Genomic DNA, 57,312 nt, shown 5'->3' with positions numbered 1-57,312 from the left:
GCGCCGGCCGCGGCGTCGCTGCTGTCGCGGGCCGAGGTGCGGGGGCTGCTGGGGGAGTTGCTGGCCGCGCTCAACCACGACGTGCTGCCCGCGTGCGTCGGGCCGGTCACCGCGCTGCCGTTGCAGGCGCGCGGGGTGGACACCGTGCAGCCCGAACGGTTCAGGCTCGGGCCGCTGGTCCAGTTGCTGTGCCGGGAACTGCCGGGCCGGGCACGGGCGTTGCCGATCGCCGGGCACCGGGTGGAGATCCGGGGGCACGCGGTGCTCGTGGACGGGGACCTCAGGCCCGTGCCGCCGGCGGGGATGTCGCTGCTGCGGGTGTTGTCGCGGCGGCCGGGGTGGGTGGTGGCGCGGGCCGACCTGCTGCGGGCGCTGCCGGGGGCGGGGCGGGACGAGCACGCCGTGGAGACGGCGATGGCCCGGCTGCGTACGGCACTCGGGACGCCGAAGCTGATCCAGACCGTGGTCAAGCGGGGCTACCGCCTGGCCCTGGACCCGGCGGCGGACACGAAGTACGCGGACGCGTGAGCACGAGCCCCGGGCGCCGCTGATTCCAACGGCACCTGGTGCCGGCGCGGCCCGCCGAGCCTGGTGCCACTGTGGCTCGCCGGGCCTGGTGCCGGTGCGGCCCGCCTGGCCCGGAGCCGCCGTGGCTCGCCGAGCCCGGAGCCGCCGTGGCTCGACGGCGCTCGGTGGCGCTGTGGTTGGTTCGGGTTCGGGTCCCGTGCCGGTCCAACGGCACCTGGTGCCGGTGTGGCTCGCCGGGCCTGGTCCGCCGTGGTCCGACGGCGCCCGGTGCCGCTGCGGTTGGTCCGGGTCCGGGTCCGGTGCCGGTCCAACGGCACCTGGTGCCGGTGTGGCTCGCCGGGCCTGGTGCCGCCGTGGCTTGCCGGCCCGGAGCCGCCGTGGCTCGACGGCGCCCGGTGCCGCTGCGGTTGGTCCGGGTCTGGGTTCGGGTCCGGTGCCGCCGACCCGGGCCCCGCGGCGACCTGGCGCGCCGAGCAGCCTTCCGCCCCTGTCCTGTGACACCGGGCAGCGGCCTCCGGCCCCGGGCTCGAACACCGGGCATGTCCGAATCCGGTGCGTGGGGTTCCGGGCGGGGCGCCGTGCGGGCACTGTGGGAGAGGGAAGGGTTCCCCTGTCTAGGCGGTGACAGGCATGGCACTGGGTACGGCCACGGTCCCCTACGAGATGCGGTTCGACGCCGGGCGGGTCTGCCTGGATCTGCTCTCCACCACCCATCCCGGCGAACGGCTGCACTCCGTACCGCCGTTGTGCGCCTGGATCGTCGGCTCGGGGCTCGTCCCACCGGGCACCCCGCTGGCCCACGCCGACGCCGGATGGCTCGTCGGGTTCCGTGAACTGCGGGCGCAGATCGGCCGGTTGGTGCGGTCGGGTCTCACGGGGGACGGACGGCCGTACGACCTGGCGCTCGCCCGCGTCAACGAGGTCGCCCGTGCCGCGCCGCCCGCCCCCCGTGCCGTACGGGCGAAGGACGGCACGCTCGTACGGGAGTTGGTCGCCGCACCCGCCTGCGCGGAGCTGCTCGCGGTGGTGGCCAGGGACGCGGTGGAGCTGCTGACCGACCCCGTGGCGCGCGCGGCCGTCCGGGAGTGCGAGGGCGACAACTGCCCGATCGTCTACCTGGACACCTCCCGGGGCCGCCGCAGGCGCTGGTGCTCCAGCGAGGTCTGCGGCAACCGCGAACGAGTGGCCCGCCACCGCCGCCGCACAGCCCTCACCCGAGCCTGACCCCACTCCCGCCCCCTGCCCCGGCGACCCCAGCCAGTCCGCCCCGGCCAGCTCCCGGCTTGACTGGCCTGGCTGCCCCGGTCCGCCTCCGACTTGACTGGCTTGGCTGCTCCTGGGCGGTCCCGTCCTGGTCTGACCCCGGCCTGTCCGGAGTGGTCGGCTCTGGCCGCCTGCCCGGCGTGGCGGCCCTGGCCGCTCTCGGCTTGGCTGCTCCTGGGCGGTCCCGTCCCGGTCTGACCCCGGCCTGTCCGGAGTGGTCGGCTCTGGCCGCCTGCCCGGCGTGGCCGTCCTGGCCGCTCTCGGCTTGGCTGCTCCTGGGCGGTCCGGTCCCGGTCTGATCCCCGGTCTGTTCGGAGTGGTCGGCTCTGGTCGGCTCTGGCCGCCTGCCCGGCGTGGCCGCCCTGGCCGTCCTCGGCCTGGCTGCTCCTGGGCAGTCTCGCCCCGGTCTGATCCCGGTCTGATCCCGGCCAGCCCCTGGCCGGCCCGGCTGTCCCCGGCCGGTCCCGCCCCGGCCGGCACCCACCCGGCTCGCCCCGCCCCGTCCCGGCCCCGCGCCCGGCCCGACTTGAGGCCGCCCTCGTCCGCAGCCCGCAGCCCGCTGCCCCTCGCCCCTGCGTCGACGCGCCCCCAGCCCCTCGTCTCGTCTGCCGCGCGCAGCGCACCGTCGCCTCGGGGCCCCGTCCCCCCCCGCTGCCCACCTCCTCCCCCCGCGCCCCCTGTGCCCCGCTCCGTCCCCGGCGGTCTCTCCCCTCCTCGGCGAGTGATTTCCGCAACACCGGGTTTGTAAGGATCATCGGTAGGGCAGCTCCGGCGGTCCGTCAATGTGTCGGAAATGTAAAGATCACGCGGTGGGAATGTGCGCCCATGTCCTCTCTCGTCATGGCACCCACGAGAAAACTGTCACTCGGGTTTGAACAAGGTGTGCCCGGTGTCCGTACGGGTGGGCGAGCGACCGACTGGGGGAACCCCCGGACATCGGAGGTGGGCGTGCGCAAGGATTCCGTCGTGGCCAATGAACGTGGATCGAGGGCCCGACATCGCATGTCCCAGCCCTCGGAGCCCGATGAGGAGCTGATGCGTGCTCTGTACCGTGAGCACGCCGGACCCCTCCTCGCGTATGTCCTTCGACTGGTCGCCGGTGATCGGCAGCGAGCAGAGGACGTCGTGCAGGAGACGCTCATCCGTGCCTGGAAGAACGCCGGCCAGCTCAATCGAGCGACCGGATCGGTACGCCCCTGGCTGGTGACGGTCGCGCGTCGCATCGTCATCGACGGCCACCGAAGCCGGCAGGCCCGGCCGCAGGAGGTCGATCCGTCGCCGCTGGAGGTCATCCCCGCGGAGGACGAGATCGACAAGGCGCTGTGGCTGATGACGCTGTCCGATGCGCTCGACGACCTGACCCCGGCCCACCGGGAGGTCCTCGTCGAGACGTACTTCAAGGGGCGTACCGTCAACGAGGCGGCCGAGACGCTGGGCATTCCCAGTGGAACCGTCCGTTCTCGGGTGTTCTACGCCCTGCGGTCGATGAAGCTGGCGCTGGAGGAGCGGGGGGTGACGGCGTGATGAGTGTGTACGGGGGATTCGGAACGGGTGGTTCGGGTATCTCTGGCTCCATGCAAGGAGCTCAGGGGCCGAATGAACACGAGACTGTCGGCGCCTACGCCCTGGGAATCCTCGACGATACCGAGGCGACCGCCTTCGAAGCCCATCTCGCCGGATGCGAGTGGTGCGCCCAGCAGCTCGACGAGCTCGCCGGAATGGAACCGATGCTGGCCGCGCTCGCGGACCTGCCCGGTGCCGGTACGCCCGCGATCGGGGAGTCCCTCTCCGCGAAGCCCAGCCCACGGCTCGCGGAGAAGCTCGTCGACGAGGTGGCCGAGCGCCGCGCGGTCAAGCGCCGCCGCAGCTTCTTCATGCTCGCGGCCGCGGCCGCGCTGATCGCCGGCGGACCGCTCGCGGTGCTCGCGGCGAGCGGCGGCTCGGACGACGGCCGTGCCAACACGGCGGTGGGCACCGCGCAGTCCGCCTTCGAGGCGATGACGGACAAGCGGTCCGCCACCGACGCGTCGACCCACGTCACGGCGACGGTCGGCCTGGAGAAGAAGGCGTGGGGGACCGCGACGGCCCTCCAGCTCAAGAACGTCACCGGCCCCGAGCGCTGCTCCCTGATCGCCGTCGGCAAGAACGGCGAGCGCGAGACGGTGACCTCCTGGTCCGTCCCGGAGTGGGGCTACGGCATCCCGAACGCCAAGACGGAGGCGGCCAAGGACCCGCTGTACGTCCACGGCGGCGCGGCCTTCGCCCCCAACCAGATCGACCACTTCGAGGTCATGACCTTCGACGGCAAGAAACTGGTCGACGTCAAGGCCTAGTCCCGCGTCCGGACGTAGCTTCGACGGGCCCCCTTCGCGTACGGTTGACGGCTGCCCAGCACGTCAGAAGGGGGCCCGGTGGCCGCTCAGGCTCAACAAACTGCGGTCGGCTCGGTTCACGTCCACGATTCCGTACGGGACCGAGAGATCAGCGTCGAACAGGAACACCTGGACCAGGTGTACCGGCGGCTCGAGGAGAAGATCCACGAGGCCGAGTTCCTCATGGACGACGCCGCCCGGCGCGGCCAGGTCGGCACGCCCGGCGCACTGGCCGAGAGGGACGCGCAGGTCTTCCGGGCCGGTGTCCACCTCAACCGGCTCAACAACGAGTTCGAGGATTTCCTCTTCGGCCGTATCGACCTGCTCCTCGGCAAGGACGGCAAGAAGGGACCCGACGGCGCCTACACCGCCGTCGAGCCCGCGGACGGCGCCGTCCGCGGGGACAACACCGCCGACATCGCGGAGACCCTGCACATCGGCCGCATCGGCGTCCTCGACGAGGACTACGCGCCGCTGGTCATCGACTGGCGCGCGCCCGCCGCCGCGCCCTTCTACCGGTCCACCCCGGTCGACCCCGGCCGGGTCGTGCGCCGCCGGGTGATCCGCTCCAAGGGGCGCCGGGTGCTCGGCGTCGAGGACGACCTGATGCGTCCCGAGCTGACCGCGTTCCTCGACGGCGCCGAACTGGCCGTCATCGGCGACGGCGCCCTGATGGCCGCGCTCGGCCAGGCCCGCACGCACACCATGCGGGACATCGTGGCCTCCATCCAGGCCGAGCAGGACCTGGTCATCCGCGCCCCCGCCGCCTCCGTGACGTACGTCGAGGGCGGGCCGGGCACGGGCAAGACCGCGGTGGCCCTGCACCGCGCCGCCTACCTGCTCTACCAGGACCGGCGGCGGTACTCGGGCGGCATCCTCATCGTCTCGCCGACCCCGTTGCTCGTGGCCTACACCGAGGGCGTGCTGCCCTCCCTGGGCGAGGAGGGCCAGGTCGCCATCCGGGCGATCGGCTCGCTCGTCGACGGCGCCGGGGCCACGCTGTACGACTCCCCGGCGGTGGCCCGCGCCAAGGGCTCGTACCGCATGCTCAAGGTGCTGCGAAAGGCCGCCCGGGGCGCCCTGGAACTCGGTTCGGGCGCAGCCGCCGGCACACCGGGACGGGCGGCTTCCGGGCAGCTCGCGTTCGGCGACGACACCGAGGCGGCCGACACCGGGGCGGCCGACACCGGGGCGGCCGACACCGGGGCGGCCGACACCGGGGCGGCCGGCACCGCGCCCGCCGGCCCGCCCACCCGGCTGCGGGTCGTCGCCTTCGGGCGCCGCCTCGAACTGGAGGCCGCCGAACTGGAGCGCATCCGCCGTACGGCCCTCGGCGGCACCGCACCGGTCAACCTGCTGCGCCCGCGCGCCCGCAGACTGCTCCTGGACGCCCTGTGGGCGCGCTCCGGCGCCGCCGGCCGGCACACCGACCCGGAGCTGGCCGCCGAGCTGCGCTCCTCGTTCGACGAGGACATCGCCTCGGAGGACTCCTTCATCACGTTCCTCGACGCCTGGTGGCCCGAGCTGACCCCGGGGGCCGTGCTCACGGCGATGGCCGACGAACGGCGGCTCGGCCGCTGGGCCCGCCGTGTCCTCAACCCGGGCGAGGTCCGCAAGGTCGCCCGGTCGCTGCGCCGCGACGGCCACACCGTGCACGACATCGCCATGCTCGACGAGCTCCAGGCGATCCTGGGCTCCCCGGCCCGCCCGCGCAGACGGCGCGAGCTGGATCCGCTGGACCAGCTCACCGGTCTGGAGGAGCTGATGCCGGTGCGGGAGGAGTCGCAGCGCGAGCGGGCCGAGCGGCTGGCGCAGGAGCGCACCGAGTACGCCCATGTCATCGTCGACGAGGCGCAGGACCTCACGCCGATGCAGTGGCGCATGGTCGGCCGCCGCGGCCGGCACGCCACCTGGACGGTCGTCGGCGACCCGGCCCAGTCCTCCTGGTCCGACCCGGACGAGGCGGCCGAGGCCCGCGACGAGGCCCTGGGCTCCCGCCCGCGCCGCCGCTTCCGGCTCACCGTGAACTACCGCAACCCGGCGGAGATCGCCGACCTCGCCGCCAAGGTGCTCGCCCTCGCGATGCCCGGCTCCGAGTCCCCCTCGGCGGTGCGCTCCACCGGCGTCGAGCCGCGCTTCGCGATCGTGCGGGACTCGCTGGAGTCGACCGTGCGCGCGGAGGCCGAGCGGCTGCTCGGGCTGGTCGACGGCACGGTCGGCGTGGTCGTCGCGATGAACCGCAGGGCGGAGGCGGCCCGCTGGCTCGCCGGGCTCGGCGACCGCGTGGCGGCGCTCGGCAGCCTGGAGGCGAAGGGCCTGGAGTACGACGCGACGGTGGTCGTCTCGCCCGCGGAGATCGCCGACGAGTCACCGGCCGGCCTGCGGGTGCTGTACGTCGCCCTGACCAGGGCCACGCAGCAGCTGACGGTGGTGTCGGGCGAGCGGGACGAGCCCGACGCGGAGGGGGTGCCGGATCTGCTGCGGGATTGATTCCTGTGAACCGGCCGGACGGGAATGGCCTTACGGGATCCGTTTGTTAGCCTTGACGTGGCACCGGCTCGATCCAAGCCCCCGGGCCCAACCTTAGTCGCCACGAGCGACCACTTGCCGCGAGGCGAGCATGGCGGGTCGGTGTCATGAACCAAGGGCGGAGGCCCACGTCTTCTGTGACGTGGGCCTCTTCTCATTGCCCTTGGCGGCACCCCGGACCGCTCTCGTATGGTGAAAGACAGCTTCCGAAAAGGGCACCGGTTCGTGAACAAAACGTCCGCAATACGGGGCGGCTACCACGTACTCGGGGGTAGGTGCGACGATCGGACGGCACAACTCGCGACACGGTGAAAGCAGAGGAAGTCCGCCATGGCAACGGCGCCCAGCGTCTCCTACTCGATGACCATTCGGCTGGAGGTGCCCGCGAGCGGAACCGCCGTCTCGCAGCTCACCACCGCCGTGGAGTCCTCCGGAGGCTCGGTGACCGGCCTCGACGTCACCGCGTCCGGCCACGAGAAGCTCCGCATAGACGTGACGATCGCCGCCACGTCGACCGCCCACGCCGACCAGATCGTGCAGCAGCTGCGCGGCATCGACGGCGTCACGCTGGGCAAGGTCTCGGACCGTACGTTCCTGATGCACCTCGGCGGCAAGATCGAGATGCAGTCGAAGCACCCCATCCGCAACCGTGACGACCTGTCCATGGTCTACACACCGGGCGTGGCCCGCGTGTGCATGGCGATCGCCGCCAACCCGGAGGACGCGCGCCGCCTCACCATCAAGCGCAACTCCGTTGCGGTCGTGACGGACGGTTCCGCGGTGCTGGGGCTCGGCAACATCGGCCCCAAGGCCGCGCTGCCGGTCATGGAGGGCAAGGCGGCCCTGTTCAAGCGGTTCGCCGGCATCGACGCCTGGCCGATCTGCCTGGACACCCAGGACACCGACGCGATCGTCGAGATCGTCAAGGCGATCGCCCCCGGGTTCGCCGGCATCAACCTGGAGGACATCTCCGCGCCCCGCTGCTTCGAGATCGAGGCCCGGCTGCGCGAGGCCCTCGACATCCCCGTCTTCCACGACGACCAGCACGGCACCGCGATCGTCGTCCTGGCCGCCCTGAAGAACGCGCTGCGCGTCACCGGCAAGGCGATCGAGAACATCCGGGTCGTCATGTCCGGCGCCGGAGCGGCCGGCACGGCCATCCTCAAGCTGCTGCTCGCGGCGGGCGTCAAGAACGCCGTCGTCGCCGACATCCACGGTGTGGTGCACGGCGGGCGCGACGACCTGGTGGGCGCCGCCGCCGACTCCCCGCTGCGCTGGATCGCCGACAACACCAACCCCGAGGGCCTGACCGGCACGCTCAAGGAAGCCGTTCGCGGTGCCGACGTGTTCATCGGCGTCTCGGCCCCGAACGTGCTGGACGGGGACGATGTGGCGGCCATGGCGGAGGGCGCGATCGTGTTCGCGCTCGCGAATCCGGACCCCGAGGTCGACCCGGCGGTCGCCCGTCAGACGGCGGCCGTGGTGGCCACCGGGCGCTCCGACTTCCCCAACCAGATCAACAACGTGCTGGTCTTCCCGGGCGTCTTCCGCGGCCTGCTGGACGCCCAGTCCCGCACCGTCAACACGGACATGATGCTGGCCGCCGCGCACGCCCTGGCCGACGTGGTCACCGAGGACGAGCTGAACCCGAACTACATCGTCCCGAGCGTCTTCAACGACAAGGTCGCCGGCGCGGTCGCGGGCGCGGTGCGGGACGCGGCGAAGGCGGCGGGCGCGGGTTCGTAGCCCTCCCCGTGCCGTGCGGGCCGGCGTGCGGGGGTTGTGATGATCGACACGGCGGCCCCCGCACCGGCGCGTCGCGGGACCGCGGGCCGAGTGCCGCCCTCTAGGGTGACGGCCAGGCTCAGGCCTTTCGTGTGACTCCCAAGGGTGTTCTCACGACTCCTGCGGGTGCCGGATTCGCTTTCCCGCCGCAGGTAGGGGCAGGATGCCACTCTGGGCGCGGGGGTCCGACAACGGGACCCGGGTCCGGGGACTGTCCGAGGACCCTGGCAGCATCGGCTTGGCCGTGCCCATCATGCGGCTCCGCCGCGTGGCACGCCTCAACGGCAAGAAGAACACGGGAGTAACAAAATGAACCGCAGTGAGCTGGTGGCCGCGCTGGCCGACCGTGCCGAGGTGACCCGCAAGGACGCCGACGCCGTGCTGGCCGCGTTCGCCGAGGTGGTCGGGGACATCGTCGCCAAGGGCGACGAGAAGGTCACCATCCCCGGCTTCCTGACCTTCGAGCGCACGCACCGTGCCGCTCGCACCGCGCGCAACCCGCAGACCGGTGAGCCCATCAACATTCCGGCCGGGTTCAGCGTGAAGGTCTCCGCGGGCTCGAAGCTCAAGGAATCCGCCAAGGGCAACTGACGCTCCGCCTGTCGGCGCCGGGTGCCGTGTCCGTGGCGCCGGTTCCTTCCGAGCGCCGTGGGCTCTGCGAGGGGGCCCGCCGGGGTGCCGTGTTCGGCTGCGAGTCCGTCGTGGTCGATCGCGCAGTTCCCCGCGCCCCTTCCGGGCGCTGATCCGCGAGGCGTTCAGGTGTGAGAGATGCCGATGGGGCGGCCCCCGGTCAGGGGGCCGCCCCATCGGCGTGTCCGGGGCCCGGACACGCCCTAGCCGAGGGCCTTGCCCGGGAGTTCGACCTTGGCGCCGAGCTCCATGAGCTTGTCCATGAAGTTCTCGTAGCCGCGGTTGATGAGCTCGATGCCGTGGACCCGCGACGTGCCCTGGGCCGCGAGGGCGGCGATGAGGTACGAGAAGCCGCCGCGCAGGTCGGGGATGACCAGGTCGGCGCCCTGGAGCTTCGTCGGGCCCGACACGACCGCGGAGTGCAGGAAGTTGCGCTGCCCGAAGCGGCAGTCGGAGCCGCCGAGGCACTCGCGGTAGAGCTGGATGTGCGCGCCCATCTGGTTCAGCGCCGAGGTGAAGCCGAGCCGGGACTCGTACACCGTCTCGTGGATGATCGACAGCCCCGTGGCCTGGGTCAGCGCCACGACCAGCGGCTGCTGCCAGTCCGTCTGGAAGCCCGGGTGCACGTCCGTCTCCAGCGCGATGGACTTCAACTGCCCGCCGGGGTGCCAGAAGCGGATGCCCTCGTCGTCGATCTCGAACGCGCCGCCCACCTTCCGATAGGTGTTCAGGAACGTCATCATCGAGCGCTGCTGGGCGCCGCGGACGTAGATGTCGCCCTCGGTCGCCAGCGCCGCCGACGCCCAGGACGCCGCCTCCAGACGGTCCGGGAGGGCCCGGTGGGTGTAGCCGTCCAGCCGCTCCACACCGGTGATGCGGATCGTGCGGTCGGTGTCCATCGCGATGATCGCGCCCATCTTCTGCAGGACGCAGATCAGGTCCTCGATCTCGGGCTCGACGGCGGCGTTGGACAACTCCGTGACGCCTTCGGCGAGTACGGCCGTCAGCAGCACCTGCTCGGTCGTGCCGACGGACGGGTAGGGCAGCCGGATCTTGGTACCGCGCAGGCCCTTGGGGGCCTCCAGGTACTGGCCGTCCGCGCGCTTCTCGATGCTCGCGCCGAACTGCCGCAGCACGTCGAAGTGGAAGTCGATGGGCCGGCCGCCGATGTCGCAGCCGCCGAGACCCGGGATGAACGCGTGGCCGAGGCGGTGCAGCAGGGGCCCGCAGAACAGGATCGGGATGCGGCTCGACCCCGCGTGGGCATCGATGTCGGCGACGTTCGCGCTCTCCACGTGCGTGGGGTCCAGCACCAGCTCGCCCGGTTCCTCGCCCGGACGCACCGTCACCCCGTGCAGCTGCAACAGGCCGCGCACGACGCGGACATCACGGATGTCCGGCACGTTGCGCAGCCGGCTCGGCCCGCTTCCCAACAGTGCGGCGACCATGGCCTTCGGTACGAGGTTCTTCGCACCGCGGACACGGATCTCGCCCTCCAGCGGGGTCCCGCCGTGGACAAGCAGTACGTCGTCAGAGCCGTTGACGGTCATGAATCTCGCGTTCCGTGGAGTCGGGCAGGGCCAGAGAAAGACAGAGTAATCGCCGCCGCCCCCCCTCCCGTAAGCCCCGGGGACGCCCAATCGCGTCATGGCTGTGTCACAACACGAACCGTTCGCCACCGGGCACATGGGGTCACCGCCGGGGGCCGTGCGCCCGTACCGCACCGGTGCGCCCTGAGCTGCCTTCACTCGCGTACCTGCGTCGGCTCCCCCATCGCGGGGAAGATGCGGGATCATGTCTGGCATGACCGAGGTGTCCTCGCTCACAGGGCGGCTGCTCGTGGCAACCCCCGCCCTGGCGGACCCGAACTTCGACCGTGCGGTGGTGCTGCTCCTCGACCACGACGAGGAGGGCTCCCTCGGTGTCGTCCTCAACCGCCCGACACCGGTGGACGTGGGCGACATCCTGGAGGGCTGGGCCGGCCTCACCGGCGAGCCCGGCGTCGTCTTCCAGGGCGGCCCGGTGTCGCTGGACTCGGCGCTCGGCGTGGCGGTCATCCCCGGCGGCGCGGCCGGCGACCGGGCGCCGCTGGGCTGGCGGCGGGTGCACGGCGCGATCGGGCTCGTGGACCTGGAGGCCCCGCCCGAACTGCTCGCCTCGGCCCTCGGCTCCCTGCGGATCTTCGCCGGATACGCCGGCTGGGGTCCCGGTCAGCTGGAGGACGAACTGGTGGAGGGGGCCTGGTACGTCGTGGAGTCGGAACCCGGGGACGTCTCCTCTCCGTCCCCCGAGCGGCTGTGGCGCGAGGTCCTGCGCCGGCAGCGCAATGAGCTGGCGATGGTGGCGACGTATCCGGACGACCCTTCGCTCAACTGATGCGGACGGGTTTCAGTACCCTTGGCGGCATGAGCACTCTCGAGCCCGAGCGCGGGACTGGTACGGGGACCCTCGTCGAGCCGACGCCGCAGGTGTCGCACGGCGACGGCGATCACGAGCGCTTCGCGCACTACGTCCAGAAGGACAAGATCATGGCGAGCGCCCTCGACGGCACGCCCGTCGTGGCGCTGTGCGGCAAGGTGTGGGTGCCGGGCCGCGACCCGAAGAAGTACCCGGTGTGTCCCATGTGCAAGGAGATCTACGAGTCCATGGCCAGCGGTGGCGACGAGGGCAAGGACAAGGGCAAGTAGCCGACCCCGTCCCCCTCGGCCGAGACTCTCAGGGCCCCCGGCACGCTTTGGCGTGCTCCGGGGGTCTTTGTCGTGATGTGTCGTTGCACGGGTTGCGGCGTCACGTCACAAGGTGGTTGAGACCTCTTGTCGACGTGTTCATGTAGTTCATAGCCTCCGGTGTGTTGTGCAGAGCGAAACCGCCATTGCATATGATGCAACGCCCTCGGAGGGTCACTCCATGAAGTTGTCCGCTCGTCCGGCTCCCGCGCTCCTCGCCGCGCTGCTCCTCGCCGCCTGCGCCCCGCAGAGCTCCTCCAACTCCGCCTCCGACAAGGACGACAAGAGCGGCACCCTGCGCGTGTGGCTCTTCCAGGAGGTTGGCAACGACCCCAAGGCCCAGGTCGTCGACTCGGTCACCGCCGCCTTCGAGAAGGCCCACAAGGGCACCGACGTCAAGGTGGAGTACATCCCCGTCGAGACGCGCGCCCAGCGGGTGAAGGCCGCCTTCAACGACCCCGCGTCCGCCCCGGACGTCATGGAGTTCGGCAACACCGACACCGCCGGCTACGTCCACGACGGCGGACTCCTCGACGTCACCAAGGAGTTCGGCGCCTGGCCCGAGGCCAAGGACACCGACCCCACGGCCCGCCGGTCGGTCACCGTGGACGGCAAGGTCTACGGCGCCCCCCTCTACGTCGGCGTCCGCGCCCTGTACTACCGCACCGACGTCTTCAAGGAACTCGGCCTGAAACCGCCGACCACGCTCGCCGAAGTGGCCACCACCGCCCGCGCCATCCGCAAGGCGAAGCCCGACCTCTACGGCATCGCCGTCGGCGGCGCCTACACCTACGGCGCGATGCCCTTCATCTGGGCCAACGGCGGCGAACTCGCCACCGGCAAGGGCGGATCGTTCACCTCCGCCATCAACGGCGCCGCGGCCCGGAAGGGCATCGAGGAGTACACCTCCCTCTTCTCCGCCGACAACTGTCCCGCCGCCAAGTGCGCGGGCATGGGCGGCAACGACACGGTCAGCACGTTCGCCGGGGGCAAGGCGGGCATGGTGATCGGCGGCGACTTCAGCCACGCGGCCGTCGAGGCGGGCAAGGTGAAAGGCAAGTACGCCGTCGTCCCGCTGCCCGGCGTCGAATCCGGCTCCATCGCCCCGGCGTTCGCGGGCGGCAACAACATCGGCGTCCTCAAGAGCACCCGGCACCGCACGCTCGCGGTCGACCTCATGGAGCAACTGGCCGCCAAGAAGACGCAGTCGGAGCTGTTCGACGCGATGGGCTTCCTGCCGACGTTCACCGACGTCCGCGACCAGGCCGCGGCCAAGCAGCCGTTCGTGAAGCCCTTCGTCGACACCCTGGCCGCCGGCACCGAGTTCGTGCCCGCCTCCGCCGCGTGGTCGCAGATCGACTCCTCGCTCGTGCTGCCGACGATGTTCCAGCAGGTCGTCAGCGGCAAGAAGGACGTCGCCGCCGCGTCGGACGAGGCCGCGGCGAAGATGAACGACGCGTTCGGCTCCGCCGGGTGAGCCGGGTGCCTGTGGCAGTGGGGGGTGCCGAGCGTCGGGCGGTGCGGGTGCGTCGTGGCCTGTCGCGCAGTTCCCCGCGCCCCTTCGGGGGCGGGGGTGCCACGCCCTGGATCTATCTCGCGCCCGCCCTCGTCGTGCTCGGGGGACTGCTCGTCTACCCGATCTACCAGCTGGGTCTGATCTCCTTCTTCCGGTACACGCAGGCCCAGGTCAGCGGCGGGGAGCCGACCTCGTTCGAGGGGTTCGGGAACTACTCGGAGCTGTTCGGGGACGGGCAGTTCTGGCAGGTGCTGCTGGCCACCGTGGTGTTCGCGGCGGCCTGCGTCGGCTCGACGCTCGCCGTCGGGTGCGCCCTCGCCGTCCTGCTCACCCGGGTGCGCGCCGTGCCGCGGCTGGCGCTGATGCTGGCCGCGCTCGGGGCGTGGGCCACCCCGGCCGTCACCGGTTCCACGGTGTGGCTGTTCCTGTTCGACCCGGACTTCGGCCCCGTCGACCGGATCCTCGGCCTCGGCGACCACTCGTGGACGTACGGCCGCTACAGCGCCTTCCTGCTCGTGCTCCTCGAAGTCGTCTGGTGCTCCTTCCCGTTCGTGATGGTCACCGTCTACGCCGGGATCCGCGCCGTGCCCGCCGAGGTCCTGGAGGCCGCCGAGCTGGACGGCGCCTCGCAGTGGCGGATCTGGCGCTCCGTGCTCGCCCCGATGCTCCGCCCTATCCTCACCGTCGTGACCATCCAGTCCGTTATCTGGGACTTCAAGGTGTTCACGCAGATCTACGTCATGACGAACGGCGGCGGCATCGCCGGCCAGAACATGGTCCTCAACGTGTACGCCTACCAGCAGGCGTTCGCGTCCTCGCAGTACGGCCTCGGCTCCGCGATCGGCGTCGTGATGCTGCTGATCCTGCTGGCCGTCACGCTGGTGTACCTGCGGCTGCTGCGCAGGCAGGGGGAGGAGCTGTGACCGTCGTGAATCTTGTGCGCGGCTTTCTGCGCCGTCCGGGGCGCGCGGCGGCCGAGACCACCGCCCTGCTCATCGCCGCGGTGGTCGCCTTCCCGCTCTACTGGATGGTGCTGAGCGCCTTCAAACCGGCCGGTGAGATCCAGTCGTCCACGCCCCGCCCGTGGACCCTCGCGCCGTCCCTGGACTCCTTCCGCAGGGTCTTCGGGCAGCAGGAATTCGGCCGTTACTTCGTCAACAGCCTGGTCGTCGCGTGCAGCGTCGTGGTCGTCTCGGCGCTGATCGCGTTCCTCGCCGCGACCGCCGTCACCCGATTCCGGTTCCGCTTCCGCACCACCCTGCTGATCATGTTTCTCGTGGCCCAGATGGTGCCCGTGGAGGCGCTCACCATCCCGCTGTTCTTCCTCATGCGGGACTTCGGCCAGCTGAACACGCTCGGTTCGCTGATCCTGCCCCACATCGCCTTCTCGCTGCCCTTCGCGATCTGGATGCTGCGGGGGTTCGTGAAAGCGGTCCCCGAGGCGCTGGAGGAGGCCGCCTACATCGACGGCGCGAGCCGTGCGCGATTCCTCTGGCAGATCCTTTTCCCGCTCGTGCTGCCGGGACTGGTGGCGACGAGCGTCTTTTCCTTCATCTCGGCCTGGAACGACTTCCTGTTCGCCAAGTCGTTCATCATCAGCGACACCTCGCAGTCGACCCTGCCGATGGCCCTCCTCGTGTTCTACAAGCCGGACGATCCCGACTGGGGAGGCGTCATGGCAGGCTCCACGGTGATGACGATTCCGGTGCTGATCTTCTTCGTACTCGTACAGCGACGACTGGTCTCGGGACTGGGCGGAGCGGTTAAGGACTGACGTGATGGAACTGATTCCGGCACCCGTGCGGGTCCACGGCGGGAGCCCCGGCCGCACCCGCCTGGACGAGCGCACCCGGCTCGTGGCCGGGCCCGGCACCGAGGGCGTCGCACGCCTGCTGCGGGCGACCCTCGGCGCGGCCACCGGCTTCTCCCTCCCGGAGGGCGGCGACCTCGCGGGAGGTGGTGACCTCGCAGGGGGTGGCAACGCGCCCTCCCGCATCGAGCTCGGCCTCGACCCGGGACTGCCCCCGGAGGGCTACCGGCTCACCGTCGGCGACGGCGAGGTCCAGATCCGCGGCGGCGGCGCGGCGGGCGTCCTGTGGGGCGCCCAGACCCTGCGGCAACTGCTCGGCCCCGACGCGTTCCGCTCCGCGCCGCTGCGGCCCGGCCGGGACTGGGAACTGCCCGACGTCACCGTCGAGGACGAGCCCCGCTTCGCCTGGCGCGGCCTCATGCTCGACGTCTCACGGCACTTCATGCCCAAGGACGGCGTGCTGCGCTACCTCGATCTGATGGCCGCCCACAAACTCAACGTCTTCCACTTCCACCTGACGGACGACCAGGGCTGGCGCGTCGAGATCACGCGGTACCCGAAGCTCACCGAGACCGGATCCTGGCGTTCGCGGACGAAATTCGGTCACCGCGCCTCGACCCTGTGGGAGGAGAAGCCGCACGGGGGCTTCTACACCCAGGACGACATCCGGGAGATCGTCGCCTACGCCGCCGAGCGGCATATCACCGTCGTCCCCGAAATCGACGTACCGGGGCATTCGCAGGCCGCCATCGCCGCGTATCCGGAACTCGGCAACACCGACGTCGTCGACACCGCCGCCCTGACCGTCTGGGACACCTGGGGGGTCTCCCCCAACGTGCTCGCCCCCACCGACAACACCCTCCGCTTCTACGAGGGGGTGTTCGAGGAACTCCTGGACCTGTTCCCCTCGGAGTTCATTCACATCGGCGGCGACGAATGCCCCAAGGAGCAGTGGAAGGCGTCGCCGTCCGTGCAGGCGCGCATCCGGGAACTCGGACTGGCCGACGAGGACGAACTCCAGTCGTGGTTCATCGGCCACTTCGACGAGTGGCTCCGCGGGCGGGGGCGCCGGCTCATCGGCTGGGACGAGATCCTGGAGGGCGGACTCGCCAAGGGCGCCGCCGTGTCCTCCTGGCGCGGCTACGGCGGCGGGATCGCCGCCGCGCGGGCCGGACACGACGTGGTCATGTGCCCCGAGCAGCAGGTCTACCTCGACCACCGGCAGGCCGCCGGCGAGGACGAACCGGTGCCGATCGGGTTCGTGCGCACCCTGGAGGACGTCTACCGCTTCGAGCCGGTGCCCGCCGAACTCGACGCGGAACAGGCCGCACACGTGCTGGGCACCCAGGCCAACCTGTGGACCGAGGTGATGGAGAACCCCGCGCGCGTGGACTACCAGGCATTCCCCAGGCTGGCCGCGTTCGCCGAGGTGGCCTGGAGTCGTCTCCCGGCCCCCGCGGAACGGGACTTCGACGCCTTCGCCCGGCGGATGGCCGCCCACTACCGGCGCCTCGACGCGCTCGGCGTCGCCTACCGGCCGCCCACCGGGCCCCGGCCCTGGCAGCGCCGCCCCGGGGTGGCCGGCCGCCCGCTGGACGGCCCGCCGCCGAACCGCTGACCCTCCGAACGCACAGTTGATCACCCGAACACACAAGGGAAAAAGCACCCGAGGATCACCGGGGAGTGTCAATCGGAGCGCACCACGAAAGGTGTGGCAAATCCGCCCATCTCGCTTCTGAGGTGGGCGAATGCCTCCTAGTGGACCCCTGCGTCAGGCACTCCCGAAGATGTGCCAGAGTTGCCACGTCCGCCCTGTCAGCACGTACCGTACGGCAGCAGCAGGCGGGACCAGCTGGGACCAGGTGGGGCAGCGGGAAGGGGCAGCCGGTTTGACCACGCACGCACCGCACACGGCGCAGGCCGTCACGCTGCCCACGACGCTGGACGAAGCCGTGGCGGCGCTCACGGCCCTGCCCGCCGCCGTCCCGGTGGCCGGCGGCACCGACCTCATGGCCGCCGTCAACTCCGGCCAGCTGCGGCCCGCCGCCCTGGTGGGCCTCGGACGGATCAGCGAGATCCGCGGCTGGCAGTACCTGGACGGGCACGCGCTGCTCGGCGCCGGTCTCACCCACGCGCGGATGGGCCGCCCCGACTTCGCCGCCCTGATCCCGGCGCTGGCCGCCGCCGCCCGCGCCGCCGGACCGCCGCACATCCGCAACGCGGGCACCCTGGGCGGCAACATCGCCTCGGCCGCGCCCACCGGGGACGCGCTCCCGGTGCTGGCCGCGCTGGAGGCGATCCTGGTCATCGCCGGCCCGGACGGCGCCCGCCGGGAGATCCCCGTCTCGCACCTGCTCGCGGGCGTCGAGATGCTGCGCGGCGGCGAGCTGATCGGCTTCGTGCGCGTGCCCCTGCTGCACGCGCCCCAGGTCTTCCTGAAGGCGACCGGCCGTACCGGGCCCGGCCGCGCGGTGGCGTCCGTCGCGCTCGTCCTCGACCCCGCCCGGCGCGGGGTGCGGTGCGCCGTCGGAGCCATAGCGCCGATGCCGCTGCGCCCCCTGGACGCCGAGCAGTGGGTCGCCCAGCTCATCGACTGGGACAACGACCGCGCGATCGTCCCCGAGGCACTGACCGCCTTCGGGGAGTACGTCGCGGCGGCCTGCATCCCCGACCCGGCGCCGGAACCCGACGGCTCGGTGCCGCAGCTTCCGCCCGCCGTACTGCACCTGCGGCGCACCGTGGCCGCGCTGGCCCGACGAGCACTGGGGAGGGCGCTGTCGTGACCGACGACCAGCACGCGGAGGGCGGCACGCCCCCGGGCGGCGGACGCTGGGACCCGCACCCCCAGGGCGACTACGACGACGGCGCCACCGCGTTCGTGAAGCTCCCCGAGGGCGGCATCGACGCCCTCCTGGCCGCCGACAGCCCGCTCGCCGCGCCCGGCCACGGATACGTGCCGCCGCGGATAGCGGCCTCGCCCGGCGGCCCCGAGCAGGCGGGCCAGGACGGCTGGGGGATGCCGGCCGACGGCTCCGGGTGGCCCGACCCGAACGCGGTTCCCCAGGACACGGGCGCGGGCGACCGGTTCACCTACCCGCCCGCGGCCACCCAGCAGTGGACCTACGAGGAGCCCGCGCAGGCGGCACCCGGGCACGACGTGACCGGTCAGTGGTCCATTCCGGTGGCGGGCGGCGACCTGCCGGACGAATCGGGCGAGTTCACCACGTCCGCGCTGGTCGAGCAGTGGGGCGGCACACCCCCGGCGACCCTGCCCGGCGGCGCCTCCGCCCCCTGGGCGAACGAGCCCGCGGGCGGGCCCTGGGGCGAGCGGCCCCCGGCGCACCCCGAGGACACCGCACCGGGGAACCCCGAGAACCTCGCGAACCTCACGAACCCCGAGGGCTACGCGCCCCAGGCGCCGTACCAGGGCGGCCCGCCGTCGCACGGCGCGGGCATCCGGCTCCCGGAGGGCCCCGGCGCCCCCGCCGGACCCGGCCAGGGCCTGCTGCCGCCCGGACCCGGCCACGACCCGGCCGCGGCGCACGCGGCCGGACAGGCCCTCGCGCCGCACGAGGCGCCCGCCCCCGCACCGCACGCCGCTCCCGCGCCCCACGAGGCGCACCGGCCGCACGAGACGCCTCCGGGCCACCGCGCGCACCCGGCGCACGACGAGGAACGGCCTCACGCCGAAGCCGCCGGAGCCGCCCCCGAGTTCGCCCCCGAGACGGACGGGATGCCCGGGGCCGTCGAGCGGCCGGCGGCGGACGGGACGGACGGGGCGACCCGGGCCGCGGACGGCCCCGCCGAGGCCCCTGAGCGCCCCGCTGAGCGCCCCGCGGGCCCCGACCCGGCCGCGGGTGCCGGAGACGGTCCGGAGGGCGCCGAGACGGCCGTCACGGACGACGCCCCCGAGGCCGACCCCGCCGAACCGCTCCCCGCCCCGCACGACGACCACCCGTCCGCCTCCTACGTCCTGCGGGTCAACGGCGCCGACCGGCCCGTGGCCGACGCCTGGATCGGCGAGTCGCTGCTCTACGTGCTGCGCGAGCGGCTCGGCCTCGCCGGCGCCAAGGACGGCTGCTCCCAGGGCGAGTGCGGCGCCTGCAACGTCCAGGTGGACGGCCGGCTCGTCGCCTCCTGCCTGGTGCCCGCCGTCACCGCGGCCGGCAGCGAGGTCCGCACCGTCGAGGGCCTGGCCGTCGACGGACAGCCCTCCGACGTGCAGCGGGCCCTCGCCAAGTGCGGTGCCGTGCAGTGCGGTTTCTGCGTGCCCGGCATGGCGATGACCGTCCACGACCTGCTGGAGGGCAACCCGTCGCCCACCGAGATGGAGGCCCGCCAGGCCCTGTCCGGCAACCTGTGCCGCTGCTCCGGCTACCGGGGCGTCCTGGACGCCGTCCAGGAGGTCGTCGCCGAACGCGAGGCGCACGCCGCGGCCGACGCCGAGGCGGACGCGGGCGAACCCCGCATCCCGCACCAGGCGGGCCCGGGCGCCGGCGGCGTCAACCCCGCGGCGTTCGACTCCCCGGGGCAGCACGACCAGCCCTACGGCCATGACGGAGGCCAGGCGTGAGCAACGAGACCGCCACCGCCACCAGCGCTCCCGAGACCCCGGCCCCCGAGCAGCCGCCGCACGGCCTCGGCGCCTCGCTGCGGCCGGCCGACGCCCGCGCCAAGACCGAGGGCACCTTCCCGTACGCGGCCGACCTGTGGGCCGAGGGCCTGCTGTGGGCCGCGGTCCTGCGCTCCCCGCACCCGCACGCGCGCATCGTCTCCATCGACACCACCCACGCGCGCGAGATGCCCGGCGTCCACGCCGTCGTCACCCACGAGGACGTGCCCGGCACCCCGCGCCACGGCCGGGGCACGCCCGACCGCCCGGTGTTCGCCTCCGAGGTCGTACGGCACCACGGCGAGCCCATCGCCGCCGTCGCCGCCGACCACCCCGACACCGCGCGGATGGCCGCCGCCGCCGTCATCGTCGAGTACGAGGTGCTCGACCCGATCACCGACCCCGAGCGGGCGTTCGAGGCCGAGCCGCTGCACCCCGACGGCAACCTGATCCGGCACATCCCGCTGCGCCACGGCGACCCCGACGCGGCCGGTGACATCGTCGTCGAGGGTTTGTACCGCATCGGGCGCCAGGACCCCGCCCCCATCGGCGCCGAGGCCGGTCTCGCCGTGCCGCGGCCCGACGGCGGCGTCGAGCTCTACACGGCGTCCACCGACCCGCACACCGACCGCAACGCCGCGGCGGCCTGCTACGGCCTGTCGCCCGAACAGGTGAAGATCGTCGTCACCGGGGTGCCCGGCGCCACCGCCGACCGCGAGGACCAGGGCTTCCAGATCCCGCTCGGACTGCTCGCCCTGAAGACGGGCTGCCCGGTCAAACTCACGGCCACGCGCGAGGAGTCCTTCCTCGGCCACGCCCACCGCCACCCCACCCTGCTGCGCTACCGCCACCACGCGGACGCCGAGGGCAGGCTCGTCAAGGTCGAGGCCCAGATCCTCCTCGACGCCGGACCCTACGCCGACACCTCCGCCGAGTCCCTGGCCGCCGCGGTGTCCTTCGCCTGCGGGCCGTACGTCGTGCCCAACGCCTTCATCGAGGGCTGGGCCGTGCGCACCAACAACCCGCCCTCCGGCCATGTGCGCGGCGAGGGCGCCATGCAGGTGTGCGCCGCCTACGAGGCGCAGATGGACAAGCTCGCCAAGAAGCTCGGCCTCGACCCGGCCGAGGTCCGGCTGCGCAACGCGCTCGCCACCGGTGACGTCCTGCCGATCGGCCAGACGGTGACCTGCCCGGCCCCCGTCATCGAACTCCTGGAGGCCGTACGGGACTTCCCGCTGCCGCCGCTGCCCAAGGACACCCCCGAGGACGAGTGGCTGCTGCCCGGCGGCCCCGAGGGCGCGGGCGAACCGGGCGCCGTGCGCCGGGGCGTGGGCTACGGCCTGGGCATGGTGCACATGCTCGGAGCGGAGGGCGCCGACGAGGTCTCGACGGCCACCGTGAAGATCCACGACGGTGTCGCCACCGTGCTGTGCGCGGCCGTGGAGACCGGCCAGGGCTTCACCACGCTCGCCCGGCAGATCGTCCAGGAGACCCTGGGCATCGACGAGGTCCACGTGGCGCCCGTCGACACCGACCAGCCCCCGGCCGGTCCGGGCTGCCGCGGCCGGCACACCTGGGTGTCCGGCGGGGCCGTGGAACGCGCGGCGAAGATGGTCCGCACCCAGCTGCTCCAGCCCCTGGCGCACAAGTTCGGGATGTCGACCGAACTGCTCCAGATCACCGACGGCAAGATCACCTCGTACGACGGTGTGCTGTCGACCACCGTCACCGAGGCGATGGACGGCAAGGAGCTGTGGGCCACCGCCCAGTGCCGGCCGCACCCGACCGAGCCGCTGGACGGCGCCGGGCAGGGCGACGCCTTCGTGGGGCTCGCGTTCTGCGCGGTCCGCGCGGTGGTCGACGTCGACATCGAACTCGGCTCGGTACGGGTCGTGGAGCTGGCCGTCGCCCAGGACGTGGGCCGGGTGCTCAACCCGGCGCAGCTCGTCGCGCGCATCGAGGCGGGCGTCACCCAGGGCGTCGGCATCGCGCTCACCGAGAACCTGCGCACCCCGCGCGGGCTGATCCGCCACCCCGACCTCACCGGGTACGCACTGCCCACCGCCCTGGACGCCCCGGACATCCGGATCGTCAAGCTCGTCGAGGAGCGGGACGTCGTCGCGCCCTTCGGCGCCAAGTCGGTCAGCGCGGTGCCCGTGGTGACCTCGCCCGCGGCCATCGCCTCCGCCGTGCGGGCCGCGACCGGACGCCCCGTCAACCGGCTGCCGATCCGGCCGCAGGCCGCGGTGGTGACCGGCCAGTGAGCACGCCGCCCGAGGAGCCCCGCTACGAACCTCCGCCCAGCGTCGGCAAGTTGCTGATCTGGATCGTGCTGTTCGTGCTGGCGGCGGTCGTCGTGGTGCTGGGCGGCATCTACTTCACCTGAGGCGCCGTGGGCCGGGTCGTGCGCCTGTGACGGGCGTGACACATCCGAGCCGTCCGGGACGCAACGCGGGAGGCGTTTCGGGCGTCTTGATGGACATGGGGCGTTGTCAGTGGGGCGGCGTAGTGTTCTGAGCAGTGGGGAGCGGGCCGCCTCCGGCAGGACGGCCGCGCCCTCCGTCAGGACCGAGTGCCGTCCACGACGTACCACGGAAATCGCGGGGGAAGCGATGAGCACGACCGACACCGCAGTCGCGGCGATCACGCTGACCGAGGACCAGCTCGGTCCGCTCGTCACGCATGTGCCGACGCGCGGGCTGCTGACCGGGCCCGGACTGCCGGGCGGCAGCGGGCTGCTGACGTTCGCGCCGCTGCGCGCGGCGGGCCTGCGCACGCTCGCGGACGTCACCGAGGGGCCCGCCCGGCTCGCGGAGGAGCTGCGGGACCGGCTGGTGATAGGGCAGCTCCTCGCGCCCGCGGGGATGGAGCCCGAGTCCATCCTGCTCGACGGCGGCACGGGCGAGGTGCGCTCGGCGTCCCTGCTGTTCCCCTCCGACAGTCTTCCGCTCGCGCCCTCCCTGGAGGTGCTGCTGCGGTTCGCGGCGGTCACGGAGGAACTGGCCGGGCTGCGCGGCCGGTTCGCGTCCTTCGCGGGGCAGTACGGCACGAAGACCGCGACCGAGGTCTCCCGGCAGCTCCTCGCGCTGTTCGAGGAGGGCACGGGCGGCGAGGTCCCGCCGTACTGGAAGGCCGCGGCGCTGATCCGGCCGCTCGCCCTGATCGCGGGCCCCGGCACCGAGTCCGGGCTCGTCCTCGACCTGCCGGGGCGGCTCCTGGACCAGGAGTTCGGCACCGGCCGCATGGTCCGCTTCGAGGACGTCGACTTCCCGGCGGCGCTCACCCACGAGCCGACCCGGCGGTTCCTGCGCGAGACGGGGATGCCGGAGGACGCAGGGCTGTTCCAGATCGACACGGACGTGCCGCTGCCGACGCTCACGGAGTACTACACGGACGAGCGGGCGGGCGAGTACCCCCTCGACCTGCTGCCGGCCCACGCGGACCGGCTGATACGCCTCGGCTACCTGGTCGAGGACAACAGCCTGGTGGTCGACGGCTCGACGGGCGCGGTGCTCAACTTCAGCGAGCCGGACGCGGCGCTGTACCCGCTGAACACGGACGTCTCCACGCTCGCCTTCACGCTTTGGCTGCTGCACCACGAGCGCCGGATCGACGAGCATCTGGGCGGCGAACTCACGACGGACGCGTACGACCAGCTGGCGGCCACGATGCTCCAGGTCCTGACCACGATCGACCCGACCCCCCTCACGACGGAGGCGTCCTGGCACTACTGGACGGAAGCCTTCCAGGACGAGGCCGGCGGAGTCCTCTGACCCCGGCCTCGGGTGGGCCAGCACCCTGACGGGCGCTCACTGTCCGGCCATGCTCCAGACCGGTGCTTTCGAGGTCGGCCCAGACGTGTTTGCCGTCAGGGAGCGGTTCGACGCCCCACGCGATGGAGACGGCGGCGACGAGGGCCAGTCCCCGGCCGTCGAGTGCGTCCGGTCCGACGGGCCGTCGGCGCGGGAGTTGATGGCTCCGGTCCTCCACACCCACCCGGACCCGTACGTCGGTGAGGCGTTGGACCGTGACCCGGATCGTTCCCGAGTCCGGCGCGTGTTGGACGCAGTTCGTCGTCAGCTCCGAGACGACCAACTGCGCGTCCGCCCGCAGGTCCGTCAGCTGCCACTCCAGAAGCGCCCGCCGGACGAGCCGACGGGCCTCGGGCACCGACCCGGCGACGGGTGGGAGAACGAGCCCGCAGGAGTTCTCGCCGTAGCTCCACTTCTGCGGGGAACCGAGGTGGATGTCATTCACCGGTCCGCCTCTCGCGGGTCAGACGGGACCGGGCCCTGGTAATCAGCTCACCGGTGAGGTACGGCTTCGCCAGAGCACCGGGAGTCCACAACGGGACGGACCAGTAACAGGGGCCCGAGTCCGGATCGGTCGCCGAGGGCGGCGGCACCCCGAGGCGGCGGTCACGGCCGATGAACTCGACGTCGTCACAGCGGGACGCCCATGTGGGCCGGGACCGCTCGCTCGGTTCGACGAGCACGTAGTAGTGCTGGGCATGCCGCTCGAAGAAGACCGGGCCGTCACGCAACTCCCACGCCAGACAGGCGTCGACCTCGGCGGGGGACACCGACCGGACGAACGCGTGCACGAGCCGGGCGTCGATGCGCACGACGTTGAACGTGACTCCCACCCGCAGCGGTGCGTGGCCGGACTCCATCCATTCCGCACGGGCCCGCGCGGGGTCGTCGGCCACCGTGAGCAGCCACCGTTCCAAGGCGCGCATCCGCTCCGCCTCCAGGGCAAGGGCTCGCGCCCGAACCAGCTCCCACCGCTCGTCGTCGGACAACTCCCCTTGCAACGCAAGGGCGAAGGTCTTCGCTTGTGCACTTGCTGATCCACTCATCGCCACGCCTTGATCGGGAACGGGAAGGGTGAGCCCCCAACGAGGAACGTCGGCAGGGCCGTTGGCCGCGCAACGACGGCGCGGCTGATGGCAGTCAGTGACCAGAGGCGCCATCAGCCGGTCGAATCCGGTCGTCACGAGACGTCCACTCGGGGACCAGGTCGGCCAACGCCTCCTGCAGCGCGTCCGCATCGGTGAGCTGGATCGTTCCCCGCCGTGGAGGTACGAGCCAGTAGGTGCCGGGTGGCGTCCGACGGTCGGCAGGCGGAAGTACGAGATCCGTCGTGACAACCAGCGGTCCCGGGTTGGGCATCGGCGGCCAGGCGGTGGTCGAGCCGACCGCGACGAAGAAGTAGACGGCAGGTCCGTCCGGGTCCACCGCAACGGTGCCCGGGGGATTCAGCTGGGCGAGTGCCTGGAGGCCGAAATACCGGGCGACCCTGACAAGCACCCAGCTTTTCCGTTGTGTCACGGCCTCCTTGGAGCACACGAAGACGGACGGCGACTCTGTCATCACCTGGGTCTCATCTCGTCGGCGACTGCGGTCAGCAGGAAGGTATGCCGCTTTCGGGCCGACGACCTGAACTGAGAGTTCGGGGGAACAACCAGTTCGGGCTCATGCAATCCCGAGGCGTTCGGCCAGGTCGGACACCTGCCGCCGGTAGGTCGGCCGTACGCGGTGGAGGAGACTGGTCACCAGGCCGACGGCGGAGGCGCTCCGGGTCATGTCCTCGCTGCTCAACTTCTCCAGGTCCAGGAGGTGTACGAGAACGGCCGCGTCATCCCGCCGGAGGTCATAGCAGCGTGCGAGTTCGAGTGTGAAGGTGAACTGCCTCTCGCGGCTCGGGAGTTGAGAGACATCCACCTCGTCCGCCCGGCGCAGCCCTTCTGCGCTCCGACCGGCGAGCATTTCGATGCTGAGAGCGTGCAGGTGGATGTTGACCGGGCCGAAAACGGTCCACATGACGTTCGAGTCGCCGGCCTTCCTGCCGAGCGGGGCCGCCTTTTGGAGCAGCCGATCGCGGGCATCCCACCACTTCTTGCTCTGTGCCTCCGCCACGACGCGAACGAGTTCGAGCGCTCCTTGCATTGCGGCAGTTTCCGCGCTCTCCGTGAGGGTGCCGAGGTCGTCGATCGCGATGCGGGCGACCTCCTCGGCCTCCTGAGCGCCGCCGTTCTGTGAGAGGAGGCTGTGTCCCAAGTTCCACTGCGCCGCAGCGAGCCGGATGGGATCGTCCGCGTCCTCCGCGGCTCGGCGAGCCCGATCGGCAACCATGAGGGAGAGGTCGAGGCGGCCGGATCGGCGGCAGTAGGAGCGCAGGAGACCGTAAAGATCGGCCGCGGCGCGCAGTACGTCGCGCCGAGCTGTCGCGTCGCTCGACGTACGGTGCGCTCGTACGGAACGCTCCATGTCCTCGATAAGAGCCGGGAGCACGGTCTCGATCTCGGTGAAACGTTCCTCGCTGGTCTGCCAGGTTCGCCACGCCTCTTCAACTCGGTCCCGGAGTTCCGTCGGTCCCGCCGCCACGTCTTCGCGCGGCGAGCCGTACCCCATGAGAGCCCGAGCGATGTCCGGCGTGGTCGTCATCGAGGGTGGAGCCTTCGGGGGAGGCTCGTCGGACAGAAGCGATGCCACCGGGACGTCGAGCTCGGCAGCGATCCGTGCCAGGAGCTTCGACGACGGGGTGCGTTTCCCGTTCTCGATCATCGACAGGTACCGCTCGGAGACTCCGCACAAGCCTGCGACGGCCGCCATCGATCGGTTACCGTGCTTCTTCCGGTAGTGCCTGATCAGTGCCCCGATGGGCAGCCTCGGTTCCATCATCCGCCCTCCCGTGTCACGAGCGTAGGACGGAACCGCTCTGGTGCACGCGCCTTCCGCCACTATCGGGGGACAGACAGATCAACTTCCGGGGAGGGACGGCACGTATGCCTCGTCTGGTCCTGTGGGACATCGACCACACGCTCATCGAGTCGCGCGGCGTAGGGCGCGAACTGTCCGCAGCGGCATTCGAGCAGGTGACGGGTCAACCCATGCGGGAGCAGGCGAAGATCGACGGCATCACAGAGGCCGTCATCTTCCGGGAGACCGCGAAGATGCACGGTCTCAGGACGGACCGGGCCGACTTCGAGCGCTTCGCGCAGGCTCTTGCGGAAGAGCATGTCGAACACGCTCGGGAGCTGACGGAGCGCGGACGCGCGCTCCCGGGCGCGGCAGCGGCTTTGGATGCCCTTGCCGCGGCGAATGTGCGGCAGACCGTGGTGACGGGCAATGTCCGCAAAGTCGCGGAGCTGAAGCTGAACGTCTTCGGTCTCGATAGCCACATCACCTGGGATCTCGGCGCGTACGGAGAGGACGCGGATCTCCGCCCCGCCCTCGTCGGCCTTGCCCTGGACCGCTCATCGACCACGCCGGCGAACACGGTGCTCATCGGTGACACCCCGGCGGACGTCGAAGGCGGGAAGGGGAACGGCGTACGGGTCATCGCTGTCGCAACAGGCCGAAGCTCCGTAGCCGAGCTGCGAGAAGCGGGCGCCGACATAGTCCTCGACGACCTGACCGACACCGCCCTTCTACTCAAGATCATCACGAACCGGACTTGAAGCCGCCCACGGCGTCGGAGTACTTCCCGCCGAGCATCAACGCCACGTGTTGACAGGCTGGCGATACGGGAAGCCGGAAGGACAACTGGAGGGGCGGCACCCTTTCTGAGTGCCGCCCCTCCAGTTGTCCTGGTCAGGCAGTCAGAGGCCGTGGCGGGAATCGAACCCGCGTAACTCGCTTTGCAGACGAGTCCCTAAGCCATTCGGGCACACGGCCGTGCTTGTTGCGTTCCGGCGCGGCTGTGGCGGGGATCGGACCCGCGTGACTCCCCGCGAGCGGAGCTCGCTGTTGGGTGCAGCGCAGGCGAGTCCCTGAGCCCTGTTCGGGCACACGGCCGTGCTTGTTTCGTACCGTCTCGTCGGGTGGGTGGTGTTGTTCCCCCGGCGGTTCGGTGACTTGACCGTACGGGGGTGTGGGATGGGGGTTCAAGGGTTGCGGGGGCGCTGCAATGTGGTTGCCATGTGGCGTTCATGAATCTCCGGGTGTACGACCAAGGTCGCAGGGGCCGTACGACCGGCGACAGGGGCCAAACCCCGTTGTGGGTCTTACGCTGGCGACCATGACCGCCCTGGACCCCCGTGACACCGCCGTCGCGGACGCCGAGCGGGACGACGACGGTGTGCTGAGCCGGTCCTACCGGGCGCTCAGCGTCGGCATCGTCTCCGTCGTCCTGCTGATCGCCTTCGAGGCCACCGCCGTCAGCACGGCCATGCCCGTCGCGGCCCGTGAGCTGCACGGCGTGTCCCTGTACGCGTTCGCCTTCTCCGGCTACTTCACGACCAGCCTGTTCGGGATGGTGCTCGCCGGGCAGTGGTCCGACCGGCGCGGCCCCCTCGCCCCGCTGACCACGGGGATCGCGGCCTTCGCGGCGGGGCTCGTGGTGGCCGGGGCGGCGGGCGCGATGTGGGTGTTCATCCTCGGCCGCGCGGTGCAGGGCCTCGGAGGCGGGCTGGTGATCGTCGCGCTGTACGTCGTCGTCGGCCGGGCCTATCCGGAGCGGCTGCGGCCCGCGATCATGGCGGCGTTCGCGGCCGGGTGGGTCGTACCGTCCGTCGTCGGGCCGCTCGCTGCCGGCACGGTGACCGAACGGCTCGGCTGGCGCTGGGTGTTCATCGGCATCCCGGTGCTGGTCGTACTGCCGCTCGCGCTCGCGCTGCCGCAGATCAGACGGCGGGCGGCCGGCCCGGTGGGGGAGGGGGCGCCGGCCTCCGTCGACCGCCGGCGCATCCGGCTCGCCCTCGCGATCTCCGTGGGCGCGGGGCTTCTCCAGTACGCGGCGCAGGACCTGCGGTGGCTGTCGCTGCTGCCCGGCGCGGTGGGGGCCGGGCTGCTCGTGCCGGCCGTGCTGGGGCTGCTGCCGCGCGGTACGTACCGGGCCGCGCGCGGGCTGCCCTCGGTCGTGCTGCTGCGGGGGCTCGCGGCGGGGTCGTTCATCGCCGCCGAGTCCTTCGTGCCGTTGATGCTCGTCACGCAGCGCGGGCTGTCGCCGACGCTCGCCGGGTTCTCGCTCGCGGCGGGCGGGGTGACCTGGGCGCTGGGGTCGTGGCTCCAGTCGCGGGAGCGGTTCGCGCCGTACCGGGAGCGGCTGATGACGCTGGGGATGGTGCTGGCGGCGGCCGCGATCGCCGTCGCGCCCAGTGTGCTGGTGCACTCCGTGCCGGTGTGGACCGTCGCGGTCGCCTGGGGCTTCGGCTGTTTCGGGATGGGTCTGGTGATCTCCTCCAGCAGCGTGCTGCTGCTCCGGCTCTCCGCGCCGGAGGAGGCCGGCACCAACTCCGCCGCGCTCCAGATCTCCGACGGCCTCTCCAACGTCGTCCTGCTCGCCACGACGGGGGCGGCGTTCGCCGCGCTGGGCGGGGGCAGCGCGGCGACCCCCCTCGACGGCGCCTCCGCGACCCACCCGACGGCCTTCGCGGCGGTCTTCCTCCCCATGTCCGTGGTCGCCCTGGCAGGTGCCTGGGTGACGACCCGCCTGCACGAGAGCCGGCCGTAGTCCGTTCGGCCGGCTGCCACCGCGGAACACACCCCCCCCGTGGATCGTGAGGCCCATGCGGTTGTTGTGATGTGGGTCCCAACGGTCGGCGAGCCGGGGGCGTCGGGGCGTAGGGGGCGGGTGGGCGCCGGTAGGGTGGCCCGGTTGTCATACGTAGCCGGCCGTGCCGTCGCCGACGTCGGGCCGCCCTGCCCCCTGATCAACGGAGACCGTGACTACCACCGCCGCTTCCTCCTCCCACCACCTCTCACCCGCCTTCCCGGGCCGGGCCCCCTGGGGTACGGCCAGCAAGCTGCGTGCCTGGCAGCAGGGGGCGTTGGAGAAGTACGTCCAGGAGCAGCCGCGTGACTTCCTCGCCGTCGCCACCCCCGGCGCGGGCAAGACGACCTTCGCGCTGACGCTGGCCTCCTGGCTGCTGCACCACCACGTTGTGCAGCAGGTGACCGTGGTCGCGCCGACCGAGCACCTGAAGAAGCAGTGGGCGGAGGCCGCCGCGCGCATAGGGATCAAGCTCGACCCCGAGTACAGCGCCGGTCCCCTCAGCAAGGAGTACGACGGCGTCGCCGTGACCTACGCCGGTGTCGGCGTCCGCCCGATGCTGCACCGCAACCGCGTCGAGCAGCGCAAGACCCTCGTCATCCTGGACGAGATCCACCACGCCGGCGATTCCAAGTCCTGGGGCGAGGCATGCCTGGAGGCGTTCGAGCCCGCGACGCGGCGGCTCGCGCTCACCGGCACACCGTTCCGCTCGGACACCAACCCCATCCCCTTCGTGACGTACGAGGAGGACAACGCCGGCATCCGCAGGTCGTCCGCCGACTACACCTACGGGTACGGGTCCGCGCTGTCCGACGGGGTGGTGCGGCCCGTCATCTTCCTCTCCTACAGCGGCAACATGCGCTGGCGCACCAAGGCCGGCGACGAGATCGAGGCCCGGCTCGGCGAGCCCATGACGAAGGACGCCGTCAGCCAGGCGTGGCGCACCGCGCTCGACCCGCGCGGCGACTGGATGCCCAGCGTGCTGCGCGCCGCCGACCAGCGGCTGACCGAGGTCAGGAAGGGCATCCCGGACGCGGGCGCCCTCGTCATCGCCTCCGACCAGGACTCCGCCCGCTCCTACGCCAAGCTGATCCGCGAGATCACCGGCACCAAGGCCACGGTCGTGCTGTCCGACGACGCCGGCGCCTCGCAGCGGATCGACGACTTCAGCGGGGGCGACGACCGCTGGATGGTCGCCGTCCGCATGGTGTCCGAGGGCGTCGACGTGCCCCGCCTCGCGGTCGGGGTGTACGCCACGACCATCTCCACGCCGCTGTTCTTCGCCCAGGCCGTCGGCCGCTTCGTGCGGTCGCGGCGGCGCGGCGAGACCGCCTCCGTCTTCCTGCCGACCATCCCGGACCTGCTCACCTTCGCGAACGAGATGGAGGTGGAGCGCGACCACGCCCTCGACAAGCCGAAGAAGGAGGGCGAGGAGGACCCGTACGCCGAGTCCGAGAAGGAGATGGAGGAGGCGAACAAGGAGCAGGACGAGGACACCGGCGAGCAGGACATGCTGCCCTTCGAGGCGCTGGAGTCCGACGCCGTCTTCGACCGGGTCCTCTACGACGGCGCCGAGTTCGGCATGCAGGCCCACCCCGGCAGCGAGGAGGAGCAGGACTACCTCGGCATCCCCGGCCTGCTGGAGCCCGAGCAGGTGCAACTGCTGCTCCAGAAGCGGCAGGCGCGGCAGATCGCGCACAGCCGCAAGAAGCCCGACAGCGAGGCCGATCTGCTCGAACTGCCCGCCGAGCGGCGGCCGGTGGTCTCGCACAAGGAGCTGATGGCGCTGCGCAAGCAGCTCAACACGCTCGTCGGCGCGTACGTCCACCAGAGCGGCAAGCCGCACGGGGTGATCCACACCGAGCTGCGCCGGGTGTGCGGTGGTCCGCCCAGCGCCGAGGCGACGGCGGGGCAGTTGCAGCAGCGCATCGACAAGGTGCGGGAGTGGGCCACGCGCATGCGGTGAGGGCCGCGGGCATGCGGTGACGCGGGTGGCCGTCCGGCGAACGTATCGGGACGAACACAGGCAGTCCCGAGCGGCCACTGACCGGATTCTGGACGGAGGCTTCCGCTCAGCGAACCGGCTTCGCTACTGTCCGGCTACGCACACGCCCCGTGGCAGCGCCGCCGCGGAGCGCAGCCGTGAAGCGACCGGGTCCGGAGCCGCCGGGCCCCTCTGCCGATCGGCGGCCTCTGAAGCGCGTCGCCGACGGGACTCGGCGGCGCAACCGCCGCGAGGGGCTGCCGGACTCACCACTTAAGGAGTGGGCGTCGTGACCGCGGAGACCTCTCAGACGCTCGACCGGGGACTGCGCGTCCTCAAGCTGCTGGCCGACACGGACCACGGGCTGACCGTCACCGAGCTGTCCGCCCGGCTCGGCGTGAACCGGACGGTCGTGTACCGGCTGCTGGCGACCCTGGAGCAGCACGCGCTCGTGCGGCGGGACCTGGGCGGGCGTGCCCGGGTGGGTCTGGGTGTGCTGCGGCTCGGCCGGCAGGTGCACCCGCTGGTACGGGAGGCCGCGCTGCCGGCGCTGCGGTCGCTGGCCGAGGACATCGGGGCGACGGCGCACCTCACACTGGTCGACGGCACGGAGGCGCTGGCGGTCGCGGTCGTCGAGCCGTCCTGGACGGACTACCACGTGGCCTACCGGGCCGGTTTCCGGCATCCGCTGGACCGGGGCGCCGCGGGCCGCGCGATCCTCTCCGCCCGGCGGGCACCGCGCTCCGAGCCCGGTTACACCCTCACCGAGGGTGGTCTGGAGGCCGGTGCCTGCGGGGCCGCGGCCCCCCTCATCGGGGTGACCGGGGTGGAGGGCAGCGTGGGCGTGGTGATGCTGGCGGACTCGGTGCCGGAGCGGGTCGGACCGCGGGTGGTCGACGCGGCCCGGGAGGTCGCGGAGGCGCTGCGCTGAGGGGCGGCCCGGGTCGCCGCGGGTTGCCTTGCGGTAACGCGGTCCGACCAGGCCGATGGCCGGAAGTGCGCGTCACGTTAGATTGATCCCGTGCTCTCTCGTCTCACGCGTCTCCAGGCCGTCGCCGTGTGCTCCCTGCCCGTCGTGGCACTGATCGCCACCGCGGTGTTCGCGCCCCTGCCGTTCTCGGTGGCACAGCCCGGGATGACGGCGAACGTGCTCGGCGCGTACCGGGACACGCAGGTGATCACCGTGACCGGGGCGCCGACCCGGCGGACGGAGGGGCAGCTGCGGATGACGACCATCGAGGCGACCGGCCCGGACGCCCGGGTCTCGTTCGGCGACGTGGTCGACAACTGGTTCCGCACGGACCGGGCGGTGATGCCGCGCGACGCGGTCTACCCGAGCGGCGACACCGTCAAGGAGATCGAGCGGCACAACACCGCGCAGATGCGGCAGTCCCAGGACGCGGCGACCCGGGCGGCGCTGAAGTACCTGCGTCTGAGCCCCGACGACGTGCGGGTCACGCTGCGGCTGGCCGACGTCGGCGGCCCCAGCGCGGGCCTGCTGTTCTCGCTCGGGATCGTCGACAAGCTGGACGGCGACGGCAGCGGCGGCGACCTCACGGGTGGACGCACCGTCGCCGGTACGGGCACGATCGACGCGGACGGCACGGTGGGCGCGGTCGGCGGGGTGGCCCTGAAGACCCAGGCGGCGCGGCGGGACGGGGCGACGGTGTTCCTGGTGCCGAAGGCGGAGTGCGGCGAGGCCGAGGCCGAACTCCCCAAGGGGTTGCGCCTGGTGCCGGTCACCACGCTCCAGGGGGCGATCGGTTCCCTGGTCGCCCTGGAGAACGGCAAGGGCTCGGTCCCGAGCTGTTAGCGGTTGCCGAGACCCCGGGGCCGCAGCAGGATCTCGGCCAGTGACGCCAGCCAGTCCACCAGCAGGGCCAGCGACACCGTCAGCACCGAGCCGAGGACCAGTACGGGCACGCGCCGGCCGGTGATGCCGTGGGCGATCAGCGCCCCGAGCCCGCCGCCCCCGCCGAACGCCGCGAGGGTCGCCGTGCCGACGTTCAGCACCAGCGCGGTGCGCACCCCCGCGAGGATCAGCGGGACGGCCAGCGGGAGTTCCACCCGGGCCAGCGCGGCGAGCGGGGACATACCGATGCCGCGCGCCGCCTCCAGCAGGTTCGGGTCGCCCGCCCTGAGCCCGGCGACGGTGTGGGACAGCACCGGCAGCACGGCGTAGACGACGATGCCGACGAGCGCCGCCCCGGGGCCGGCGCCGAGCCAGATCACCGGCAGCGCCAGCAGGCCGATCGCCGGCGCGGCCCGTCCCGTGTCGGCGAGCGCCGTCGCCACCGGGGCTGCCCTGCGCAACGCCCGCCGGGTCAGCAGGACGCCCAGCGGGATCGCGACGATCAGCACGAGGAACGTGGAGATCACGGTGAGCCGGACGTGCTGCCACAGGGCCGTGGACACCTGCCCGTCCGACAGGGCGTTCGCGGAGTCCGGGTCCAGGTCGATCTGCCGGAACCACAGCCAGGTCGCCAGCAGCAGGGTCACCAGGAAGGTCGGCAGGAGGGTCAGTTTGCGCCAGGTGAGACGGCACCGGGCGGGGGCACGGGCGGGCGGCGGCGCCGCGTCGGCCCGAGGCGGTCCAAGGACGTCCATCTCCTGGGACGGTGTCAGAACGTCCGCCTCCTGGGACGGTGTCAGAACGTCCGCCTCCTGGGACGGTGTCAGAACGTCCGCCTCCTGGGACGGTGCCACGACGTCCGCCTCCCGGGACGGTTCCAGGACGTCCGCGGGTTGGGGCGCCCGCATGTCGTCCGTGGGTTGGGGCGCCCGCATGCCGTCCGCGGGCTCGGGCACCCCCGTGTCGTCCGTGGGCTCGGGCGCGCTCATGCCCTCGCCCCTCCCACCGCGCCCTCCTGCTCCGTGCGGATCCGCCGGCCGCGGGTCTCCTCCAGCGTGCGCCGGTGCTCCAGTGCCCCCAGCCGGTCGGCCTCCAGCAGCTCGTGCACCGAGTTCACCAGCGTCTCCATGTCGACGACCCCGGTGTACTCACCGTGCCGCCCGGTGACCGCGACCCGGCCGGCGCCGTCCATGAGCACCGCCTCCAGCGCGTCCCGCAGCGTCGCGTCCCCGGACACGTGGCCGTGGACGAGTGTGCCCGCGCGGGCCGGCGAACCCCCGGCCCGCGTCAGGTCCCCGCGCCGCAGCCACTTGTAGGGCCGGCCGCGCCGGTCGAGCAGCAGGATCTCGCCGGTGCCGCTGCCCCGCAGCCGGTCGACGATCTCCTGGAGCGGGGTGTCCACGGTCACCGCCGGACAGCCGCTGATCCGCACGTCCCGTACGCGGGTGAGGTCGAGTCGCTTCAGCGCCGCGCCCGCGCCGACGAACCCGGAGACGAACTCGTCCGCCGGGTGGGTGAGGATCGCCTCCGGGGTGTCGAACTGGGCGATGCGCGAGCCCTCCCGCAGCACCGCGATCCGGTCGCCCAGCTTGATCGCCTCGTCGAAGTCGCGGGTGACGAAGACGATCGTCCTGCGCAGCTCGTGCTGGAGCCGGATCAGCTCCTCCTGGAGGTGGCCACGGGTGACCGGGTCGACCGCGCCGAACGGCTCGTCCATCAGCAGCACGGGCGGATCGGCGGCCAGCGCCCGCGCCAGGCCCACCCGCTGCTGTTGCCCGGCGGAGAGCAGACGCGGATGACGGTCCCGGAACCCGGCCGGGTCGAGGCCGACGAGGTCGAGCAGTTCCTCGACCCGCGCCCCGGTCCGCGCCCTGGACCAGCCGGCCATCCGCGGGACGAGGGAGATGTTCTGGGCGACCGTCATGTGCGGGAACAGACCGGCGGACCGGGCCGACCAGCCCACCTCGCGGCGCAGCAGCACCGGGTCGATGCCGGTGACGTCCTGCCCGTTGATGCGGACACGGCCGCCGGTCGGCTCGATCAGCCGGTTGATCATCTTCAGCACGGTGGACTTGCCCGCCCCGGACGGACCCACGAGGACGACGGTCTCGCCGCCCCGATCTCCATGCTCAGGCCGTCGACGGCGGGCCCCGGACCGCCCGGGTAGCGCTTGGTGAGGTTCTCCAGCTCGACGGTCGCGCCCGTGGCGCCGGTCTCAGACACGGATCCCCCTGGAAATGGTCAGCCGCCCGATCAGGACGTACACGGCGTCGAACAGCAGGGCCAGGACGACGATCCCGAGCGTGCCGGCGAGCACCTGATCGAGCGCGTCGCCGCTGTCCGGGGACGCGAGACCGCGGAAGATCTCGTTGCCGAGCCCCGGCCCCGAGGCGTACGCGGCGATCGCGGTGATGCCCATGAGCATCCGCGTGGAGACCCGGACACCGGTCAGGACCGGCGGCCACACCAGCGGCAGCTCCACCCGCAGCAGCCGCGTCGAGCGGGACATGCCGATGCCGCGGGCCGTCTCCACCAGCGCCGGGTCGATCCCGCGCAGGCCCACGACCGTGTTGCGCGCCACCGGCAGCAGCCCGAACAGGATCAGGGTGATCACCGTCGGCGGCACACCCGTGCCCACCAGCGGGACCAGCAGGCCGATCACCGCCAGGGACGGAACGGCCAGGACGGTCGAGGTGCCGAGCACGGCCGGGCGGGCGGCCCACGCGCCGCGGTGGGCGACGACGCCGACGGCGGCCCCGACGAGCGTCGCCACCACCACGCACGGGAGGACGACGCCCGCGTGTCCGCAGGCGTCCGTGAGGAGCTGCTGGTGACGGGTGGTCAGGAACTCCCAGAAGCTCACGCGGTCACCCCCTGGTCGGCGGCCTGGTCCCGGCCCGGTCCCCCGCGGAGGCTCACCCCCCTCGGCTCACTCGTGCAGCGCGGCCTGCTCCACCAGCGGGATGATCCGCAGCGGAACGGGGTTCTCCATGACGATCGCCGTGGAGGCCCGGACGATGCCATCAAAACCGACAACCAGGTCGATCACCCGCTGGAGATCCGCGTTCGAGCGGGCCACCAGCCGGCACAGCATGTCCCCGGTGCCGGTCGTGGTGTGCAGCTCCAGCACCTCCGGCACGGTCGACAAGTGCGCCCGCACGTCCGGCCCTTGGCCCTGCCGGATCTGGAGCGTGGCGAAGGCCGTCACGGGATAGCCGAGGGCCGCCGGATCGACCTGCGGACCGAATCCGCGGATCACTCCATTCGACTGAAGCCGGTCGAGCCGCGCCTGCACCGTGCCCCGCGCCACCCCCAGCCGCCGCGACATCTCCAGGACCCCGATCCGCGGCTCCCGCGCGAGCAGCACGATGATGCGCCCGTCCAGATGATCGATCGCCACGCTCACTCCCCGCAGGTCATCCTGTACAGAAAGGCCGTCGATACGGCCGTACTGCTGAACATGTTGTCCAGTGAATACGCAGACTATTGCGCACCTTGCAGGGCAGGGTCACGCTTCGGGCATGACGCAGACCACACACCACACTCCCGACACCGCCCGGCAGGCCGACCCCTTCCCGGTCAAGGGAATGGACGCGGTCGTCTTCGCCGTGGGCAACGCCAAGCAGGCCGCGCACTACTACTCCACCGCCTTCGGCATGACCCTGGTCGCCTACTCCGGACCGGAGAACGGCAGCCGCGAGACCGCGAGCTACGTGCTGGAGAACGGCTCCGCCCGCTTCGTGTTCACCTCCGTCATCAAGCCCGCCACCGACTGGGGCCGCTTCCTGGCCGGACACGTGGCCGAGCACGGCGACGGCGTCGTCGACCTCGCCATCGAGGTCCCCGACGCCCGCGCCGCGCACGCCTACGCCGTCGAGCACGGCGCCCGCTCCCTCGCCGAGCCGTACGAGGTCAAGGACGAGCACGGCACCGTCGTCCTCGCCGCCGTCGCCACCTACGGCGAGACCCGCCACACCCTCGTCGACCGCTCCGGCTACGACGGCCCCTACCTGCCCGGCTACACCGCCGCCCGGCCGCTCGTCGAGCCCCCGGCCCAGCGCACCTTCCAGGCGATCGACCACTGCGTCGGCAACGTCGAACTCGGCCGCATGAACGAGTGGGTCGGCTTCTACAACAAGGTCATGGGCTTCACGAACATGAAGGAGTTCGTGGGCGACGACATCGCCACCGAGTACAGCGCGCTGATGTCCAAGGTCGTCGCCGACGGCACGCTCAAGGTCAAGTTCCCGATCAACGAGCCCGCCGTCGCCAGGAAGAAGTCCCAGATCGACGAGTACCTGGAGTTCTACGGCGGCGCCGGCGTCCAGCACATCGCGCTCAACACCAACGACATCGTGCGGACCGTACGCACCATGAGGGCCGCGGGCGTCGAGTTCCTCGACACCCCCGACAGCTACTACGACACCCTCGGCACCTGGGTCGGCGACACCCGCGTCCCCCTCGACACCCTGCGCGAGCTGAAGATCCTCGCCGACCGCGACGAGGACGGCTATCTGCTGCAGATCTTCACCAAGCCGGTCCAGGACCGCCCGACCGTCTTCTTCGAGATCATCGAGCGGCACGGCTCCATGGGCTTCGGCAAGGGCAACTTCAAGGCCCTGTTCGAGGCCATCGAGCGCGAACAGGAACGACGCGGCAACCTCTGAGCCACCCCCCGAAGGGGTCCGGCGCCACCCCCGGGCGCCGGACCCCGCCCGCTCACCACACGGGCGCCGGCTCCTGCGGGACCTCACCCAGATCGTCCAGCGCCGTCCGCGCCTCCTTCACCCGTTCGGGCGAGAAGTACGGGTTGATCTGCAACGCCTCCTTCAGATGGCGCCGGGCGAGCGCGTCGTCGCCCAGCTCCCGCTCGATCACACCCCGGTGGAACACGTACAGCGCGCTGCGCACCCCACCGCCCTTCGCCTTGTCCGTCGCCCGCTTCGCGAACCCCAGCCCCTCCTGCGGCTCACCCGCCCGGTACAGCGCCCAGCCCAACGCGTCCGCGACCTCGATCCCCGGCTGCCGCTCCCACTCCTCCCGCAGCAGCCGCACCGCCTCCTGCGGATCACCGTGGTCCGCCTCGAACTGCCCGAGCACCAGCGCGTCGTCGACCCCGCCCGACGTCTCCCGCTCCACCCGCTCCCGCAACAGGCCGTAACGCGCCTGTGCCTCCCGCTCCTTGCCCAGCGACTCGTACAACTCGCCCAGCTCCAGGGCGTACTGGGGACTCGGCCGGCCGGCGAGCGCGCGGGTGTAGGCGTCCAGCGCCTCCTTCGTGCGGCCCAGCGCGGCCAGCGCCCTGCCCTGTCCGGCGAACGCCGCCGACTGGTCCGGGTCCAGCCGTACCGCCGCCTCGAAGTGCCGCAGCGCGTCCTCCCGGTCCCCGCGCTCCCAGGACAGCTGCCCCGTCCGCTCCAGATACGCCGCCTGCTCGGCCGGGGTGCGCGCCGCCGCCGCGGCATCCGTGAGCTGCGCCGTCGCGTCCTCCCGCCAGCCCCGGTCGCGGTAGACGGCCGCCGCCCGCGCCATCACGGCCGGCCGTGCCTCGTCCCCGGCGCGCAGCCCCATCAGCTCGTCCAGCGCCGAGCGGGCCGCCTTGTAGTCGCCGAGGCCCGTGTACGCCTCGATCAGCGGCGGGTACGCCGACCACCGCTTCGGCTCCAGCTTCAGCACCTGCTCACCGCGGCGCCTGGCCTCGCCGTAGTCCCGGCGGGCGTTCGCCAGCGCGGTCAGCCCCTCCAGCGCCTCGGTGTTGCGCTCGCCCCGCGCCTCCAGCGAACTGTCCAGCGCCCGCTCGGCCCTCGGGTAGTCCGCCGCGTCGGCCGTGCGCAGCGCCCGCTCCACATAGGCCGTGCCGAGCACCGCCCACGCAGGCGCGTCCCCCGGGCGGGTCCGCAGATACCGTTCCCGGTCGGTGATCACCGCCGTCAGATCGGGCAGCGCGGCCGGCACCCCGGCCGTGACCGACGTCGCCGCCCGCGCCTTCGGACCCGGCGCCGGCGGCCTGGCGGGGGTGTGCTCGTCCTGTGGCACCAGCGCCAGCACGGCGGCGAAGGCGGCGGCGCCCGCCGCCCCACCGGCGGCCACCGCGACCAGCACCCGGCGCAGCAGACGGGGGCGGCGGCCCGGCGACGCGGCCACCAGGGACGTGCCCGGCGCGGACTGTTGCTTCTTCATGCCGCTCACTGTGCGTCGATATGACGACCACATCGTGACACCGCAAGGCGTGCCCCCGATGGGGTTCACACCGATGGCCCCCGGTGCGACGCTGTGATCATGAGCCGTATCGAAGCTGTACGCGACGAAACCCAGGGCAACCTGACCGACCGGCTCCTCACGGGCCTGCCGGCGGAGGCGGTCCTGACCGACCCCGACGTCACGACCTCGTACGCCAACGACATGGCGAGCTTCTGCCCGGCCGGAACCCCGGCCGTGGTCGTGCTCCCGCGCACGGTCGAACAGGTCCAGCACGTCATGCGCACCGCGACCGCCCTGCGGATCCCGGTCGTACCCCAGGGCGCCCGCACCGGACTGTCCGGCGCGGCCAACGCCTCCGAGGGCTGCATCGTGCTGTCCCTCACCAAGATGGACCGCATCCTGGAGATCAGTCCCGTCGACCGGATCGCGGTCGTCGAGCCGGGCGTCGTCAACGCCACGCTCTCCCGCGCGGTCGAGGAACACGGCCTCTACTACCCACCCGACCCCTCCAGCTGGGAGATGTGCACGATCGGCGGCAACATCGGCACCGCCTCCGGCGGGCTGTGCTGCGTCAAGTACGGGGTGACGGCCGAGTACGTGCTCGGCCTGGACGTCGTGCTCGCCGACGGCCGTCTGATGTCCACCGGCCGGCGCACGGCCAAGGGAGTGGCGGGGTACGACCTCACCCGCCTGTTCGTCGGGTCCGAGGGCTCGCTCGGCATCGTCGTGCGGGCGGTCCTCGGCCTCAGGCCCAAACCGCCGCAGCAGCTGGTGCTGGCCGCCGAGTTCGCCTCCGCGGCGGCGGCCTGCGACGCGATCTGCCGGATCATGGCCGGCGGACACGCGCCGTCCCTCCTCGAACTCATGGACCGTACGACGGTCAAGGCCGTCAACGACTTCGCGCAGATGGGACTGCCGGAGACCACGGAGGCACTGCTCCTGGCCGCCTTCGACACCCCCGACCCGGGGCCCGACCTGGCCGCCCTCGGCGCCCTGTGCGAGGCGGCCGGCGCCACCGAGGTGGTGCCCGCCGACAGCTTCGCCGAGTCCGAGCTGCTCCTCCAGGCGCGCCGGCTCTCCCTCACCGCCCTGGAGGCGGTCAAGGGCACGACGATGATCGACGACGTGTGTGTGCCCCGCTCCCGGTTGGGCGCGATGCTGGAGGGCGTCGAGCGGATCGCCGAGAAGTACCGGCTGACCATCGGGGTGTGCGCGCACGCGGGCGACGGCAACACACACCCCACCGTCTGCTTCGACGCCCAGGACCCCGACGAGTCCCGGCGGGCCCGCGAGTCCTTCGACGAGATCATGGCGCTCGGCCTGGAACTCGGCGGCACCATCACCGGTGAGCACGGGGTGGGCGTGCTGAAGAAGGAGTGGCTCGCCCGGGAGATCGGCCCGGTGGGCGTGGAGATGCAGCGGGCGGTCAAGCAGGTCTTCGACCCGCTCGGCATCCTCAACCCGGGCAAGCTGTTCTGACGTTCCGTCCGTGATCCGCCCCGGGTCACTGGGCGAGCAGCTGGTCGAGCGCGTCGTCGATGCCCAGTTGCTCGCCCTCGGACCCCGGGGGCACCACCCGCAGCGTCCGCTCCAGCCAGGCGGACACCTGGGCGGACGGCGCTTCGAGCAGGGCGTCCCCGTCGGGGGAGCTGAGGGCCATCAGGACCACGCTGCGGCCCTGCGACTTCGTCGGCCACACCCGCACGTCGCCGTGCCCGCACGGCCGGAACACCCCCTCCACCAGGAGTTCGCGGGCGAACGTCCAGTGGACCGGCTGCTCGGAGTTGATGTGGAAGGTGATGTGGACGGCGTAGGGGTCGTCGGCGCGGTAGCTCAGCCGGGCCGGGACCGGGATGCTGCGCTCGGGGGACAGGATGAGCCTGAGCTCCAGCTCACGCTCCACCACGGTGTAGTGCATGTTGTGCCGTTCCTCTCTCGGACAGGTGTACGGCCCCTGCGGATGGGCCCGTACAGAGGGAGAGCGGGTTCGGCCGCGAGCATTACGCGGGTTCCTGAAAAGTTTTTTCCCGGACCGGTGAAGGGCGTGCACGGCGTTGCCCGGAAAGGGGTGGGTCCTGCGGGACTGGCCGTGGCGGCAGCCCGGGTCTGATAGATGTGGGTGGCCCCCAGACGACCCCCGAGCAGATACGGGACGACGGACATGAGCGCCCCAACCCCGGCCCCCGGTGACGACAGGCCCCGCGAGGGCTACTACCCGGACCCGTCCATCCCCGGATACGTCCGGTACTGGAACGGTGCCGCCTGGGTGCCGGGCACCAGCCGGCCGGCGCCGAGGGACGGTGAACCGCTCGTGCCGCCGCCGGGCGCGAGTCCCGCGGTGCCCGCGGTCGAGGAGACCGGGCCGCACTTCTTCGACGAGGACCCGCAGCCGGAGCCGCAGTCCGCGTGGGGCGCCGACCGGGCCCGGCAGTCGGGCTTCGGCGGCGACCACGATCGCCGGGTGTCCTGGGGCACGGACCCGAGACTCCCGGCGGACAACCCGTCCGGGCCGCAGGGCCACTCCCCGCACACCGACGGTACGGCGACGATCCCGCCCGCGGATCCGGCCGAGGCCTCCTCCCCGAACACCTTCGTCTTCCGGCGCCCCACGGCGGGCCCGGCGGCGGACGAGGGCACGATGACCTTCCGCCGGACCCCCGACGGCACCGGGCCGGTCCCCGGCGGTTCCGCGGGACAGGGTTCAGGGCGGCCCGGTGCGCCGGGCGGTGGCGTGAGCGGTCCGGCGTCCGCCGGTTTCGGGGCTCCCGGCAATGCGCCCGCTGGAGCGGGGTCACCCGGCGCGGGTGCGGGTGCCGATGGGCAGGGTCCTGGGCGGCCCGGGGTACCGGGCGGCGCCGCGAGCGGTCCGGCGCCCGCTGGCTTCGGAGCCCCTGGCAACGCGTCCGCCGGAGCGGGGTTGCCTGCTGGTGCGGCTGTGCCGGGCGCCGGTGGTACCGGTGACGGTGCGGGGCGGGCGAGTGGGTTCGGCGGGGCCGGGGCGGCGGGAGCCGCCGAGGGCGGGCCGGGCGCCGCGGGCTTCGGCGCGCCGGGGTCCGCGGCCCCCGGAGCGGGCCGGTCCCCGGGGGCTCCCGGTGGACCCGGTGCGTCGGGGCAGGGGTCCGGGCGGGCCGGGGCCGCGGGGTTCGGGGTGCAAGGGCCTGTGGGGACGGGGGTCGCGCAGGCGGGGGGTGTGCCCGCGCAGGGTGGGTCGCCCATGGCCGCGGGGCCCGGCGGCGGGCAGTCGTCGTGGGCGCAGCAGGTGCACCGGCTGGCCGGTGGCGACGATCAGCAGGTCGCCCCCTGGAAGCCCCCGGTGGAGGACGTGTTCCAGGCCGCGGCCCGCCGCCAGGCGGCCGCCCGCCCCGCCGGCCTCGGCCGGCGCCTGGCCGCCCGCCTCGTCGACTACGTCGTCGTCGGCGCCGTCACCGCCGCCGTGGCCGTCCCCTTCACCACCCGGGCCGTCGACCACGTGCAGCGGAAGATCGACGCGGCCAAGCTCTCCGGCCGCACCGTCACCGTCTGGCTGCTCGACGGCACCACCGGCGCCTACCTCGGTGTCGTCGTCGCCGTCCTCCTCGTGGTCGGCCTCCTCTACGAGGTGCTGCCCACCGCCCGCTGGGGCCGCACCCTCGGCAAGAGGCTGTGCGGCATCGAGGTCCGGGACATCGAGGCCCACGAGCCCCCGACCTTCGGCCGGTCCCTGCGCCGCTGGCTCGTCCACACCGTCCCCGGACTCCTCGGCATCGGTGTCGTCGGCATCCTCTGGTGCCTCTTCGACCGCCCCTGGCACCAGTGCTGGCACGACAAGGCGGCCCACACCTTCGTCGCGAGCCGCTAGCGGTACGCCGGCCGCCACGCCCCCGGTACGGAGTACGGCCCACCGGAATCCGTACTCCGTACGGCCGCCCGTCGGATGCGGTGTCCCCGGGTTCGCGGTGCACTCGGGCCATGAGCACCGAACCGCCCCCGGGCTCCGGACAGCAGCCGCCCGAAGACGACCCGTTCAGGAAGCAGCCCCCGCCGGGCCCGGGGCCTGGCTCGCCGTACGACACCCCGTACGGCGGCCAGGGCGGTGAACCCCCGCCGTACGGAGGGGGCGGTGGCGCGGGCGGGCAGCCGCCCCCGCCCCACGACGGTGGCGGACAACAGCCCCCGCCCTACGGAGGCGGCGGCCCCTACGACGCCGGCGGCCACCCCGCCGACCCGCTCGCCGGCATGCCCCCGCTCGCGGACAGCGGCCGGCGCACGCTCGCCCGGATCATCGACCTCATCCTCGTCGGCATCGTCGTCTGGCTGGTCACCTGGGGCTTCGGCGTCCATGAGTACCAGGTCGACAGCGACCGCATCCAGGTCGGCAAGTCCTTCGCGCAGTCGATCGTCGCGGCCGTCCTCTACGTCGCGTACGACACCTTCCTCATCGCCAAGACCGGCCAGACCCTGGGCAAGAGATGGCTCGGCATGCGCGTGGCCAACCTCGACAACGGCGCCACGCCCTCCACCCAGACCTCACTGGTCCGCGCCCTCGTGCTGTGGATCCCGTTCGCCTTCTGCTGCGCCTGCATCTGGACCGCGATCTGCGGCGGCTGGAGCTTCTTCGACAAGCCCTACAAGCAGGGCCTGCACGACAAGGCGGCCAAGACGGTGGTGGTCAGGACGGGTTGAGCCGCCCGGCGGCGTCCGGCACGCCCGACACCCCGGACACAGGCAGCCGGCGGGTCCGTCAGTGGTACGGACCCGCCGGCTTCGGGTGTCTGCGACTCGGGGGAGAGGATCAGGGGGCGGAGGTCTCCCGCACCTGCTCGACCGCGGCGGCCACCGGCTCCCGCGGCGCCGGGACCTTCGCCGCGGCGGCGGGCCCGGGGGCCGCCGACCCGGCCGTGCGCGACTTGGGCAACGGCACCGTCATGGCGACCAGGAGCCCGAGGGCGAGGGCCGCGAGGGCGATGACCGAGATCCCCAGCCCCGAACTCGTCTGCGACAGGAGCAGCATGGCGAGCGTGGAGAAGATCACGGTGCACGAACCGTAGACGAGCTGTGCGGCAGTCGGACGAGGCATGGTTATCGTGTCCTCGGAACGTATCGGGGGTGTTCCACCATGGGACTCTCTTCGCGTGCATGCCCGAGCGGAACGGCCGGTAAGCGCGACCTCACCCACGGTACCGGTGCATGGGGGGCGCACGGAGTCATGGGGTCCGGCAAGTGAGCGGCCTCTTGCGCCTGTTGAGCGGCACGCAAGGCGTTCGTAAAGCGAACGTCCACTCCGCATAGTGCAGTTGACCTGATCAAGTCAAGGTCTGTCTTTTCTTCTAAACCTCTAGTCAAATGACGTCACTTGACTACACGCGTGGATCAGGCGCACACGGCCCCTCCATGAATCTGGACACCTTCTTCCGTGTGCGCGGCGCGGGGGAGGAACTCAAGTGACCAGTAGACGCTGGACGTTCAGGGCGGCTGCCATCGGTGTGGCGCTGGCGGCGGCCTCCGCCACGTTCGCGACCTTCGCGGTCGCCGAGGCGAGCACGGCGGCGGACCCCGCCGCGGTGAACCGGCACGACCCGCAGCCGGTGAACCAGAAGGAGCACGACTTCGACGGCCCCCTGAGCAAGACCCAGGAGGCTCAGCGCCAAGAAGCGCTCAGCCAGGTCATATCCGGCAAGGCCACGGTCAAGGACCGTGACGGTTCGAGGGTCGTTCAGCTCAAGGGCAAGAAGGGCGACAGCAAGTACGTCGAACTCGGCCGTGAGAAGACCGACAAGATCTTCACGATCCTGGTCGAGTTCGGCGACCAGGTGGACAGCCGCTACGGCGGCACGCCCGGCCCGCTGCACAACAAGATAGCCAAGCCGGACCGCAAGGTGGACAACAGCACGGACTGGCAGGCGGACTACAACCAGGCGCACTACCAGGACCTGTACTTCGGGACCGGCAAGAACACCGAGTCGCTGAAGAAGTACTACGAGAAGCAGTCCTCGGGCCGCTACTCGGTCGACGGTGAAGTGACCGACTGGGTCAAGGTCCCCTACAACGAGGCCCGTTACGGCTCCAACAAGGCCGGCGACTCCGCCGCCTGGTTCGCCGTGCAGGACGGCGTCAACGCCTGGGTCGCCCAGCGCGAGGCCGCGGGCGACACGGCGGCCGAGATCCGCACCGAGCTCGCCCAGTTCGACCAGTGGGACCGTTACGACTACGACGGCGACGGCAACTTCAACGAGCCCGACGGTTACATCGACCACTTCCAGATCGTGCACGCCGGCGAGGACGAGTCCGCGGGCGGCGGCGCGCAGGGCACCGACGCCATCTGGGCCCACCGCTGGTACGCGTTCGGCACCGACGCGGGTGCCACCGGCCCGGACAGCAACAAGCTCGGCGGCACGCAGATCGGTGACACCGGCATCTGGGTCGGCGACTACACCATCCAGCCGGAGAACGGCGGACTCGGCGTCTTCGCCCACGAGTACGGCCACGACCTCGGTCTGCCGGACGAGTACGACACCAACGGCGGTGAGAACTCCACCGGGTTCTGGACGCTGATGTCGTCCGGTTCCTGGCTGGGCACGGGCAAGGATGCCATCGGCAACCTGCCCGGCGACATGAACGCCTGGGACAAGCTCCAGCTGGGCTGGCTCAACTACGACACCGCCAAGGCCGGCGTGACGTCGTGGCACAAGCTGGGTCTGGCCGAGTACAACACCAAGCACAAGCAGGCGCTGGTGGTCACGCTGCCCGACCGGGCCGTCACCACCGAGGTGGTCACCCCGGCCCAGGGCGCGACCCAGTGGTGGAGCGGCAGCGGTGACGACCTGCGCAACACCCTGACCCGCTCGGTCGACCTCACCGGCAAGTCCTCGGCGACGCTGACCCTCGACGGCTGGTACGACATCGAGACCGACTTCGACTACCTCTACACCGAGGTGTCGACGGACGGCGGCGCCAACTGGACGGCGCTGGACGGCACGGTGGACGGCCAGGCGATCCCGCGCGACGCCAGCGGCAAGCCGGCGCTCACCGGCACGATCGACTCGTACAAGAAGCTGGCGTACTCGCTGGACGCCTACGCGGGCAAGAAGTTCGACCTCCGCTTCCGCTACCAGACCGACGGCGGTGTGGCGCAGAAGGGCTTCGCGGCCGACCAGATCACGGTGACCGCGGACGGCTCGGCGGTGTTCTCCGACAACGCGGAGAGCGCGGACCCGGCGTGGAAGGCCACGGGCTTCTCGCGCATCGGCGCGTCCTTCTCCAAGGAGTACAAGCAGTACTACATCGCCGAGAACCGCCAGTACGAGTCGTACGACAAGACCCTTGAGGTCGGCCCGTACAACTTCGGCTTCTCCAACACGCGTCCGGACTGGGTGGAGCACATCCCGTACCAGAACGGCCTGTTGATCTGGAAGTGGGACACCTCGCAGGCGGACAACAACACCGGTGACCACCCCGGTACCGGTCTGATCCTGCCGATCGACTCGCACCCGACGGCGCTGAAGTGGACCGACGGCACGCTGCTGCGCAACCGGTTCCAGGCGTACGACTCGCCGTTCACCCTGGAGCGCACGGACGCGATCACGCTGCACAAGGCGGGTGTCGCGGTGCGGGTGCCGTCGCAGAAGGGGGTCTCGGTCTTCAACGACCGGACCAACACCTACTACGACGCGTCGAACCCGGCCGGCGGTGTCAAGATCACTGACACCAACACCAAGATCAAGATCGAGAAGGAGGCCAAGGACGGCTCGACGATCGAGCTGGAAGTTGGCCCCGCGGTGAAGTAGTCCGCGTTTTAGCAGGTCAGAAGCGTATCGGCGGTGACCCCCTTGGCGGGTCGCCGCCGATCGTGTTTAGGTGCGTCCTGTGACTCTCTTATTGACACCGGTACGCACGGGGGTGTGACTGCATGGCCGCAGGAGGTTTCTGCAAGCTGCCGAACGGCACGGTGGTGGTGGCGCTGAACCTGCCCAGCCCCGCCGCCGACGGTTCGTGCGGCGTGCGGGTGCTCGTACACGCCCAGAACCGGGCGCGCGCCCTGACCAGGCTGCGCAATCTCGGCATGCGGGCGATCTATCTGCGGGGCAACGCCGCTCCGCCGACGCCGGACGAGATCACGGCGGTCCTCCACCACCCGGACGGCCTGCTCTGGCGCACGACCCCGGACAACGGTGTCATCCCCCTGACCCCAGAACTCTGGCACCCGATCAGAGCCCTCCTACGCCGCCCGACCCCCCAACCCTGACCACCCCCCTCCGGGGGCCCAGCACCACCCGAACCCCACCCGAACCAGCGACGCCCCCGGCCGACGAGCCGCCCCCTCCTCTGCCGCACCGACGCTCAGCAGAGCCGGCGGAGACCGACGGAGCCGGAGGAACGTGCGTGGCGTCGGGGTCTCGGACGGGGAGGGTTCACCCGCCCCTCTTCCCCGCCGCAACGGCGCCCGGCCGAGACCGGCCGGGACCGGCGGTGCCGGAGGGGCGTAGGTGGGGGTGGGGGCCTTTTGACGGGTGCCGTGTCTTCCGGCCCGCCCCCTCCTCTGCCGCAGCGGCGCCTGGCCGAGGTGGCGGGGGTCGGCGGCGCTGGAGCGGCGTAGGTGGGGGTGGGGGCCTTTCGACGGGTCCCATGTCCGTCGGGCCGGGATCGGTGGTGGGGAGCCTTTCGGCGGGTGCCGTGTCCTCCCGCCCGCCCGCTTCTCCGCCGCACCGGCGCTCAGCCGAGACGGCGGAGACCGGCGGTGCCGGAGGGGTGTGTGTGGCGGTGGGTTTCGGACGGGACGGGTTCGCCCGCCCCTCTTCCCCGCCGCAGCGGCGCCCGGCCGAGGTGGCGGGGGTCGGCGGTGGTGGAGGGGGCGGGGTGGGTTGTTCGGTCGCCGGGCCTCTCCGCCGGAGGCGTGGGTGGGTCAGGTCACTACCGGTTTGCCGGTCAGTTCGGCTCCGGATTCCCGGAGGTCTTCCAGGGCGCGGTCCGTCGTGTCCCGGGACACGCCCGCCGTGAGGTCGAGCAGGACGCGCGTGCGGAAGCCCTCCTTCAGCGCGTCCAGGGCCGTGGCCCGCACGCAGTGGTCCGTCGCGATGCCGACCACGTCGACCTCCTCGACCTCCCGCGCCCGCAGCCAGTCCCCGAGCTTGGTCCCGTTCTCGTCCGCCCCCTCGAACCCGCTGTACGCCGCCGCGTACGCCCCCTTGTCGAACACGGCGTCGATCGCGCCGGAGGCGACCGCGGGCGCGAAGTTGGGATGGAACCCCACCCCCTCCGTCCCCGCGACACAGTGCGCGGGCCAGGAGCGGACGTAGTCCGGGTTGTCGGCGAAGTGGCCCCCGGGTGCGATGTGGTGGTCCCGCGTCGCCACCACGTGCCGGTACCCGGCCGGGGCCTGGCCGATCAGCTCGGTGATGGCGGCGGCCACATCGGCACCCCCGGCCACCGCGAGACTGCCCCCCTCGCAGAAGTCGTTCTGCACGTCTACGACGATCAAGGCGCGGCGCATGGTCGGTGTCCTTCTCTGAGTGAAGTAACGAGCCTAGAGAATCCGACGCCCTTCCGGGAGGGGGCATGACCCGGCACGCGCCCCGAAGAGGCGCGGGGAACCGCGCGACCGGCCGCGACGCGCCCGCGGCCGAAGGACGGCACCGGCACGTCACGGCCGACCCGGCGGAGCCTCAGCGCACGTACTCCGTCGGAATGACCGGTTCGCCCCGCGACAGCTGGGTCGCGGACAGCGGCAGATTCGCCCGCGCGGCCGCGTGCCGGTCCCGCGCGACGTCCAGCGGCTCCCGCGCCACGACCTCGCCGCCCTTGACGAGCTGCACGAGCAGCTGCCGGTCCACGAGCTCGGCGGGCACCGCCCCGGTGCCCACGACCTCGGCCTCCGCCACCCCGTCCTCGTCCAGCCGCCGCGCCGCCCACTTGCGCCCGCCCACGGACGTCTTGCCGCCCGTGGACCGCTTCGCCACCGGCACCAGCGGCTCCTTCGGATCGGCGGACTCGGCGCGGGCGACCAGCTTGTAGACCATGGAGCAGGTGGGGTGCCCGGACCCGGTCACCAGCTGGGTGCCGACGCCGTACGCGTCCACGGGCGCCGCCGCCAGCGAGGCGATGGCGTACTCGTCGAGGTCCGAGGTGACGACGATCCGCGTGTCGACCGCGCCCAGCTCGTCGAGCTGCTGCCGCACCCGGTGCGCGACGAGCAGCAGGTCCCCGGAGTCGATGCGCACGGCGCCCAGCTCGGGCCCGGCCACCTCGACGGCCGTACGGACGGCCTCGGCGACGTCGTACGTGTCCACCAGCAGCGTGGTGCCCCGGCCCAGGGAGTCGACCTGGGCGCGGAAGGCGTCGCGCTCGTGGTCGTGCAGGAGAGTGAAGGCGTGGGCGGAGGTGCCCACGGTGGGGATGCCGTAGCGGAAGCCCGCCGCCAGGTCGGAGGTGGTCGCGAAGCCGCCGACGTACGCGGCGCGCGAGGCCGCGACGGCCGCCAGCTCGTGGGTGCGGCGGGCGCCCATCTCGATCAGCGGCCGGTCGCCGGCGGCCGAGGACATCCGGGAGGCCGCCGCCGCGATGGCCGAGTCGTGGTTGAGGATCGACAGGATCACGGTCTCCAGGAGCACGCACTCGGCGAACGAGCCCTCGACCCGCATGATCGGCGAGCCCGGGAAGTACACCTCGCCCTCCGGATAGCCCCAGACGTCACCGCGGAAGCGGTATCCGGCCAGCCATTCGAGGGTCTCCCCGTCGACGATCCCGCGCTCCCGCAGGAAGCCGAGGACGGGCGGGTCGAAGCGGAAGTTCTCGACCGCGTCCAGCACCCGCCCGGTGCCCGCCACGACGCCGTAGCGGCGCCCGTGGGGCAGTCGCCTGGTGAAGACCTCGAACACGCTGCGCCGCTCGGCGGTGCCCGCCCTGAGCGCTGCCTGCAGCATCGTCAGCTCGTACTGGTCCGTGAAGAGCGCCGTGGAGGGCACGTCCACCGGCAGCCCAAGGTCCGCTGTGTTCATGGCAACGGATGCTACACCCCTTCGCGTCAGTGTGACGATTTATGGGCCCCGTGGCAGCATGGGCCATGTGACGTCACCCGCTCCCGTAGAGATCGAACGCACCGAATCGGCGGAGGAGGTCTTCGCCGTCCCCGAGCCCGACGTCCCCTGGGTCACGATCGTCCACAACGACCCGGTCAACCTCATGAGCTATGTGACCTACGTCTTCCAGACATACTTCGGTTACAGCAAGGACAAGGCCACCAAGCTCATGCTCGACGTCCACCACAAGGGCCGGGCGGTCGTCTCCAGCGGCAGTCGCGAGGAGATGGAGCGCGACGTGCAGGCGATGCACGGCTACGGTCTGTGGGCCACCCTCCAGCAGGACCGGAAGTAGCGACCGACTTCATGCCAGGCACCTTCGAACCGCTCCCCGGCGGCGGCGCGGCCGTCGCCCTCGACGACGTCGAGATCTCGATCATCAGGTCGCTGGCCGTCCAGCTCCTCGAACTGATCGGCCCCGGCCCGGGCGGGGACGCCCCCGACGACCCGCTCGCCGAGCTGTTCGCCGAGGGCCCGAGCGAACCGCCCGCCGACCCCGTGCTGCGCCGGCTGTTCCCGGACGCGTACGGCGACCCCGAGCGGGCCCCCGACTCGCCCAAGGACGCCGAGGAGCGGCTGGCCCGGTCCGCCGAGTTCCGCCGCTACACCGAGAACGACCTGCGGGCCGGCAAGCGGGACAACGCCCTCGCGGTGGTCCGCAGCCTGAACGCGCTGGCGCCTGTGGACGAGGGCGGCGCGGTCCTCAAGCTCTCCGTGGGGGAGTCCCGGCAGTGGCTGGGCGCGCTCAACGACCTGCGCCTGGCGATCGGCTCCCGGCTGGAGATCACCGACGAGGACGACACCGATCTGCTCTACCGGCTGCCGGACGAGGACCCGCGCAAGCCGATGGTGATGGCCTACCTCTGGCTCGGCGGACTCCAGGAGACCCTGGTCACCACGTTGATGCCCTGACGTCCCGATCCGTCCCGATCAATCCCGGTTTCGCGTTCGCTCAGAGGACGCTCAAATCCGGATAACGATCGCGTCACCACGGCGGGCCCGTCCGTCATCTTGAGTTCGAATTTGTCCGGTTCTTCCTGTGGTATGCCTCACAGGCGGCACCTGTGATCATCGTTGCGGCCGTGATAGATCTTCACGACCGCCCGGCGGACACCACCCATGTCCCGCCGGGTGCGCCACCGAGCCGGCGACCGCCGGCCAGGCACAGCTCCAGTCAATCCGGGGGGATCGAAACCCGATCCGAGGCCGACGAAAGGCCCGGGTCGGCATGGAGAAAGGCGCACATCACATGGCCTCCACGAAGGTCACCGAAGCCCCCGAAGAGGGGTACGAGCGCGGGCTCGGAAGCCGCCAGGTCCAGATGATCGCGATCGGCGGCGCCATCGGTGTCGGACTGTTCCTGGGAGCCGGCGCGAACATCGCCAAGGCCGGACCCAGCCTGATCCTCATGTACGCCCTCGCGGGTGTGATCATCTTCTTCATCATGCGGGCGCTCGGCGAGCTGCTCCTGTACCGCCCCGTCTCGGGCTCCTTCGCGGAGTACTCGCGCGAGTTCCTCGGCCCGTTCTTCGGCTACTTCACCGGCTGGACGTACTGGCTGATGTGGGTGGTCACCGGCATGGCCGAGCTGACCGCCGCCGCGATCTACGTGCACTACTGGTTCCCGGCCGTCCCGCAGTGGGTGACCGCGCTGGTCTTCCTGGTCGTCCTCTTCGTCGCCAACCTGATCTCGGTCAAACTCTTCGGCGAGATCGAGTTCTGGTTCTCCATGGTCAAGGTCACCGCGCTCGTCGGCATGATCGTGATCGGTCTCGGTGTGCTCACCTTCGGCTTCAGCGCCGCGGGGGACACCGCCACGGTCTCCAACCTCTGGCAGTTCGACGGCTTCTTCCCCAAGGGCGTCGGCTCCTCCCTGATGACCCTCCAGGGCGTCATGTTCGCCTACCTCGCCGTCGAGCTGGTCGGTGTCACCGCGGGCGAGTCCCAGAACCCGGAGAAGACCCTCCCGAAGGCGATCAACACCCTGCCCTGGCGCATCGCGCTCTTCTACGTCGGTGCCCTCACCGTCATCCTGTGCGTGGTGAAGTGGACCGAGTTCGCGGAGGGGGTCAGCCCCTTCGTGAAGGCGTTCGCCATGATCGGCATTCCGGCCGGCGCCGGCATCGTCAACTTCGTCGTCCTCACCGCGGCCCTGTCGTCCTGCAACTCGGGCATGTACTCCACGGGCCGCATGCTGCGCACCCTCGCGGACAGCGGCGAGGCGCCCCGGGCGTTCAGCCGGCTGTCCGCCACCAGGACCCCCGCGCTCGGCATCACCGTCTCCGTCGCGTTCATGGGCATCGGCGTCGTCCTCAACTACGTCGTCCCGGAGAAGGCGTTCGGCTACGTCACCTCCGTGGCCACCGCGGCCGGAATCTGGACCTGGCTGATGATTCTCATCAGTCATGTCCTGTACCGTCGAGCGGTCGCCGCGGGACGGCTGCCCGCGTCGTCGTTCCCGGCACCGGGCGGTGCGGTGTGCTCGTACATCGCGATCGTTTTCCTGCTCTTCGTCACCGGCCTGATCGCCTACGACGCGGACTCCCGGGTCTGCCTGTACGTGATGGCGGGCTGGGCGGTCGCGCTCGGCATCGGCTGGCTGGTCCTCAGGAGCCGTGCTCCCGAGGTCACCGGCCGGCCCGAGCCGGAGCTGGAGCAGGTGGGCTGACCACCATCACGGACGTCCGGCCGCAGCGGGTACTCGTGGCACTCTCTGCGGCCGCCGCTCAGGACGTCCGGCATCCGGGCCACCCCGTACCGCCCATCGGTACGGGGTGGCCCCTCTGTTTATCCTGACCGGCATGCTGACCATCACCCAGGAGCTGTACGACCGGATCGTCGCCCACGCGCGGCAGGACCACCCCGACGAGGCGTGCGGCGTGGTCGCCGGGCCCGTGGGCTCCGGGCGCCCCGAGCGCTTCGTCCCCATGCTCAACGCGGCCCGCTCGCCCACGTTCTACGAGTTCGACTCCCAGGACCTCCTCAAGCTCTACCGCGAGTTGGACGACCGCGACGAGGAGCCGGTGATCATCTACCACTCGCACACGGCGACCGAGGCGTACCCCTCGCGCACCGACATCTCCTACGCCAACGAGCCGGGTGCCCATTACGTTCTGGTCTCCACCGCGGACACCGACGACGCCGGCCCCTTCCAGTTCCGCTCCTACCGCATCCTGGACGGCGAGGTGGCCGAGGAGGACGTCAAGGTCGTCACCGCGTACTGACCCGGCCCGAGCCGTCTTGACCGGTGGGCGGGATGCGTCCGGGATGTGGGATCACACTCGGGGAGGCGGGAGGGGAATCGATACGATGAGGACATGGTTTTCCACGACGTGAGCGAGAAGACGCCGGGCACGCTGCTCGTGGCGCGGCTGCACGTCGACCTGTGCAGGCTGGCCAGCGCCATCTGTTGACGCCGACACCCGCCCGCCGTACGGCCGTGGGCCGCGGCGCGTCCGACCGCGTACCACCCGGCGCCGCGCGCCTCCCGAGCTTCCGACCCGTCCACGTCGGGGCACCGACCCCGATCACTTCCGACAGGAGCCCGTCACCATGGCCATCGAGGTCCGCATCCCCACCATCCTCCGCCAGTACACCGACGGTCAGAAGGCCGTCGAGGGCACCGGGGACACCCTCGCCGAGCTGTTCACCGACCTCGAGACCCGGCACACGGGCATCCAGGCCCGCATCGTGGACGACGGCAAGCTGCGCCGCTTCGTCAACGTCTACCTGAACGACGAGGACGTCCGCTTCCTCGACAACATCACCACCAAGCTCAGCGACGGCGACACCGTGACGATCCTGCCCGCCGTCGCGGGCGGCATGGCCTGATCACCGATGCGCTACGACTCCCCGCTGGCCGCGGTGGGCAACACCCCCCTGGTGCGCCTGCCGCGGCTGTCGCCGTCCGCCGACGTCCGGATCTGGGCGAAGCTGGAGGACCGCAACCCCACCGGCTCGGTCAAGGACCGCCCCGCGCTGCACATGGTCGAGCAGGCGGAGAAGGACGGCCGCCTCACCCCGGGCTGCACCATCCTCGAACCGACCTCGGGCAACACCGGCATCTCCCTGGCCATGGCAGCCAAGCTCAAGGGCTACCGCATGGTGTGCGTCATGCCGGAGAACACCTCGCAGGAGCGCCGGGACCTGCTCGGCATGTGGGGCGCCGAGATCATCTCCTCCCCGGCCGCGGGCGGCTCCAACACCGCGGTCCGGGTGGCCAAGGAACTGGCCGCCGAGCACCCCGACTGGGTGATGCTCTACCAGTACGGCAACCCGGATAACGCGGGTGCCCACTACGCGACGACGGGTCCGGAGATCCTCGCCGACCTGCCGTCGGTCACGCACTTCGTGGCCGGGCTCGGCACCACCGGCACCCTCATGGGCGTCGGCCGCTATCTGCGCGAGCACAAGCCGGACGTGCGGATCGTCGCCGCCGAACCGCGCTACGACGACCTGGTCTACGGCCTGCGCAACCTCGACGAGGGCTTCGTGCCGGAGCTGTACGACGCCTCCGTCCTCACCACCCGCTTCTCGGTCGGCTCGGCCGACGCGGTCGCCCGCACCCGTGAACTCCTCCAGCAGGAGGGCATCTTCGCGGGTGTCTCCACCGGCGCCGCACTGCACGCCGCGATCGGTGTGGGACGCAAGGCGGTGACCGCCGGTGAGAGCGCCGACATCGTCTTCGTCGTGGCCGACGGCGGCTGGAAGTACCTCTCGACGGGCGTCTACACGGCAGCCACGACGGAGGAGGCCATCGAGACCCTCCACGGCCAGCTCTGGGCCTAGATCGTTCCAACTACTGCTCATCTACGCGTCAGCCCCCTCCTACGAGGGGGCTAAACGCTGCTCATGGAGCGGCAAAGAACTCCGTCCGGAGGATTGGCGGGGGGTGCGCCGCGGTTAGGTTCTGCACCGTCCTGTCATGCCACGCTCATCGGCATCGCAGGGTGTTCTCAATGTCATGCTCATGACTGCGCACTCTGCCGCCGCTACGCGCGTCACGGGCCTGCCCGGTCACCCACCGATGGAGGCAGCACCCCATGCGTGAACCACGTCCGAGCGAGCGGAGACGGAGCCTGCGCCGGCTCCTCTCCGTCGCCGTGCCCGCCCTCGCCCTGACCGTCGCCGGACTCCTCGCCGCCCCCGCGGCCGGCGCCCGGCCGGCGGACCCGGCGACCGCGGCCCGGACCGCCCCCGCCGCCGCACACACGACCCCCGCCGCCCAGAACGCGAAGGCCCTGACCGACCCCGGGCGGCAGTCCTTCCGCTCCACCGGCACCGCCGGGCAGAAGGTGCCCACCGAGCACCTGTGCGCCGCCGCTGGACCCGGCCGGGCCACCTGCTTCGCCCAGCGCCGCACCGACATCCGGCAGAGCCTGTCCGCCGCCCTCGCCGCCGCGCCCTCCGGCCTCAGCCCGGCCAACCTGCACAGCGCCTACAACCTGCCCTCGACCGGCGGCTCCGGTCTGACCGTCGCCATCGTCGACGCGTACAACGACCCCAACGCCGAAGCGGACCTCGCCACTTACCGCTCCACGTACGGGCTGTCCGCCTGCACCAAGGCCAACGGCTGCTTCAAGCAGGTCAGCCAGACCGGCTCCACCACCTCGCTGCCCGCCAACAACTCCGACTGGGCGGGCGAGGAGGCGCTCGACATCGACATGGTCAGCGCGGTCTGCCCGAACTGCCGCATCGTCCTCGTCGAGGCGAATTCCGCGAACGACACCGACCTCGGCACCGCCGAGAACGAGGCCGTCGCCCTCGGCGCCAAGGTCGTCTCCAACAGCTGGGGCGGCTCCGAGGCGTCGAACCAGACCACCGAGGACACCCAGTACTTCAAGCACCCCGGCGTCGCCATCACCGTCTCCTCCGGCGACGAGGCCTACGGCGCCGAGTACCCGGCGACCTCCCAGTACGTGACCGCCGTCGGCGGCACCGCCCTCACCGCCGCGTCCAACTCCCGCGGCTGGAACGAGACGGTCTGGAAGACCAACAGCACCGAAGGCACCGGCTCCGGCTGCTCCGCGTACGACCCGAAGCCGACCTGGCAGACCGACACCGGCTGCTCCCGGCGCATGGAGGCCGACGTCGCCGCGGTCGCCGACCCGGCCACCGGCGTCGCGGTCTACGACACCTACGGCGGCTCCGGCTGGGCCGTCTACGGCGGCACCAGCGCCGCCGCCCCGATCGTCGCCGGCGTCTATGCCCTCGCGGGCACCCCGGGCGCGTCCGACTACCCGGCGAAGTACCCCTACTCCCACACCGCCAACCTGTACGACGTCACCAGCGGCAACAACGGCACCTGCTCGACCTCGTACTTCTGCACCGCCCGCGCCGGCTACGACGGCCCGACCGGCTGGGGCACCCCGAACGGCACCGCCGCCTTCAGCGCCGGCACCGGCGGCGGCAGCACCGTGACCGTCACCAACCCGGGCAGCCAGTCCACCGCGACGGGCGGCGCGGCCAGCCTCCAGATCCACGCGAGCGACAGCGCGGGCGCGAGCCTCACCTACACCGCCGCCGGACTGCCGCCCGGCCTGTCGATCAACGCCTCCACGGGCCTGATCTCCGGCACCGCCACCACCGCCGGCACCTACAACGTGACCGTCTCCGCGACCGACTCCACCGGTGCCTCCGGCGCGGCCTCCTTCACCTGGACCGTCGGCACCTCGGGTGGCACCTGCACTTCTGCGCAGCTGCTCGGCAACCCGGGCTTCGAGTCCGGTGCCACGGTGTGGAGTGCGAGCACCGGTGTCATCACGAACGACACCGGTCAGGCGGCGCACGGCGGTTCGTACAAGGCGTGGCTCGACGGCTACGGTTCGGCGCACACGGACACGCTGTCCCAGTCGGTGGCGGTTCCGGCCGGCTGCCGGGCCACCCTCACCTTCTATCTGCACGTCGACTCCGACGAGACCACCACCTCTTCGCAGTACGACAAGCTGACGGTGACGGC

Annotated in this window: 50 protein-coding genes, 1 tRNA gene and 1 pseudogene (1 of these 52 only partly in view); 37 read left to right on the top strand and 15 right to left on the bottom strand. The window is 71.9% G+C overall.

Annotated elements, in window-relative coordinates; genetic code table 11:
* The 7 genes from AB0F77_RS26845 to AB0F77_RS26815 all read left to right on the top strand — a co-directional run.
* On the top strand, window positions 1-528 hold the final stretch of the coding sequence (locus AB0F77_RS26845; protein ID WP_361953786.1) for a uroporphyrinogen-III synthase. The gene continues 624 nt to the left of window position 1, outside the view; only the last 528 of its 1,152 coding nucleotides appear in the window; its start codon lies beyond the left edge, outside the window; its stop codon occupies window positions 526-528.
* Window positions 529-1,158: 630 nt separating this feature from the next.
* The gene (locus tag AB0F77_RS26840; RefSeq protein WP_361953782.1) at window positions 1,159-1,752 is read left to right on the top strand and encodes a CGNR zinc finger domain-containing protein; all 594 of its coding nucleotides are present in this window, start codon (window positions 1,159-1,161) and stop codon (window positions 1,750-1,752) included.
* 1,041 nt (window positions 1,753-2,793) lie between these two features.
* Window positions 2,794-3,315, top strand: a complete 522-nt coding sequence (locus AB0F77_RS26835; RefSeq protein WP_010039908.1) for a sigma-70 family RNA polymerase sigma factor — start codon at window positions 2,794-2,796, stop codon at window positions 3,313-3,315.
* A gap of 50 nt (window positions 3,316-3,365) precedes the next feature.
* The gene (locus AB0F77_RS26830; RefSeq protein ID WP_361953779.1) at window positions 3,366-4,124 is read left to right on the top strand and encodes a zf-HC2 domain-containing protein; all 759 of its coding nucleotides are present in this window, start codon (window positions 3,366-3,368) and stop codon (window positions 4,122-4,124) included.
* Window positions 4,125-4,202: 78 nt separating this feature from the next.
* Window positions 4,203-6,653, top strand: coding sequence for a UvrD-helicase domain-containing protein (locus AB0F77_RS26825; RefSeq protein WP_361953776.1), 2,451 nt, complete (start codon window positions 4,203-4,205; stop codon window positions 6,651-6,653).
* Between the two features lie 369 nt (window positions 6,654-7,022).
* Entirely contained in the window at window positions 7,023-8,438 is a 1,416-nt protein-coding gene (locus AB0F77_RS26820; RefSeq protein WP_361953773.1) for an NAD-dependent malic enzyme, read from the top strand.
* 348 nt (window positions 8,439-8,786) lie between these two features.
* The gene (locus AB0F77_RS26815; protein ID WP_361953770.1) at window positions 8,787-9,068 is read left to right on the top strand and encodes an HU family DNA-binding protein; all 282 of its coding nucleotides are present in this window, start codon (window positions 8,787-8,789) and stop codon (window positions 9,066-9,068) included.
* 242 nt (window positions 9,069-9,310) lie between these two features.
* Here AB0F77_RS26815 and murA read toward each other — a convergent pair whose 3' ends face one another.
* Window positions 9,311-10,657: a UDP-N-acetylglucosamine 1-carboxyvinyltransferase gene (gene murA, locus AB0F77_RS26810; RefSeq protein WP_361953767.1), complete on the bottom strand. Its 1,347-nt coding sequence runs from the start codon at window positions 10,655-10,657 to the stop codon at window positions 9,311-9,313.
* A gap of 253 nt (window positions 10,658-10,910) precedes the next feature.
* On the opposite strand from murA, the gene AB0F77_RS26805 reads away from it, so the two are divergent.
* The 11 genes from AB0F77_RS26805 (at window position 10,911) to AB0F77_RS26755 (ending at window position 23,544) form a co-directional block, all read left to right on the top strand.
* Window positions 10,911-11,483: a YqgE/AlgH family protein gene (locus AB0F77_RS26805; RefSeq protein WP_361953764.1), complete on the top strand. Its 573-nt coding sequence runs from the start codon at window positions 10,911-10,913 to the stop codon at window positions 11,481-11,483.
* A 29-nt stretch (window positions 11,484-11,512) separates the two neighbouring features.
* On the top strand, window positions 11,513-11,794 hold the full coding sequence (locus AB0F77_RS26800) for a DUF3039 domain-containing protein (protein WP_361953761.1): 282 nt from the start codon (window positions 11,513-11,515) through the stop codon (window positions 11,792-11,794).
* A 220-nt stretch (window positions 11,795-12,014) separates the two neighbouring features.
* Window positions 12,015-13,310, top strand: a complete 1,296-nt coding sequence (locus tag AB0F77_RS26795; RefSeq protein ID WP_361953758.1) for an extracellular solute-binding protein — start codon at window positions 12,015-12,017, stop codon at window positions 13,308-13,310.
* Between the two features lie 41 nt (window positions 13,311-13,351).
* Window positions 13,352-14,272: a sugar ABC transporter permease gene (locus tag AB0F77_RS26790; protein WP_361953755.1), complete on the top strand. Its 921-nt coding sequence runs from the start codon at window positions 13,352-13,354 to the stop codon at window positions 14,270-14,272.
* Between the two features lie 5 nt (window positions 14,273-14,277).
* Window positions 14,278-15,123 (top strand): carbohydrate ABC transporter permease, encoded by an 846-nt coding sequence (locus tag AB0F77_RS26785; RefSeq protein ID WP_361953752.1) that lies wholly within the window; start codon window positions 14,278-14,280, stop codon window positions 15,121-15,123.
* A 4-nt stretch (window positions 15,124-15,127) separates the two neighbouring features.
* Window positions 15,128-16,777 (top strand): beta-N-acetylhexosaminidase, encoded by a 1,650-nt coding sequence (locus AB0F77_RS26780; protein ID WP_361953749.1) that lies wholly within the window; start codon window positions 15,128-15,130, stop codon window positions 16,775-16,777.
* Between the two features lie 271 nt (window positions 16,778-17,048).
* Window positions 17,049-17,942, top strand: a complete 894-nt coding sequence (locus AB0F77_RS26775; protein WP_361953746.1) for an FAD binding domain-containing protein — start codon at window positions 17,049-17,051, stop codon at window positions 17,940-17,942.
* Window positions 17,939-19,732 (top strand): 2Fe-2S iron-sulfur cluster-binding protein, encoded by a 1,794-nt coding sequence (locus AB0F77_RS26770; protein ID WP_361953743.1) that lies wholly within the window; start codon window positions 17,939-17,941, stop codon window positions 19,730-19,732. The genes AB0F77_RS26775 and AB0F77_RS26770 overlap by 4 nt, the downstream gene beginning before the upstream one ends.
* Window positions 19,729-22,035 (top strand): molybdopterin cofactor-binding domain-containing protein, encoded by a 2,307-nt coding sequence (locus AB0F77_RS26765; protein ID WP_361953740.1) that lies wholly within the window; start codon window positions 19,729-19,731, stop codon window positions 22,033-22,035. The genes AB0F77_RS26770 and AB0F77_RS26765 overlap by 4 nt, the downstream gene beginning before the upstream one ends.
* The gene (locus tag AB0F77_RS26760; protein ID WP_361953738.1) at window positions 22,032-22,157 is read left to right on the top strand and encodes a hypothetical protein; all 126 of its coding nucleotides are present in this window, start codon (window positions 22,032-22,034) and stop codon (window positions 22,155-22,157) included. Before AB0F77_RS26765 ends, AB0F77_RS26760 begins: the two co-directional genes overlap by 4 nt.
* Before the next feature lie 226 nt (window positions 22,158-22,383).
* Entirely contained in the window at window positions 22,384-23,544 is a 1,161-nt protein-coding gene (locus tag AB0F77_RS26755; protein WP_361953735.1) for an SUKH-4 family immunity protein, read from the top strand.
* Here the strand turns inward: AB0F77_RS26755 and AB0F77_RS26750 are convergent.
* The 4 genes from AB0F77_RS26750 to AB0F77_RS26735 all read right to left on the bottom strand — a co-directional run bounded on the left by AB0F77_RS26750 (window position 23,477) and on the right by AB0F77_RS26735 (window position 26,454).
* Window positions 23,477-23,941, bottom strand: coding sequence for an ATP-binding protein (locus tag AB0F77_RS26750; RefSeq protein ID WP_361953946.1), 465 nt, complete (start codon window positions 23,939-23,941; stop codon window positions 23,477-23,479). The genes AB0F77_RS26755 and AB0F77_RS26750 overlap by 68 nt on opposite strands.
* A 79-nt stretch (window positions 23,942-24,020) precedes the next feature.
* Entirely contained in the window at window positions 24,021-24,629 is a 609-nt protein-coding gene (locus AB0F77_RS26745) for a hypothetical protein (RefSeq protein WP_361953732.1), read from the bottom strand.
* A 94-nt stretch (window positions 24,630-24,723) separates the two neighbouring features.
* On the bottom strand, window positions 24,724-25,101 hold the full coding sequence (locus tag AB0F77_RS26740) for a hypothetical protein (protein WP_361953729.1): 378 nt from the start codon (window positions 25,099-25,101) through the stop codon (window positions 24,724-24,726).
* 144 nt (window positions 25,102-25,245) lie between these two features.
* On the bottom strand, window positions 25,246-26,454 hold the full coding sequence (locus AB0F77_RS26735) for a helix-turn-helix transcriptional regulator (protein WP_361953726.1): 1,209 nt from the start codon (window positions 26,452-26,454) through the stop codon (window positions 25,246-25,248).
* A gap of 104 nt (window positions 26,455-26,558) precedes the next feature.
* On the opposite strand from AB0F77_RS26735, the gene AB0F77_RS26730 reads away from it, so the two are divergent.
* Window positions 26,559-27,233, top strand: coding sequence for an HAD hydrolase-like protein (locus AB0F77_RS26730; RefSeq protein WP_361953723.1), 675 nt, complete (start codon window positions 26,559-26,561; stop codon window positions 27,231-27,233).
* A 145-nt stretch (window positions 27,234-27,378) separates the two neighbouring features.
* Here the strand turns inward: AB0F77_RS26730 and AB0F77_RS26725 are convergent.
* Window positions 27,379-27,450, bottom strand: a tRNA-Cys gene (locus AB0F77_RS26725).
* A 343-nt stretch (window positions 27,451-27,793) separates the two neighbouring features.
* Between AB0F77_RS26725 and AB0F77_RS26720 the strand changes: the two genes are divergently transcribed.
* The 4 genes from AB0F77_RS26720 (at window position 27,794) to AB0F77_RS26705 (ending at window position 33,063) form a co-directional block, all read left to right on the top strand.
* The gene (locus AB0F77_RS26720) at window positions 27,794-29,227 is read left to right on the top strand and encodes an MFS transporter (RefSeq protein ID WP_361953720.1); all 1,434 of its coding nucleotides are present in this window, start codon (window positions 27,794-27,796) and stop codon (window positions 29,225-29,227) included.
* A gap of 211 nt (window positions 29,228-29,438) precedes the next feature.
* A complete protein-coding gene (locus tag AB0F77_RS26715; RefSeq protein ID WP_361953717.1) occupies window positions 29,439-31,232 on the top strand; it encodes a DEAD/DEAH box helicase in 1,794 nt (597 codons plus the stop codon).
* A 307-nt stretch (window positions 31,233-31,539) separates the two neighbouring features.
* A complete protein-coding gene (locus AB0F77_RS26710) occupies window positions 31,540-32,181 on the top strand; it encodes a helix-turn-helix domain-containing protein (protein ID WP_361953714.1) in 642 nt (213 codons plus the stop codon).
* A gap of 90 nt (window positions 32,182-32,271) precedes the next feature.
* A complete protein-coding gene (locus tag AB0F77_RS26705) occupies window positions 32,272-33,063 on the top strand; it encodes a S16 family serine protease (RefSeq protein ID WP_361953711.1) in 792 nt (263 codons plus the stop codon).
* On the opposite strand, the gene AB0F77_RS26700 is transcribed toward AB0F77_RS26705, so the two are convergent.
* The 4 genes and pseudogenes from AB0F77_RS26700 to AB0F77_RS26685 all read right to left on the bottom strand — a co-directional run bounded on the left by AB0F77_RS26700 (window position 33,060) and on the right by AB0F77_RS26685 (window position 36,502).
* Complete coding sequence (locus AB0F77_RS26700) at window positions 33,060-33,857, bottom strand: ABC transporter permease (RefSeq protein ID WP_361953943.1); 798 nt, start codon at window positions 33,855-33,857, stop codon at window positions 33,060-33,062. The genes AB0F77_RS26705 and AB0F77_RS26700 overlap by 4 nt on opposite strands.
* A 230-nt stretch (window positions 33,858-34,087) precedes the next feature.
* Window positions 34,088-35,325: pseudogene (locus tag AB0F77_RS26695) on the bottom strand (ATP-binding cassette domain-containing protein).
* The gene (locus tag AB0F77_RS26690) at window positions 35,318-35,965 is read right to left on the bottom strand and encodes an ABC transporter permease (RefSeq protein ID WP_361953708.1); all 648 of its coding nucleotides are present in this window, start codon (window positions 35,963-35,965) and stop codon (window positions 35,318-35,320) included. Before AB0F77_RS26690 ends, AB0F77_RS26695 begins: the two are co-directional and overlap by 8 nt.
* Window positions 35,966-36,031: 66 nt before the next feature.
* Window positions 36,032-36,502 (bottom strand): Lrp/AsnC family transcriptional regulator, encoded by a 471-nt coding sequence (locus AB0F77_RS26685; RefSeq protein WP_361953705.1) that lies wholly within the window; start codon window positions 36,500-36,502, stop codon window positions 36,032-36,034.
* 121 nt (window positions 36,503-36,623) lie between these two features.
* Here AB0F77_RS26685 and hppD point away from each other — a divergent pair, with 121 nt between their 5' ends.
* Entirely contained in the window at window positions 36,624-37,769 is a 1,146-nt protein-coding gene (gene hppD, locus AB0F77_RS26680; protein ID WP_361953702.1) for a 4-hydroxyphenylpyruvate dioxygenase, read from the top strand.
* A 52-nt stretch (window positions 37,770-37,821) separates the two neighbouring features.
* Here the strand turns inward: hppD and AB0F77_RS26675 are convergent, their stop codons facing one another.
* On the bottom strand, window positions 37,822-39,282 hold the full coding sequence (locus tag AB0F77_RS26675; protein WP_361953699.1) for a tetratricopeptide repeat protein: 1,461 nt from the start codon (window positions 39,280-39,282) through the stop codon (window positions 37,822-37,824).
* Between the two features lie 93 nt (window positions 39,283-39,375).
* On the opposite strand from AB0F77_RS26675, the gene AB0F77_RS26670 reads away from it, so the two are divergent.
* The gene (locus tag AB0F77_RS26670; protein WP_361953696.1) at window positions 39,376-40,782 is read left to right on the top strand and encodes an FAD-linked oxidase C-terminal domain-containing protein; all 1,407 of its coding nucleotides are present in this window, start codon (window positions 39,376-39,378) and stop codon (window positions 40,780-40,782) included.
* 25 nt (window positions 40,783-40,807) lie between these two features.
* Here AB0F77_RS26670 and AB0F77_RS26665 read toward each other — a convergent pair whose 3' ends face one another.
* Complete coding sequence (locus AB0F77_RS26665) at window positions 40,808-41,221, bottom strand: SsgA family sporulation/cell division regulator (protein ID WP_361953693.1); 414 nt, start codon at window positions 41,219-41,221, stop codon at window positions 40,808-40,810.
* Between the two features lie 243 nt (window positions 41,222-41,464).
* Between AB0F77_RS26665 and AB0F77_RS26660 the strand changes: the two genes are divergently transcribed.
* Window positions 41,465-43,141 carry an RDD family protein gene (locus tag AB0F77_RS26660; protein ID WP_361953690.1) on the top strand — a complete coding sequence of 559 codons (1,677 nt, stop codon included), beginning with the start codon at window positions 41,465-41,467 and terminating at the stop codon, window positions 43,139-43,141.
* A gap of 110 nt (window positions 43,142-43,251) precedes the next feature.
* Window positions 43,252-43,965, top strand: coding sequence for an RDD family protein (locus AB0F77_RS26655; protein ID WP_361953687.1), 714 nt, complete (start codon window positions 43,252-43,254; stop codon window positions 43,963-43,965).
* A gap of 109 nt (window positions 43,966-44,074) precedes the next feature.
* On the opposite strand, the gene AB0F77_RS26650 is transcribed toward AB0F77_RS26655, so the two are convergent.
* Window positions 44,075-44,359, bottom strand: coding sequence for a hypothetical protein (locus tag AB0F77_RS26650; RefSeq protein ID WP_361953684.1), 285 nt, complete (start codon window positions 44,357-44,359; stop codon window positions 44,075-44,077).
* Window positions 44,360-44,723: 364 nt separating this feature from the next.
* On the opposite strand from AB0F77_RS26650, the gene AB0F77_RS26645 reads away from it, so the two are divergent.
* Window positions 44,724-47,066 (top strand): immune inhibitor A domain-containing protein, encoded by a 2,343-nt coding sequence (locus AB0F77_RS26645; protein ID WP_361953681.1) that lies wholly within the window; start codon window positions 44,724-44,726, stop codon window positions 47,064-47,066.
* Window positions 47,067-47,188: 122 nt separating this feature from the next.
* Complete coding sequence (locus tag AB0F77_RS26640; protein WP_361953678.1) at window positions 47,189-47,524, top strand: hypothetical protein; 336 nt, start codon at window positions 47,189-47,191, stop codon at window positions 47,522-47,524.
* A 657-nt stretch (window positions 47,525-48,181) separates the two neighbouring features.
* Here AB0F77_RS26640 and AB0F77_RS26635 read toward each other — a convergent pair.
* The gene (locus tag AB0F77_RS26635; protein ID WP_361953675.1) at window positions 48,182-48,769 is read right to left on the bottom strand and encodes an isochorismatase family protein; all 588 of its coding nucleotides are present in this window, start codon (window positions 48,767-48,769) and stop codon (window positions 48,182-48,184) included.
* Window positions 48,770-48,941: 172 nt separating this feature from the next.
* Window positions 48,942-50,273 carry a nicotinate phosphoribosyltransferase gene (locus AB0F77_RS26630; protein ID WP_361953672.1) on the bottom strand — a complete coding sequence of 444 codons (1,332 nt, stop codon included), beginning with the start codon at window positions 50,271-50,273 and terminating at the stop codon, window positions 48,942-48,944.
* Window positions 50,274-50,331: 58 nt separating this feature from the next.
* Here AB0F77_RS26630 and clpS point away from each other — a divergent pair, with 58 nt between their 5' ends.
* From clpS to AB0F77_RS26590, 8 genes are all read left to right on the top strand, one after another.
* Window positions 50,332-50,649: an ATP-dependent Clp protease adapter ClpS gene (clpS, locus tag AB0F77_RS26625; protein ID WP_142152253.1), complete on the top strand. Its 318-nt coding sequence runs from the start codon at window positions 50,332-50,334 to the stop codon at window positions 50,647-50,649.
* A gap of 11 nt (window positions 50,650-50,660) precedes the next feature.
* Window positions 50,661-51,266 carry a DUF2017 domain-containing protein gene (locus AB0F77_RS26620; RefSeq protein ID WP_361953668.1) on the top strand — a complete coding sequence of 202 codons (606 nt, stop codon included), beginning with the start codon at window positions 50,661-50,663 and terminating at the stop codon, window positions 51,264-51,266.
* Window positions 51,267-51,603: 337 nt separating this feature from the next.
* On the top strand, window positions 51,604-53,022 hold the full coding sequence (locus AB0F77_RS26615) for an amino acid permease (protein ID WP_361953665.1): 1,419 nt from the start codon (window positions 51,604-51,606) through the stop codon (window positions 53,020-53,022).
* Window positions 53,023-53,155: 133 nt separating this feature from the next.
* Complete coding sequence (locus AB0F77_RS26610) at window positions 53,156-53,578, top strand: M67 family metallopeptidase (RefSeq protein WP_361953662.1); 423 nt, start codon at window positions 53,156-53,158, stop codon at window positions 53,576-53,578.
* 93 nt (window positions 53,579-53,671) lie between these two features.
* The gene (locus AB0F77_RS26605) at window positions 53,672-53,767 is read left to right on the top strand and encodes a putative leader peptide (protein WP_328363763.1); all 96 of its coding nucleotides are present in this window, start codon (window positions 53,672-53,674) and stop codon (window positions 53,765-53,767) included.
* Window positions 53,768-53,906: 139 nt separating this feature from the next.
* Window positions 53,907-54,185 carry a MoaD/ThiS family protein gene (locus AB0F77_RS26600; RefSeq protein WP_361953658.1) on the top strand — a complete coding sequence of 93 codons (279 nt, stop codon included), beginning with the start codon at window positions 53,907-53,909 and terminating at the stop codon, window positions 54,183-54,185.
* A gap of 6 nt (window positions 54,186-54,191) precedes the next feature.
* Window positions 54,192-55,142 (top strand): cysteine synthase, encoded by a 951-nt coding sequence (locus AB0F77_RS26595; protein WP_361953655.1) that lies wholly within the window; start codon window positions 54,192-54,194, stop codon window positions 55,140-55,142.
* Between the two features lie 254 nt (window positions 55,143-55,396).
* Window positions 55,397-57,312: putative Ig domain-containing protein (locus AB0F77_RS26590; RefSeq protein WP_361953652.1), on the top strand; the 1,916-nt coding region annotated here is incomplete at its 3' end.

It is taken from the genome of Streptomyces sp. NPDC026672 (genome assembly GCF_040638185.1).
Taxonomy (GTDB): Bacteria; Actinomycetota; Actinomycetes; order Streptomycetales; family Streptomycetaceae; genus Streptomyces.
The sequence above is the reverse complement of the archived record's forward strand: the minus strand, read 5'-3'. Positions and strand labels throughout refer to the sequence as shown.

Excerpts from the sequence above, each read along its gene's own strand:
- AB0F77_RS26840 (WP_361953782.1), top strand. The coding sequence starts at position 1,159 with ATGGCACTGGGTACGGCCACGGTCCCCTACGAGATGCGGTTCGACGCC.
- AB0F77_RS26835 (WP_010039908.1), top strand. The coding sequence starts at position 2,794 with ATGTCCCAGCCCTCGGAGCCCGATGAGGAGCTGATGCGTGCTCTGTAC.
- AB0F77_RS26830 (WP_361953779.1), top strand. The coding sequence starts at position 3,366 with ATGCAAGGAGCTCAGGGGCCGAATGAACACGAGACTGTCGGCGCCTAC.
- AB0F77_RS26820 (WP_361953773.1), top strand. The coding sequence starts at position 7,023 with ATGGCAACGGCGCCCAGCGTCTCCTACTCGATGACCATTCGGCTGGAG.
- AB0F77_RS26815 (WP_361953770.1), top strand. The coding sequence starts at position 8,787 with ATGAACCGCAGTGAGCTGGTGGCCGCGCTGGCCGACCGTGCCGAGGTG.
- murA (WP_361953767.1), bottom strand. The coding sequence starts at position 10,657 with ATGACCGTCAACGGCTCTGACGACGTACTGCTTGTCCACGGCGGGACC.
- AB0F77_RS26805 (WP_361953764.1), top strand. The coding sequence starts at position 10,911 with ATGACCGAGGTGTCCTCGCTCACAGGGCGGCTGCTCGTGGCAACCCCC.
- AB0F77_RS26800 (WP_361953761.1), top strand. The coding sequence starts at position 11,513 with ATGAGCACTCTCGAGCCCGAGCGCGGGACTGGTACGGGGACCCTCGTC.
- AB0F77_RS26795 (WP_361953758.1), top strand. The coding sequence starts at position 12,015 with ATGAAGTTGTCCGCTCGTCCGGCTCCCGCGCTCCTCGCCGCGCTGCTC.
- AB0F77_RS26780 (WP_361953749.1), top strand. The coding sequence starts at position 15,128 with ATGGAACTGATTCCGGCACCCGTGCGGGTCCACGGCGGGAGCCCCGGC.
- AB0F77_RS26755 (WP_361953735.1), top strand. The coding sequence starts at position 22,384 with ATGAGCACGACCGACACCGCAGTCGCGGCGATCACGCTGACCGAGGAC.
- AB0F77_RS26745 (WP_361953732.1), bottom strand. The coding sequence starts at position 24,629 with ATGAGTGGATCAGCAAGTGCACAAGCGAAGACCTTCGCCCTTGCGTTG.
- AB0F77_RS26735 (WP_361953726.1), bottom strand. The coding sequence starts at position 26,454 with ATGATGGAACCGAGGCTGCCCATCGGGGCACTGATCAGGCACTACCGG.
- AB0F77_RS26730 (WP_361953723.1), top strand. The coding sequence starts at position 26,559 with ATGCCTCGTCTGGTCCTGTGGGACATCGACCACACGCTCATCGAGTCG.
- AB0F77_RS26720 (WP_361953720.1), top strand. The coding sequence starts at position 27,794 with ATGACCGCCCTGGACCCCCGTGACACCGCCGTCGCGGACGCCGAGCGG.
- AB0F77_RS26700 (WP_361953943.1), bottom strand. The coding sequence starts at position 33,857 with ATGGACGTCCTTGGACCGCCTCGGGCCGACGCGGCGCCGCCGCCCGCC.
- hppD (WP_361953702.1), top strand. The coding sequence starts at position 36,624 with ATGACGCAGACCACACACCACACTCCCGACACCGCCCGGCAGGCCGAC.
- AB0F77_RS26675 (WP_361953699.1), bottom strand. The coding sequence starts at position 39,282 with ATGAAGAAGCAACAGTCCGCGCCGGGCACGTCCCTGGTGGCCGCGTCG.
- AB0F77_RS26665 (WP_361953693.1), bottom strand. The coding sequence starts at position 41,221 with ATGCACTACACCGTGGTGGAGCGTGAGCTGGAGCTCAGGCTCATCCTG.
- AB0F77_RS26660 (WP_361953690.1), top strand. The coding sequence starts at position 41,465 with ATGAGCGCCCCAACCCCGGCCCCCGGTGACGACAGGCCCCGCGAGGGC.
- AB0F77_RS26655 (WP_361953687.1), top strand. The coding sequence starts at position 43,252 with ATGAGCACCGAACCGCCCCCGGGCTCCGGACAGCAGCCGCCCGAAGAC.
- AB0F77_RS26650 (WP_361953684.1), bottom strand. The coding sequence starts at position 44,359 with ATGCCTCGTCCGACTGCCGCACAGCTCGTCTACGGTTCGTGCACCGTG.
- AB0F77_RS26640 (WP_361953678.1), top strand. The coding sequence starts at position 47,189 with ATGGCCGCAGGAGGTTTCTGCAAGCTGCCGAACGGCACGGTGGTGGTG.
- AB0F77_RS26635 (WP_361953675.1), bottom strand. The coding sequence starts at position 48,769 with ATGCGCCGCGCCTTGATCGTCGTAGACGTGCAGAACGACTTCTGCGAG.
- AB0F77_RS26630 (WP_361953672.1), bottom strand. The coding sequence starts at position 50,273 with ATGAACACAGCGGACCTTGGGCTGCCGGTGGACGTGCCCTCCACGGCG.
- clpS (WP_142152253.1), top strand. The coding sequence starts at position 50,332 with ATGGGCCATGTGACGTCACCCGCTCCCGTAGAGATCGAACGCACCGAA.
- AB0F77_RS26620 (WP_361953668.1), top strand. The coding sequence starts at position 50,661 with ATGCCAGGCACCTTCGAACCGCTCCCCGGCGGCGGCGCGGCCGTCGCC.
- AB0F77_RS26615 (WP_361953665.1), top strand. The coding sequence starts at position 51,604 with ATGGCCTCCACGAAGGTCACCGAAGCCCCCGAAGAGGGGTACGAGCGC.
- AB0F77_RS26610 (WP_361953662.1), top strand. The coding sequence starts at position 53,156 with ATGCTGACCATCACCCAGGAGCTGTACGACCGGATCGTCGCCCACGCG.
- AB0F77_RS26605 (WP_328363763.1), top strand. The coding sequence starts at position 53,672 with ATGGTTTTCCACGACGTGAGCGAGAAGACGCCGGGCACGCTGCTCGTG.
- AB0F77_RS26600 (WP_361953658.1), top strand. The coding sequence starts at position 53,907 with ATGGCCATCGAGGTCCGCATCCCCACCATCCTCCGCCAGTACACCGAC.
- AB0F77_RS26595 (WP_361953655.1), top strand. The coding sequence starts at position 54,192 with ATGCGCTACGACTCCCCGCTGGCCGCGGTGGGCAACACCCCCCTGGTG.